Annotated in this window: 49 protein-coding genes, 2 tRNA genes and 1 CRISPR repeat array (2 of these 52 running past the window's edge); of the genes, 32 read left to right on the forward strand and 19 right to left on the reverse strand. The window is 70.0% G+C overall.

Annotated elements, in window-relative coordinates; all coding sequences use genetic code 11:
* Positions 1 to 593: the 5' portion of a hypothetical protein gene (locus tag IF12_RS0100505; RefSeq protein ID WP_030144312.1), read on the reverse strand. It extends 97 nt beyond the left edge of the window; the window shows 593 of its 690 coding nt (coding positions 1-593); its start codon is at positions 591 to 593; its stop codon lies off the left edge, out of view.
* Positions 594 to 751: 158 nt separating this feature from the next.
* On the opposite strand from IF12_RS0100505, the gene IF12_RS0100510 reads away from it, so the two are divergent.
* On the forward strand, positions 752 to 1,891 hold the full coding sequence (locus tag IF12_RS0100510; protein WP_081912823.1) for a winged helix DNA-binding domain-containing protein: 1,140 nt from the start codon (positions 752 to 754) through the stop codon (positions 1,889 to 1,891).
* Between the two features lie 304 nt (positions 1,892 to 2,195).
* On the opposite strand, the gene IF12_RS0100515 is transcribed toward IF12_RS0100510, so the two are convergent.
* From IF12_RS0100515 to IF12_RS0100525, 3 genes are read right to left on the reverse strand one after another with little or no spacing between them, the layout of a single operon-like run.
* Positions 2,196 to 3,893 carry a DUF885 domain-containing protein gene (locus IF12_RS0100515; protein ID WP_030144314.1) on the reverse strand — a complete coding sequence of 566 codons (1,698 nt, stop codon included), beginning with the start codon at positions 3,891 to 3,893 and terminating at the stop codon, positions 2,196 to 2,198.
* Positions 3,890 to 4,828 carry a prephenate dehydrogenase/arogenate dehydrogenase family protein gene (locus IF12_RS0100520; protein ID WP_030144315.1) on the reverse strand — a complete coding sequence of 313 codons (939 nt, stop codon included), beginning with the start codon at positions 4,826 to 4,828 and terminating at the stop codon, positions 3,890 to 3,892. Before IF12_RS0100520 ends, IF12_RS0100515 begins: the two co-directional genes overlap by 4 nt.
* The gene (locus tag IF12_RS0100525; RefSeq protein ID WP_030144316.1) at positions 4,828 to 5,166 is read right to left on the reverse strand and encodes a co-chaperone GroES; all 339 of its coding nucleotides are present in this window, start codon (positions 5,164 to 5,166) and stop codon (positions 4,828 to 4,830) included. Before IF12_RS0100525 ends, IF12_RS0100520 begins: the two co-directional genes overlap by 1 nt.
* A gap of 438 nt (positions 5,167 to 5,604) precedes the next feature.
* On the opposite strand from IF12_RS0100525, the gene IF12_RS0100530 reads away from it, so the two are divergent.
* The 5 genes from IF12_RS0100530 (at position 5,605) to IF12_RS23585 (ending at position 11,766) form a co-directional block, all read left to right on the forward strand.
* Entirely contained in the window at positions 5,605 to 6,999 is a 1,395-nt protein-coding gene (locus IF12_RS0100530; protein WP_081912828.1) for an AI-2E family transporter, read from the forward strand.
* Entirely contained in the window at positions 6,996 to 8,939 is a 1,944-nt protein-coding gene (locus IF12_RS0100535; protein WP_030144318.1) for an ATP-dependent DNA helicase, read from the forward strand. The genes IF12_RS0100530 and IF12_RS0100535 overlap by 4 nt, the downstream gene beginning before the upstream one ends.
* Before the next feature lie 356 nt (positions 8,940 to 9,295).
* Positions 9,296 to 9,925 (forward strand): DUF47 domain-containing protein, encoded by a 630-nt coding sequence (locus IF12_RS0100540; protein ID WP_030144319.1) that lies wholly within the window; start codon positions 9,296 to 9,298, stop codon positions 9,923 to 9,925.
* Position 9,926: 1 nt separating this feature from the next.
* The gene (locus IF12_RS0100545) at positions 9,927 to 10,940 is read left to right on the forward strand and encodes an inorganic phosphate transporter (protein ID WP_030144320.1); all 1,014 of its coding nucleotides are present in this window, start codon (positions 9,927 to 9,929) and stop codon (positions 10,938 to 10,940) included.
* A 49-nt stretch (positions 10,941 to 10,989) separates the two neighbouring features.
* Positions 10,990 to 11,766, forward strand: a complete 777-nt coding sequence (locus IF12_RS23585) for a hypothetical protein (protein WP_133884123.1) — start codon at positions 10,990 to 10,992, stop codon at positions 11,764 to 11,766.
* 43 nt (positions 11,767 to 11,809) lie between these two features.
* Here the strand turns inward: IF12_RS23585 and mshD are convergent, their stop codons facing one another.
* The 3 genes from mshD to IF12_RS0100565 all read right to left on the reverse strand — a co-directional run bounded on the left by mshD (position 11,810) and on the right by IF12_RS0100565 (position 13,822).
* On the reverse strand, positions 11,810 to 12,745 hold the full coding sequence (gene mshD, locus IF12_RS0100555; protein WP_081912830.1) for a mycothiol synthase: 936 nt from the start codon (positions 12,743 to 12,745) through the stop codon (positions 11,810 to 11,812).
* A 135-nt stretch (positions 12,746 to 12,880) separates the two neighbouring features.
* Positions 12,881 to 12,969, reverse strand: a tRNA-Ser gene (locus IF12_RS0100560).
* 55 nt (positions 12,970 to 13,024) lie between these two features.
* The gene (locus tag IF12_RS0100565; RefSeq protein WP_051703793.1) at positions 13,025 to 13,822 is read right to left on the reverse strand and encodes an IucA/IucC family C-terminal-domain containing protein; all 798 of its coding nucleotides are present in this window, start codon (positions 13,820 to 13,822) and stop codon (positions 13,025 to 13,027) included.
* Positions 13,823 to 14,146: 324 nt separating this feature from the next.
* On the opposite strand from IF12_RS0100565, the gene IF12_RS0100570 reads away from it, so the two are divergent.
* Together IF12_RS0100570 and IF12_RS0100575 are read left to right on the forward strand one after the other, a co-directional pair.
* Positions 14,147 to 14,923 carry a CPBP family intramembrane glutamic endopeptidase gene (locus tag IF12_RS0100570; protein ID WP_051703794.1) on the forward strand — a complete coding sequence of 259 codons (777 nt, stop codon included), beginning with the start codon at positions 14,147 to 14,149 and terminating at the stop codon, positions 14,921 to 14,923.
* Positions 14,924 to 14,998: 75 nt separating this feature from the next.
* Positions 14,999 to 15,089, forward strand: a tRNA-Ser gene (locus tag IF12_RS0100575).
* A gap of 466 nt (positions 15,090 to 15,555) precedes the next feature.
* On the opposite strand, the gene IF12_RS26960 is transcribed toward IF12_RS0100575, so the two are convergent.
* Positions 15,556 to 18,150, reverse strand: a complete 2,595-nt coding sequence (locus tag IF12_RS26960; RefSeq protein WP_051703795.1) for a LuxR C-terminal-related transcriptional regulator — start codon at positions 18,148 to 18,150, stop codon at positions 15,556 to 15,558.
* A 121-nt stretch (positions 18,151 to 18,271) separates the two neighbouring features.
* Here IF12_RS26960 and IF12_RS0100585 point away from each other — a divergent pair, with 121 nt between their 5' ends.
* The 3 genes from IF12_RS0100585 to IF12_RS0100595 are packed head-to-tail and all read left to right on the forward strand — an operon-like array spanning position 18,272 to position 20,020.
* Positions 18,272 to 18,760 (forward strand): DUF1579 family protein, encoded by a 489-nt coding sequence (locus tag IF12_RS0100585; RefSeq protein WP_133884124.1) that lies wholly within the window; start codon positions 18,272 to 18,274, stop codon positions 18,758 to 18,760.
* Positions 18,757 to 19,233: an SRPBCC domain-containing protein gene (locus tag IF12_RS0100590; protein WP_030144327.1), complete on the forward strand. Its 477-nt coding sequence runs from the start codon at positions 18,757 to 18,759 to the stop codon at positions 19,231 to 19,233. The genes IF12_RS0100585 and IF12_RS0100590 overlap by 4 nt, the downstream gene beginning before the upstream one ends.
* Before the next feature lie 55 nt (positions 19,234 to 19,288).
* Positions 19,289 to 20,020 (forward strand): DNA alkylation repair protein, encoded by a 732-nt coding sequence (locus IF12_RS0100595; RefSeq protein ID WP_051703796.1) that lies wholly within the window; start codon positions 19,289 to 19,291, stop codon positions 20,018 to 20,020.
* Between the two features lie 15 nt (positions 20,021 to 20,035).
* Here the strand turns inward: IF12_RS0100595 and IF12_RS0100600 are convergent, their stop codons facing one another.
* Together IF12_RS0100600 and IF12_RS0100605 are read right to left on the reverse strand one after the other, a co-directional pair.
* Complete coding sequence (locus IF12_RS0100600) at positions 20,036 to 20,248, reverse strand: hypothetical protein (protein ID WP_030144329.1); 213 nt, start codon at positions 20,246 to 20,248, stop codon at positions 20,036 to 20,038.
* Positions 20,249 to 20,756: 508 nt separating this feature from the next.
* Positions 20,757 to 21,728 carry a GlxA family transcriptional regulator gene (locus tag IF12_RS0100605; RefSeq protein ID WP_030144330.1) on the reverse strand — a complete coding sequence of 324 codons (972 nt, stop codon included), beginning with the start codon at positions 21,726 to 21,728 and terminating at the stop codon, positions 20,757 to 20,759.
* A gap of 70 nt (positions 21,729 to 21,798) precedes the next feature.
* Between IF12_RS0100605 and IF12_RS0100610 the strand changes: the two genes are divergently transcribed.
* Both IF12_RS0100610 and IF12_RS0100615 read left to right on the forward strand, forming a co-directional pair.
* A complete protein-coding gene (locus IF12_RS0100610; protein WP_030144331.1) occupies positions 21,799 to 22,749 on the forward strand; it encodes an NADP-dependent oxidoreductase in 951 nt (316 codons plus the stop codon).
* A 118-nt stretch (positions 22,750 to 22,867) separates the two neighbouring features.
* Positions 22,868 to 24,262: an aldehyde dehydrogenase family protein gene (locus IF12_RS0100615; protein ID WP_030144332.1), complete on the forward strand. Its 1,395-nt coding sequence runs from the start codon at positions 22,868 to 22,870 to the stop codon at positions 24,260 to 24,262.
* 100 nt (positions 24,263 to 24,362) lie between these two features.
* On the opposite strand, the gene IF12_RS0100620 is transcribed toward IF12_RS0100615, so the two are convergent.
* Entirely contained in the window at positions 24,363 to 25,358 is a 996-nt protein-coding gene (locus tag IF12_RS0100620) for an NADP-dependent oxidoreductase (protein WP_030144333.1), read from the reverse strand.
* A gap of 131 nt (positions 25,359 to 25,489) precedes the next feature.
* On the opposite strand from IF12_RS0100620, the gene IF12_RS0100625 reads away from it, so the two are divergent.
* Entirely contained in the window at positions 25,490 to 26,383 is an 894-nt protein-coding gene (locus tag IF12_RS0100625) for a LysR family transcriptional regulator (protein ID WP_030144334.1), read from the forward strand.
* A 71-nt stretch (positions 26,384 to 26,454) separates the two neighbouring features.
* Here the strand turns inward: IF12_RS0100625 and IF12_RS22455 are convergent, their stop codons facing one another.
* Complete coding sequence (locus tag IF12_RS22455) at positions 26,455 to 27,414, reverse strand: RICIN domain-containing protein (protein WP_197034556.1); 960 nt, start codon at positions 27,412 to 27,414, stop codon at positions 26,455 to 26,457.
* Positions 27,415 to 28,598: 1,184 nt separating this feature from the next.
* On the opposite strand from IF12_RS22455, the gene IF12_RS0100635 reads away from it, so the two are divergent.
* The 3 genes from IF12_RS0100635 (at position 28,599) to IF12_RS0100655 (ending at position 33,332) form a co-directional block, all read left to right on the forward strand.
* Positions 28,599 to 30,326, forward strand: a complete 1,728-nt coding sequence (locus tag IF12_RS0100635; protein WP_030144335.1) for an ABC transporter substrate-binding protein — start codon at positions 28,599 to 28,601, stop codon at positions 30,324 to 30,326.
* A 104-nt stretch (positions 30,327 to 30,430) separates the two neighbouring features.
* Positions 30,431 to 32,650, forward strand: coding sequence for a hypothetical protein (locus IF12_RS0100650; protein WP_133884126.1), 2,220 nt, complete (start codon positions 30,431 to 30,433; stop codon positions 32,648 to 32,650).
* 19 nt (positions 32,651 to 32,669) lie between these two features.
* Positions 32,670 to 33,332: a hypothetical protein gene (locus IF12_RS0100655; protein ID WP_051703797.1), complete on the forward strand. Its 663-nt coding sequence runs from the start codon at positions 32,670 to 32,672 to the stop codon at positions 33,330 to 33,332.
* Between the two features lie 129 nt (positions 33,333 to 33,461).
* Here IF12_RS0100655 and IF12_RS0100660 read toward each other — a convergent pair whose 3' ends face one another.
* Positions 33,462 to 33,842, reverse strand: coding sequence for a hypothetical protein (locus tag IF12_RS0100660; protein ID WP_030144340.1), 381 nt, complete (start codon positions 33,840 to 33,842; stop codon positions 33,462 to 33,464).
* 256 nt (positions 33,843 to 34,098) lie between these two features.
* Positions 34,099 to 34,302 carry a cold-shock protein gene (locus IF12_RS0100665; protein ID WP_030144341.1) on the reverse strand — a complete coding sequence of 68 codons (204 nt, stop codon included), beginning with the start codon at positions 34,300 to 34,302 and terminating at the stop codon, positions 34,099 to 34,101.
* Positions 34,303 to 34,722: 420 nt separating this feature from the next.
* Between IF12_RS0100665 and IF12_RS0100670 the strand changes: the two genes are divergently transcribed.
* The 5 genes from IF12_RS0100670 (at position 34,723) to IF12_RS0100690 (ending at position 40,335) form a co-directional block, all read left to right on the forward strand.
* Positions 34,723 to 35,631 (forward strand): ABC transporter ATP-binding protein, encoded by a 909-nt coding sequence (locus tag IF12_RS0100670; RefSeq protein ID WP_030144342.1) that lies wholly within the window; start codon positions 34,723 to 34,725, stop codon positions 35,629 to 35,631.
* Positions 35,628 to 36,521, forward strand: coding sequence for an ABC transporter permease subunit (locus tag IF12_RS0100675; RefSeq protein WP_035747995.1), 894 nt, complete (start codon positions 35,628 to 35,630; stop codon positions 36,519 to 36,521). Before IF12_RS0100670 ends, IF12_RS0100675 begins: the two co-directional genes overlap by 4 nt.
* A gap of 306 nt (positions 36,522 to 36,827) precedes the next feature.
* On the forward strand, positions 36,828 to 38,015 hold the full coding sequence (locus tag IF12_RS0100680) for an NAD(P)/FAD-dependent oxidoreductase (RefSeq protein WP_030144344.1): 1,188 nt from the start codon (positions 36,828 to 36,830) through the stop codon (positions 38,013 to 38,015).
* A 9-nt stretch (positions 38,016 to 38,024) separates the two neighbouring features.
* Complete coding sequence (locus IF12_RS0100685) at positions 38,025 to 38,960, forward strand: sigma-70 family RNA polymerase sigma factor (protein ID WP_030144345.1); 936 nt, start codon at positions 38,025 to 38,027, stop codon at positions 38,958 to 38,960.
* Between the two features lie 103 nt (positions 38,961 to 39,063).
* Entirely contained in the window at positions 39,064 to 40,335 is a 1,272-nt protein-coding gene (locus tag IF12_RS0100690; RefSeq protein WP_051703798.1) for a DUF2786 domain-containing protein, read from the forward strand.
* Positions 40,336 to 40,346: 11 nt separating this feature from the next.
* On the opposite strand, the gene IF12_RS0100695 is transcribed toward IF12_RS0100690, so the two are convergent.
* Complete coding sequence (locus IF12_RS0100695; protein ID WP_030144347.1) at positions 40,347 to 40,712, reverse strand: nuclear transport factor 2 family protein; 366 nt, start codon at positions 40,710 to 40,712, stop codon at positions 40,347 to 40,349.
* A 125-nt stretch (positions 40,713 to 40,837) separates the two neighbouring features.
* Positions 40,838 to 41,902, reverse strand: coding sequence for an LLM class flavin-dependent oxidoreductase (locus IF12_RS0100700; protein ID WP_030144348.1), 1,065 nt, complete (start codon positions 41,900 to 41,902; stop codon positions 40,838 to 40,840).
* A gap of 195 nt (positions 41,903 to 42,097) precedes the next feature.
* Between IF12_RS0100700 and IF12_RS0100705 the strand changes: the two genes are divergently transcribed.
* The 3 genes from IF12_RS0100705 to IF12_RS0100715 all read left to right on the forward strand — a co-directional run bounded on the left by IF12_RS0100705 (position 42,098) and on the right by IF12_RS0100715 (position 45,432).
* Complete coding sequence (locus IF12_RS0100705; RefSeq protein ID WP_030144349.1) at positions 42,098 to 43,129, forward strand: aldo/keto reductase; 1,032 nt, start codon at positions 42,098 to 42,100, stop codon at positions 43,127 to 43,129.
* A 1-nt stretch (position 43,130) separates the two neighbouring features.
* Entirely contained in the window at positions 43,131 to 43,952 is an 822-nt protein-coding gene (locus IF12_RS0100710) for an NADPH-dependent oxidoreductase (protein ID WP_030144350.1), read from the forward strand.
* Positions 43,953 to 44,229: 277 nt separating this feature from the next.
* The gene (locus IF12_RS0100715) at positions 44,230 to 45,432 is read left to right on the forward strand and encodes a sulfotransferase (RefSeq protein ID WP_133884127.1); all 1,203 of its coding nucleotides are present in this window, start codon (positions 44,230 to 44,232) and stop codon (positions 45,430 to 45,432) included.
* 13 nt (positions 45,433 to 45,445) lie between these two features.
* On the opposite strand, the gene IF12_RS0100720 is transcribed toward IF12_RS0100715, so the two are convergent.
* Together IF12_RS0100720 and IF12_RS23590 are read right to left on the reverse strand one after the other, a co-directional pair.
* On the reverse strand, positions 45,446 to 46,165 hold the full coding sequence (locus IF12_RS0100720; protein ID WP_030144352.1) for a DUF981 family protein: 720 nt from the start codon (positions 46,163 to 46,165) through the stop codon (positions 45,446 to 45,448).
* A 77-nt stretch (positions 46,166 to 46,242) separates the two neighbouring features.
* Positions 46,243 to 46,830 (reverse strand): DUF1707 domain-containing protein, encoded by a 588-nt coding sequence (locus tag IF12_RS23590; protein WP_133884128.1) that lies wholly within the window; start codon positions 46,828 to 46,830, stop codon positions 46,243 to 46,245.
* Positions 46,831 to 47,021: 191 nt separating this feature from the next.
* Here IF12_RS23590 and IF12_RS0100730 point away from each other — a divergent pair, with 191 nt between their 5' ends.
* Positions 47,022 to 47,477, forward strand: a complete 456-nt coding sequence (locus IF12_RS0100730; RefSeq protein ID WP_030144354.1) for a hypothetical protein — start codon at positions 47,022 to 47,024, stop codon at positions 47,475 to 47,477.
* Between the two features lie 7 nt (positions 47,478 to 47,484).
* On the opposite strand, the gene IF12_RS0100735 is transcribed toward IF12_RS0100730, so the two are convergent.
* On the reverse strand, positions 47,485 to 48,159 hold the full coding sequence (locus IF12_RS0100735; protein ID WP_030144355.1) for a GPP34 family phosphoprotein: 675 nt from the start codon (positions 48,157 to 48,159) through the stop codon (positions 47,485 to 47,487).
* A gap of 161 nt (positions 48,160 to 48,320) precedes the next feature.
* A CRISPR array of direct repeats spans positions 48,321 to 48,535; the repeat unit is 25 nt; unit sequence ACGGAACACCTCCACGTGCGTGGAG.
* A 264-nt stretch (positions 48,536 to 48,799) separates the two neighbouring features.
* Here IF12_RS0100735 and IF12_RS0100740 point away from each other — a divergent pair.
* The 6 genes from IF12_RS0100740 to cas6e form a co-directional block, all read left to right on the forward strand.
* Entirely contained in the window at positions 48,800 to 51,526 is a 2,727-nt protein-coding gene (locus IF12_RS0100740; RefSeq protein ID WP_030144356.1) for a CRISPR-associated helicase/endonuclease Cas3, read from the forward strand.
* Between the two features lie 442 nt (positions 51,527 to 51,968).
* Positions 51,969 to 53,588, forward strand: coding sequence for a type I-E CRISPR-associated protein Cse1/CasA (gene casA / locus IF12_RS22460; protein ID WP_081912836.1), 1,620 nt, complete (start codon positions 51,969 to 51,971; stop codon positions 53,586 to 53,588).
* Positions 53,548 to 54,174, forward strand: coding sequence for a type I-E CRISPR-associated protein Cse2/CasB (casB, locus tag IF12_RS0100750; protein ID WP_030144358.1), 627 nt, complete (start codon positions 53,548 to 53,550; stop codon positions 54,172 to 54,174). The genes casA and casB overlap by 41 nt, the downstream gene beginning before the upstream one ends.
* Complete coding sequence (cas7e, locus tag IF12_RS0100755) at positions 54,171 to 55,322, forward strand: type I-E CRISPR-associated protein Cas7/Cse4/CasC (protein WP_030144359.1); 1,152 nt, start codon at positions 54,171 to 54,173, stop codon at positions 55,320 to 55,322. The genes casB and cas7e overlap by 4 nt, the downstream gene beginning before the upstream one ends.
* A gap of 2 nt (positions 55,323 to 55,324) precedes the next feature.
* Positions 55,325 to 56,065 (forward strand): type I-E CRISPR-associated protein Cas5/CasD, encoded by a 741-nt coding sequence (gene cas5e / locus IF12_RS0100760; protein ID WP_051703801.1) that lies wholly within the window; start codon positions 55,325 to 55,327, stop codon positions 56,063 to 56,065.
* Positions 56,062 to 56,658, forward strand: the 5' portion of a protein-coding gene (cas6e, locus tag IF12_RS0100765) for a type I-E CRISPR-associated protein Cas6/Cse3/CasE (RefSeq protein ID WP_030144361.1). It continues 60 nt past the right edge of the window; 597 of the gene's 657 nt are visible here — the first part of the coding sequence; its start codon is at positions 56,062 to 56,064; the stop codon falls past the right edge of the window. The genes cas5e and cas6e overlap by 4 nt, the downstream gene beginning before the upstream one ends.

The following is a 56,658-nucleotide window of genomic DNA, read 5'->3' on the forward strand; positions in this document are numbered from 1 at the left end:
GCCGCTTCGGCCTCGGGTACCTCGTCACCCAGGAGGTGGCGCTGCACCGCCTCCACGCGGTGCTCACGGCCCGGGAAGAAGTGCCCTCCCGCCGCGAACAGCGCCACATAAGCGCGGTGCAGGCCGCTCGTGAGCGTCTCGGCCAGCTCCCACGGGTCCTCGGCGTCGCCCAGACGCTTCGCCACGGCCTCCGCCTCGCTCGCGACCGCCTCGCGAGCCGCGTCCGCCAGCGTCTGCGGGAACTCCGTGACCTCGGCGCGGGCCCTGGAGCCCAGCTCGGAGTCGTCGGCCAGGAGGATCCCCTCGGCGAAGCGGGAGATGACGCGCAGCGCCTCGTCGCCCGGCTCCCGCCAGCCCTCGCCGCCGTCGAGCACCTCCAGCAGGGACTGGAACCTGGCCACCGTGAGGTGGACCGCCTCGTCGCTGGCGTCGTCGGGCACCGATTCGGTCTCCCACACGCACACCAGCTCGGCGTCCTCCCCGTAACCCGACAGCGCGGGGCCGTGCGCATACGCGAACGCCAGGCGCTCGTCGTCGTTGATGTCGGCGAGGACGTCGGTCGAGAGCCTGAGAATCGCGTTCGGAAGGGACATTCCGCAATTGTGGCCGCTCTTCGCAACCGCGTCTACCCAAGTCAGCGCACTCGTGGAAGGAGTTTCACACCACGGGGCGACGCGACGGGGCGCAGAGGGAGACCGGACACATGGATCAGCGGAGGGCTCGTGTCGTCCGCGGCGACTAGCATGAGCGGATGCCAACACCCACCGGCCGTACCGGCACGGATCTCGCGCCGGGGGCCGTCGCCGCCTGGCGCGCCCACTCGCAGCGGCTCTGGGGCGAGCGATGCGCCACCCCGATGGAGGCGTTCTCGCACCTCGGCGCCGTCCAGTCCCAGGAGTACCAGCCCTCGAAGCTCACCCCCGCGATGCGAGCCGTCCCCGACGGGGAGGCGCTGGCCTTCGCCGGGCCCGCCGCGGTGGACGCCCTGATCGAGCAGGGCGCGGTGGTCCGCACGCACGTCCTGCGCCCGACCTGGCACACCGTGCCGGTCGAGGACCTGCGGATGATGCTCGCGGCCACCGCCGACCGCGTCAAGCAGCTCATGGGCACGAACAACCGCGCCTTCGGATTCGACGAAGGCATCTTTGCGCGCTCGAACGCCCTGATCGCCGAGGCCACGGCGGGCGGAAAGCACCTGACCCGCGAGGAGCTCTCCGAGGCGCTCGCCGCCGGTGTCGCGGACCCGACCGGGCAGCGGCTCGCGCACCTGGTCGCGCACGCGGAACTGAGCGCGGTGGTGTGCTCGGGGACGCAGAGGGACGGCAAGCAGACGTACGCGAACTTCGACGAGCGCGTCCCGGCCGGGCCGATCGAGCATGATGAGGCGGTCCGGGCGCTGGCGCTGCGGTTCTTCACTTCGAGGGGTCCGGCGACGCTCAAGGATTTCACCCGTTGGGCGTCGTTGAAGGTCTCGGACGCGAAGGCCGCGGTGGACGCGCTGGACCTTGGTTCGGTCGAGGCGCTGGGCCGGGTCTTCTATTTCGGGCTGGACCGGCCCGAGCCGGCCGAGGGCGGGCCGGTGGTCGACTTCGTGCAGGGCTTCGACGAGATGATGTGCTCCTACACCGATTCGAAGGACCTGGTGCTGCACCATTCGGTGCCGCGGTCGCGGTTCCCCGACCGGCCGAGGTACAACCCGGCGATCCTGCTCGACGGCCAGGTGATCGGCCACTGGAAGGCCACGCCGAAGAAGGACAGCCTGGTGGTGGAGACGTGGAGGCCGCGCGGTTTCACCGCCGCCGAGATCGCGGCGCTGCGGCGGAGAGCCGACCGGTTGCGAGCCTGGTACGGCAAGGACGAGCTGGACCTCCAACTCGACGATCCCGCTTAAGGCCGACCTGCCGGGGGTTTCCTTGCTTGAGGCCGTCCTGCCTGGGGTCGCCCTGCTGGAGGGCGCCCTTTCTGAGACTGCCTTTGGTTCGAGGATTGCTCGTGTTGTGCCTGGTGTCAGAGGTGCGGTCTACTGTGGTTGAACGGGGGTGCTGTGTTATGGACAAATCCGGAATGACGGATATGTTCCGAACGCAGCACCCCCGTTCAACAAGCCGTACCTCAAGGGTGTGACATATGAGGCGATTTCAGTTCTGAGCGGTGCCAGAGGCCGGTGAGACCGGCCTTCTCGCGCGTCCCCTCGCCTACAGGCGGGCCAGGGCGTCGGCGAAGGGTGCGAGGCCCATTGAGCCGAGGTTCAGGGCGTCCGAGTGGAACTGCTTGAGGTTGAAGTCCTCGCCCTTGCGGGCCCTGTAGTCGTCGCGGGCCTGCATCCACAGCCGCTCGCCGACCTTGTACGACGGGGCCTGCCCGGCCCAGCCGAGGTAGCGGTTGCGCTCGAAGCTGAGCATGTCGTCTTCGATGGTGCGGGTGTGCGCCTTCATGAACTCGAACATCTTCTCGCCGTCCCACTCCTCGCCCGGCCGCCAGCCGAACGGGTTGTCCTCGGGAATGGTGAACTCGCAGTGGAGGCCGATGTCGACCACGACGCGCGCGGCCCGGAAGGCCTGCGCGTCGAGCATGCCGAGGCGCCCGGCCGGGTCGTCGTCGTAGTAGCCCAGCTCGTCCATGAGCCGCTCGGAGTAGAGCGCCCAGCCCTCGCCGTGGCCCGAGCACCACATCAGCTGGCGCTGGAACCGGTTGAGCAGCTCCACGCGCGCCATCGTCTGCCCCACCTGGAGGTGGTGGCCCGGCACGCCCTCGTGGTACACCGTGGACTTCTCGCGCCACTTGCCGAACAGCTGCTGGCCCTCCGGCACCGACCACCACATCGCGCCGGGCCGCGAGAAGTCCTCGCTCGGGCCCGTGTAGTAGATCGCCCCGTCCTCGGTCGGCGCGATCTTGCATTCGATCGTGCGGATCTGCTCGGGGATGTCGAAGTGCTTGTCGGCCAGGTCGGCGATCGTCGAGTCGGCGAGCTCCTGCATCCAGTCGCGGAAGGCCTCCTTGTCGGTGAAGTTGGCCTCCGGGTCCTGGTCGAGGAACGCCACGGTCTCGTCGATCGAAGCGCCCGGCTTGATCTTCTCCGCGGTCGCCCGCATGTCCGCCTCGATGCGCGCCAGCTCCTGCCAGCCCCACGCGTAGGTCTCGGCGAGGTCGATCTCCGAGCCGATGAAGTACCGGGACGCCCGCGCGTACCGGTCGCGCCCGACCGCGTCCTTCTCTGGCGCCTGCGGGGCCAGCTCCTCGCGCAGGAACACCGCGAACTTCGTGATCGCCGAGCGCGCCCAGTTGGCGCCGTTGCTCAGAGCGATGCGCTGCGGGCCAGCCTTGATCGGCTCGCCGTCGATGGTCACCGAGTTCGCCAGGCCCGCCCAGAAGTCGGTGTCCTTGCCCTTCGCGCCGTTCCAGTTGTCGCAGTGCTGCGCGACCTCGAGCACCTGCCGCTTGGCGGCGACGCGGCCCTCCGCGGCCTCGGCGCGCAGCGTCTCGGTGTACTGCTCGACCGCGTCCGGGACGGCGGCGAGGCGCGCGGCGATGTTCTCGGCCGCCTCCTTGCCGTCTTTCGGCATGAGGTCGAAGATCTGGCGCATGCCGTGGATCGCGGACGCCAGCACGTTCAGGCTGAGGTAGATGTCCCCGGCCTCGTACCGCTCCAGCGAGAGCCGCAGCCGCTCCAGGATGGCCTCCTTGGCGGTGCGCTCGCGCTCGTCGACCGGCTCGGCCTCCTCGAGGGCGGCGATCGTGCGCCGCTCCAGGTCGGCCTGGGCCGCGAACCCGGCGGGGGAGAAGTCGTCGATCTCGTGGTCGTGTCCGGGGACGCCCAACGCGGTGGCTTCCAGAGGGCTGAGTTTCAGGACCTCGTCGACGTACTCGTCGGCGATCTCATCGATTCGTCTCATGGAGTGGACTTTACGCGAGGACGGCGCCCGATCGCGACCTCACTTTCGAACGCCGAGACCCACCCGCCGGCGGCGCCCAGCGCCAGCAGCGCCTCCCGTGTCAGCGGCACCGTTTCGGGTTCCCCGGGCTCGGGCGGCCACGAGACGCGCAGCTCACGGGCCTGCTCGAACCAGTCGGCGAGCGGCTCGGGCCGCTCGGCGTCCAGTACCAGCGGCCCGGTGGAGGCGATCTCCTCGACGAACTCGACCAGGGCCGAGGCGAGTTCGATCCGGTTGCCCTCGACCATGCCGGTGAACAGCGCGGTCGGGCTGGCCGCGACGCGCGTGCCGTCCCGGAAGGACCCGGCGGCCAGCGCCCGCGAGAGCGGGTCGTCGGCGACGTGGACGAGCGCGGCCGCGACGAGGTGCTCGAGGTGCGAGATGCGGGCGGCGGCCCGGTCGTGGGAGGCGGCGGTCGCGGGCACGACGCGCGCGCCGATCGCGGTCCACAGTTTCGCGACCGTCACCCAGTCGGCGAGCAGGGTGTCCGCTTCGAGGCACAGCACCCAGGTGCGGTCTTGGAAGAGCCCGGCCTCGGCGGAGGCGAAGCCGGCGGTCTCCTTGCCGGCCATGGGGTGCCCGCCGACGAAGCGGGGGTGGGCCTCGAACGCGAGGGCCGCCTCGGTCTTGACGGAGGAGACGTCGGTCACCAGCCCGGTGTAGCCGCCGTCGGCGAAGGTCGCGGCGACCGCGGCGAGGTGCCGGTAGGGGGCGGCGGCGACGGCCAGGTCGGTGTCGAGGAGCGCGGCCGGGTCGGCGGTGACGGGGAAGTGCGCGGCGGCGGCCTCGCGGGTGGCCGGGTCGGGGTCGTGGCCGATCACGGCGTGGCCGGCTTCGGCGAGCGCGAGTGCGACCGACCCGCCGATGAGGCCCAGCCCGGCGACCGCGATGCGCATCAGAGGTAGAGCCCGGTGCCGTCGTCGTCGACGCGTTTGGCGGCGACGGCGTGGATGTCGCGTTCGCGCAGGAGGATGAAGGTGCGGCCCTGCATGTCGACTTCGGCTTTGTCGTCGGGGTCGAACAGGACGCGGTCCCCGGCTTCGACCGAGCGCACGAGCGGGCCGACGCCGACGGCTTCGGCCCAGTGGAGGCGGCGGCCGACCGAGGCGGTGGCGGGGATGACGATGCCGGCGGCGGAGCGGCGTTCGGAGTCGGCGTCCTCGCGGACGAGGAGGCGGTCGTGCAGCAGCCGGACCGGCAGGCCGGATGTGGCGTCCAACGGAGTATCGGTCACAACAGCCCAGCCTACCGCCCGGCGAGGGTCCGGCCCCCGGGGTCGGGTGTGTCCGATCGCTGGGACCCCCGTTTCAACAATGGCGCGAGGGTCCGACAGTGTCATCGCCGTACGCACCCCGCGGCCGGGTGTGTCGATTCGCGGTGCCCTTACACAAGGGTGACGCGCGGGTGCGACATTCGGTGGTCCGCGCCGGTTCGGGGCGGCCTGCGATGGGTATGCCTTCCGCTCCCCGGGGTCGGGAGTGTCGCGTTCCGGGCCCCTTCAACAAGGGTGCACCAGGGGTCCGACATGCCCCGGCCGCCGCTTTCGGCCCTCCGATCCAGCCTCCCGGTACCGCCTGCCGGTCCCGTCTCGGTGGTGCTGGCTGGATGGGGCCGGTCGCACCGAGCCGGTACGGTACGTGGTGACGTTGCACCCGCGTCTTTTGGAGAGACCGTGAGCCGATTCCGCCGCACCACCGCCCGTGCCAGACAACTGTGGATCGGTATGCGCCTCAACCCCGTCGCCGAGCGGGCCCTGGCCGGCCGCGCCGCGGTCGTCATCGAGGCCGAGCCGGAGATCCCCGGCGCCGCCGGCGGCGGAGGCGGCCTGCCCCCGGAGCTCGACGAGGCCGGCGCCGGCGACAACCCCGAGCGCCGCTACGTCCCCGTCGGCCTCGCGGTCGGCGCGGCCTGGTCCTGGCGGATGCTCATCATCGGCGCCGCCGTCGCCGTGGTCCTGTACCTGCTCAGCCAGGTCACCATGGTCGTCATCCCGGTCGTCATCTCCTTCCTCCTCGCCGCCATGCTCCAGCCGCTCGCGGCCTGGCTGATCCGCCACGGCTGGAACAAGTCCCTCGCCTCGATCCTGGTGCTCATCGCCGGCCTCGCCGCCGTCTCGGCGGTCATCACCTTCGTGATCCAGCAGTTCATCGCGGGCATCCCCGACTTCTACGACTCGATCCTCACCGGCCTCAAGGACGCCCAGGCCTGGCTCGAGTCCGGGCCGTGGGGCCTGGACGGCGCGCAGATAGCCGACTTCCTCGCAGGCATCCAGGGCAACATCACCAACTGGTACAACGACAACCAGGAGACGATCCTCCAGACCGGCCTCGACGTCGCCGGCTCGACCGCCTCGGGCCTGGGCAACTTCGTCACCGGCCTGTTCCTGGTCCTGTTCACCACCTACTTCTTCATCCGCGACGGCCGCAAGATCTGGAGCTTCCTCACCGGGATGCTGCCCCGCCCGGCCACCGCGTCGCTGCACTACGCCGGCAGCGCCGGCTGGTCGACCCTCGTCCAGTACATGCGGATGGTCGTGGTCGTCGCCGCGGTCGACGCGATCTTCATCGGCTTCGGCCTGTGGGTGCTGAACGTGCCGCTGTGGCTGCCGCTGACGACGCTGATCTTCCTGGGCGCGTTCATCCCGATCATCGGTGCCACGGTCTCGGGCATCGTCGCCGTCGTCGTCGCCCTCGTCGGCACCGAGAACGGCCTGGTCACCGCGCTCATCGTCCTCGGCATCGTCCTCCTCGTCCAGCAGCTCGAGTCGAACCTGTTGCAGCCGTACCTGATGAGCCGCGCCGTGAAGCTCCACCCGCTGGCGATCGTCCTCGGCGTCACTGCGGGCGGCTTCGTGTGGGGCATCATCGGCGCGCTCGTCGCCGTCCCGCTCCTGGCCGTCCTCAACGGCACCGTCCGCGCCCTCAACCGCTTCCGCACCGCCCGCCGCCAGGCCGAGGCCCGCGGGCTCGACGCCGAGGCCGCCGCGGACGCGGCCGCCAACGGCGAGGCCGACGACATCGTCGAAGGCGGATCCGACGCGGGCGAGCAGGCGGCCCAGGAGGCATGAGCGCCGAGACCGAAGCCCTCGCGATCCTCGACGCCGCCGTCGCGGCCACCCCGCACGGCCAGGCCCGCGAGGGCCAGCGCCAGATGTGCGCGGCCGTCGCCGAAGCCGTCGACTCCGGCAAGCACCTGCTCGTGCAGGCCGGGACCGGCACCGGCAAGTCCCTCGCGTACCTGTGCGCGGCGCTCGCAGCCGGCAAGCCCGTGGTCGTCTCGACCGCGACGCTCGCCCTCCAGCACCAGCTCGTGGCCGTGGACCTGCCGCGCCTGGTCGAGGCCGTCGCGCCGCTGCTGGGCCGCACGCCCACGTTCGCGCTCCTCAAGGGCCGCCACAACTACGTGTGCAAGCGCAAGATCGCCGGTGAGGAGGACGAGGACGAGGGCACCCTCGAAGGCACCGAGACGCTCAAGTGGGCCGGGCAGCAGGCGAGCTTCGCCAAGCAGGTCCAGCGCCTGTTCGACTGGGCGAACGACACCGACACCGGCGACCGCGACGACCTCGACCCGGGCGTGAGCGACCGCGCCTGGAAGCAGGCCTCCACCTCCTCGGCCGAGTGCCCCGGCGCGAAGGACTGCGCGCAGGGCCCGGACTGCTTCGCCGAGTGGGCCCGCGCCCGCGCGCACGAGGCCGACATCGTCGTCACTAACCACGCGCTGCTGTCGATCGACATGATGAACGAGCGCAGCGTCCTGCCCGAGCACGCGGTGCTCATCGTCGACGAGGCGCACGAGCTGGTCGACCGGGTCACCTCGGCCGCCCGTGCCGAGCTCCACCCGGCCCGGCTGCGCTGGCTCGCGCAGCGCGGCAGGCGCCTCATCGACGCCGAGGTGGCCGACCAGATCCGCGAGGCCGCCGACGCGCTGGAGAACGCCTTGAACGCGGTGGGGGAGCGGCGCTTCCCCGACGAGCTCCCGGCCCCGCTGGTGGAGTCGCTGCATCTGATCAACGCGGCGTGCGTGAAGGCCACCACGGTGATGTCCGCACTCGATGACGCGACGAAGAAGCAGCTCAGCGCCCAGCAGCTCAAGGCGGGCCTGGTCGAGATGGTGGAGACGGCCGGGCGCTGCGCCGGTCCCGCCGGCGACGACGTGATCTGGTCGGAGCCGAACGGCCCGCAGCTGGTCGCCGCGCCGCTGTCGGTCGGCGGCCTGCTCTCGGCGATGCTGTACGAGGACCGCACCGTCATCGCCGCCTCGGCGACGCTGACCCTCGGCGGCCGCTTCGACATCGTCGCCCGAAACCTCGGTCTGCCCGCCGACGGGCACGGCTGGACCTCGCTGGACGTGGGCTCCCCGTTCGACTACCGCAAGCAGGGCATCCTCTACGTCGCCGCGCGGCTGCCGCGCCCGACCGCCTCGGGCCTGTCGGCCGAGTCGGGCAAGGAGCTGCTGCGACTGGTCGAGGCGAGCCGGGGCGCGACGCTCGGCCTGTTCTCGTCCAAGCGGGCCGCCGAGGCCGCCGCCGAGCTGCTGCGCGCCCAGACCGACTACGACATCCTCCTGCAAGGCGAGGAGACCCTCGGGAGCCTCGTCAAGCGCTTCAAGGAGGAGGAGTCGACCTGCCTGCTGGGCGTCATGAGCCTCTGGCAGGGCGTGGACGTGCCGGGCATGACCTGCCGCCTGGTCGTGGTCGACCGCATCCCGTTCCCGCGTCCGACCGAGCCGCTGACGGCCGCGCGGTCCGAGGCCGCCGACGCGGCGGGCCGCTCGGGCTTCACCGAGGTGTCGGTCCCGGCCGCGGCGATCCGGCTCGCGCAGGGGGCCGGGCGCCTCATCCGCCGCACCACCGACCGCGGCGTGGTCGCGATCCTCGACTCCCGGCTGGCGACGAGCCGCTCGTACGGGAAGTTCCTGCGCGATTCGCTGCCGCCGTTCTGGTACACCGACAAGTCCGACTCGGTCGCCGGCGCGCTCGAGCGCCTCGCCGAGGGCGCCGCGAAGTAGCGCCCGCGCGGGCGGCGCCGGCTCGGCGGGATCGGGGAATTCACAGAATGGACGGTTCCCACGGGCCGGTGCGGGTACGCCCCGGTGACGGTGGAGTGGGGCGTCCTGCGGGCTGACCAGTGCGCTTTCAATGCGTCGCGGACGCCCTCGCGATCAAAGGTGAACAAAAGATGAATTCAAGTGAAACCTTTGCATAACCCCAGCTAGGAGCGGTTTCGTGGATTCTCACACAGGCGACTTCACAAGCTTGTCTCGCGTTCATCTGGATGTTAACTTCGCGGAGACGAATTCCACCCGTCCACTGGGCCGATCGGTACAGTGAGGACAGACCGACGACCGAAAGACCGAGGTGCCCAGTGCGATTCTCGTTGAAACCCCAAGAAGGCGCGTTCTACGCCTTCTTCACCGAGGCGGCGGGGAACATCAAACGCGGCGTCACGATCCTCTCGGAGCTGGGCGAGGACAAGCCGGACTTCCAGTCGATCTCCGAGCGCCTCGTCGACGTCGAGCACGACAACGACCACCTCACCCACCGGCTGTTCAACAAGATCAACTCCACCTTCGTCACGCCGATGGACCGCAACGACATGCACGAACTCGCCGGCAAGCTCGACGACGTGCTCGACCACGTCGAGGCCGCCGCCAACCTCGTCTACCTCTACGGCCTCTCCGAGCTTCCGGCCATCCCGCGAGAGATGATCGAGCAGATCACCGTCCTCGACGCCCAGGCCGACCTCCTCGACGCCTACATGCCCAAGCTCAAAGGACTCAACCCCTCCATGAAGGAGTACTGGGTCGAGTGCAATCGCCTCGAGAACGACGGCGACCGCGCCTACCGGATGCTGCTGGTGCGCCTGTACTCCGGCGAGTACGAGACCCTGACGGTCATGAAGCTCAAAGAGGTCGCCGACGAGCTGGAAGCCGCCTGTGACTCCTTCGAGCACGTGAGCAACGCGATCGAGACCGTGTACGTCAAGGAATCCTGACGTGGACGCCAACCTCATAGCGGTGGTCGTGGCAATCGCCGCGGCCCTTATGTTCGCCTACACCAACGGCTTCCACGACTCCGCCAACGCCATCGCCACCTCCATCTCGACCCGGGCGCTCAAGCCCCGGACCGCGCTGGCGATGGCCGCGATCGGCAACTTCATCGGCGCCCACCTCGGTGCGGCCGTCGCCAAGACCGTCGCCGACGGCCTGGTGAGCCTCCCGGTCTCCATGACCGGCCTCATCATCGTCATCGCCGGCGTCTGCGGCTCCATCGGCTGGAACTACATCGCCTGGTACTTCGGCTGGCCCATCTCGGCCTCCCACTCCCTGTTCGGCGGCGTCGCCGGAGCGACCCTCGCCGCGAGCTGGTTCGTCGGCGGCGCCGAGGTCATCTGGATGGGCTTCCTCACCAAGGTCGCCCTCCCCACCGTCATCTCCCCGCTGGTCGGCTTCGCGTGCGGCTTCCTGGCGATGCTCGCGGTCTACTGGATCTTCCGCAAAGGCCGGCCCGACCGGCTCAACCGCGGCTTCCGCCACGCCCAGACCGTCTCGGCCGCCGCCATGGCCGTCGGCCACGGCATGCAGGACGCCGCCAAGACCATGGGCATCATCGTCCTCGCCCTCTACGTCGGCGGCTACCAGGACAGCGCCACCGACATCCCCCAGTGGGTCTACTTCGCCGCCGCCGGCGCGCTCGCCCTCGGCACCTACCAGGGCGGCTGGCGGATCATCAAGACCCTCGGCCGCAAGATCATCGACCTGCACCCGCCGCAGGGCTTCGCCGCCGAGACGGTGGCCTCGACGGTGCTGTTCGCCAACACCCTCATCGGCGCGCCGATCTCCACCACCCACATCATCACCTCCTCGATCATGGGCGTCGGCTCGACCGGCGGCAAGCGGGCCGTCCGGTGGGGCGTGGCCCGCACGATCGTCATGGCCTGGATCCTCACCTTCCCGGTCGCGGCCCTGGTGGGGGCGCTGCTGTACTTCCCGGTCAGTTGGATCTTCTAGATTCGCGATTGCCGCGGGAACGCCCCGCGCTTGGACTAGCGTGATGGGCATGTCCATCCAGCGCTACGGGAAGTGGGACTTCCGAGCGGTCGACACGGCGTCGGCCGCTCGCGCCCTCGCCCGCCTCAAGGAGCAGGGCGCCCCTGCCGAACCCGAGCGCGCCGCCGCCGTCGTCCTCCTGCGCGAGGCCCCGCTGCGGGTGTTCCTGCTGCGGCACGCCGCCAAGGAGCCGTTCGGGCTCCCCACGATCGGCCGCGCCGACCTGCCGCAGGTCACCGTCCGCGAACGCTGGGCCCATCTCGACGTGGACGGCTACAGCGGCCGGGGCGTGCCCGGAGGGGCCCTCAGCGGCCCCAGGACCGCCCAGTACGGCTTCCCCGGCGGCCGGCACAAGCCCGACGACCCCGACGTCGCCATGACCGGCGTGCGCGCCGTAGAGGAGGAGACGGGCGCCCTGGTGGCCCTCCAGCGGGCGTGGGCGCGCTGGGTCACCCCCGAGTACGAGCCGGTGCGGTTCGACTCGTGGATCTACGTCGCCACCCTCGCCGAGGGCTTCCAGCCGCGCATCCGCGTGCGGGAGCCGGAGTACGCGACGTGGATCGGCCCCGAGCAGGCGGTGTGCCAGTACGGCGGCCAGATGTCGGTGCCCGAGGCGACCACCCTCGCCGAACTCGCCCGATACTCGACCGTCGGGGAGGTCTTCGCCGCGGCCGAGCAGCGGGAAATGTCGCCGGTGCTGCCGCGCGTGAGCCTGGTCGACGACGAGGCGCGACTCGTGCTGCCGGGCGAAGAGGGCTACCCGACCGACGCGCTCGCCACGGTCTGAACGCGCACGGTCTGAACGCGCACGGTCTGAACCCGCCGCGCTCTCACCGCAACCGCTTGTCCCACTGCACGTCCGTGCGCACGACGGCGAAACCCTGCGACTGGTACAGCTCGACCGCCTTCGCGTTCGACTCGTCGGCGTAGAGGTCCACCTGCCGGATCCCGTGCGCCGCAAGATGCGCCAGACCCGCCAGCGTCAACGTGCGGCCCAGGCCCGTGCCCTGGGCGCGGGGGTCGACGCCGAGCACGTACACCTCGCCGACGCCGTCCTCCACCTTCGTCCAGTGGAACCCGAGCAGGCCCGCCTCGTCCTCGGCGACGATGAGCCCGTCGGGGTCGAACCAGGTCTCCTCCTCACGGGCCGCCAGATCCGCCGCCGTCCACCGGCCCTGCTCGGGATGGGAGGCGAACGCCGCCGCGTTCACCCGCAGCCACTCGGCCTCGTCCCGACCGACCCTGAAGGGCCGCAAGCGGACCCCCGAGGCGATCTCCACGGCGCGCGCGTCCCCGACCGGCCAGTTGCGTCCGATCCCCTCGGGCCACGCCGAAGGCCACGCGAAGCCCTCCAGATCGCGCGAGAACTGGAACAGCACCCGGTCGCGCGTGAAGCCGTGCGCGGCCGCGAAGCCGCCTGCGGCGGGCCGGTCGCCGTGGGCCCACACGCGAAGATTCGTGATATGCGCCTCAAGCCAGCCGAGAATCTCGGCCAGCAGCGCGCTGCCGACACCGTGCCCGCGGTGGTCCGGATCGACCGCCAACTCCGCTTCGGCGCCCTCGCCCACCATCGCCGCGCCGGCGTACCCGATGACCTTGTCGTCTTGGCGCGCAACGAAGTGCATCCGCTCGGGCGAGGGCCCGCGGGAGAGCGCGAGGGTGGTCTCCTCGTTGAACGGCGCGATGCCGTCCACCGTCTCGCATCGGAGCGCCATCGTAACGATTCTGTGAATATCCCGACCCGGAAGTGAAGCATGTTGCGCCATGGGGTTACCCTAATCGTGGACTCAGCACCGTGCCGGGGTGCTGAGTCCTTTTATGTGCCCGGGGCACGCCGGAGGCCGGTCGAGGATCGGGGAGACGGCGTCGTTCGCGGGGGTCGCCGCTCGGGCGACGGTCGGCGGAGAGGGTGGGATTCGAACCCACGGTGGGTTTTGAGGCCCACGGCGGTTTTCAAGACCGCTGCACTAGTCCACTATGCGACCCCTCCAGGCCCCTTGAGGCAAGCGCCAATCTACCAAACCGCGCCCCCGCCTGGCCTGTCGCTAGGGCAGGTCGGTCCGGACGCAGCAGGTCGAGCAGGTCCGCCCGCCCTCGATGGTCAGCGCCAGGCAGCAGGTGCGGCGCCGGTAGACCAGGCGCCCCTCCTCGTCGGTCGCGAAGTCGACCAGGTGGCCCACGTCGAACAGGTTCAGGAGGGTCTTGGCGATCACCTCGTCCGGCTCCGGCACGGCCTGCGCGATCGAGGCGACCGCGTACGCCAGGCCCGAGGCCAGCGAGCCGAGCATGGTGCGCCGCCCCACCCGCGCCCGCGCCAGGAACGCGTCCAGGACCGGGCCGAGATGCCCTTCGAAGACGTAGGCGCGCAAGCGGTCGAGCAGCTCGCCCTCGTTCGCGGCGACCTCCACGTCCGGGTGGCCCGCGCACGCGTCGTGCGGCAGCGCCAGGAAGCGCGGGCGCACCTGGCGCACCGAGAACACCGGGGCGCCCTCGGCGACGGTGAAGACGGTGTTCGCCGCGTCCATGACCGGGACGCGGCGGTCGGCGATGTAGCCGAGCACGGCCGGGGCGACCGTCCAGTAGCAGTAGGTCTTCCAGGCGAGCGCGGCGTTGGCGTGGGGCGAGCCGCCCCACTGCGCCGCGGCGGTCCGCATGAGCGCTTCGACCCCGACGCCCTCGGCCAGTTCGGCGGCCGGGAAGTCGACCGAGCCGGGGGCGGGGCGGCCGTCGAGCCAGTGCCGCAGGCCCGCGAGCGGCTGCGGGCCGACGCGCCGGTCCACCTCGTCGGCGACGGCGCGGAGCGCGTCGAGCGGTTGCGGGATCGGCGGATTCGAGGACGGCATCGCACGGCGTGCGTATGCGGGCGCGCTCAACACGTGAGGATCACCGCAGACATGGGCCGCACAGACTACCCCTCTCAAGTAAGGACTGGCTAACCTTACCTGATTCTTTCAAGGGAGTGTCAACAAACCGACAGCCGCCGCGCGGCCACGGGGCGTGAAAAAGCGAGGTGCCGTGAGGGTGAGCGTCGCCGAATGGGATGAGGTTCACAGCACCTCGCCTCGCATGTCGATCATCCCCGCGACGAGCGCTGACGCGTCGCACACGCGGTGCGACCGCCCGTAGCTCGCGTCAACCGATGCACGGGCTCTGGCACGCTGGAGCGCATGCCGAACCGCACCGATGCCGAACTCCTCGCCCCGCGCGTGATCAGGCGCGAGATCTGGATCGTCCTCGCGCTCTCCCTGGGGGCCTCGGCGGTCTGGGCGATCGTCAGCATCCTCGGCACCCTCACCGAACCCGGCGGCCTCGCCGAATCGGTTCAGTCGATGAACTCGGCGCGGGCCGCGCCGGAACGGCCCTGGTACGACCTCGCCCGCCAGCTCGTGAGCCTCGCGCTCGCCCTCGCCCCGGCCGCGCTGGCCCTGCACCTGCTCAGCATCGACCGCGGGAACCCGTTCCGGCGCATCGGTCTCGACCTGCGCCGCCCCGGCTTCGACCTGCTCGGCGGCGCGGTGCTGGCCGCGTGCATCGGCATCCCGGGACTGGGCCTCTACCTCGCCGCTCGGGCGCTGGGCGTCAACGCGACGATCAGCGCCGCGAACCTCAACGACGTGTGGTGGGCCGTGCCGATCCTGGTCCTCGCCGCGCTCAAGAACGCGATCGCCGAGGAGGTCGTCGGCGTCGGCTACCTCATCACCCGCCTCCAGCAACTGGCGTGGAAACCGGTGCCGATCATCGTCGCCCACTCGCTGCTGCGCGGGACCTACCACCTGTACCAGGGCTTCGGGGGCTTCATCGGCAACGCCGTGATGGGCGCGGTCTTCGCGCTGTGCTTCCTCAAGTGGAAGCGCACGGGGCCGCTCGTGGTGGCCCACACGCTCCTCGACATCGTCGCGTTCGTCGGCTACCTGTACGTCGCATCCCACGTGAGCTGGCTCTGAACGGGGCGAACCCGCTTGGATCCCGAGCGAGCCAACCGGTATGCTCGGTGCTCGTACGTCTGACGTGCGGCTCCTGGAGGATTCGCATAGTGGCCTAGTGCGCCCGCCTGCTAAGCGGGTTTCGGGTGATACCCGATCATGGGTTCAAATCCCATATCCTCCGCCAATAAGCCCCGCTGACCTGTGGAAACGCAGCGTCACCGGGGCTTCTCTCATGCCAGCCCTTCGAGTTTTGGCCCGAATGTTCGAATCTGAGTGGTTGCAAGCCATTGAGCTGGGAAAACACCTGGATTCGGGATCGCATCGCCCAGTCATGATCCGTTGCGTCCAGTGGTGTCCCGCCCATCTTCCGCCAAATACCCGCCAAAGTTTTGGGCCCAACCCGACTGCGGCGCTGGTGGGGACGCCCGGACTGGGAGGACCACGCCTACGCGATTGCCGATCACCTCGAACTCAACCGGTACCGCGCCCGACAGTTGATCCGCGAACCCTGGAAGCTCCCGTTCGAAATATGGGAGCGAGCGATCCAGTATCAGAAAGAGGTTCAGTACCAGCGCTGAGTGCCGAAGGCGGGCGGGCGGCGGGCGGGGAACACTAGGGGCCTGATCGAGTGGCACCGCCTCTGGTCGAGCTCATCCGCGTTCGACGGTCCCGAGTTGGGTCCGGTTCGCGACGCCCAGCTTCGCGTACGCGTGCGACAGGTGCGTCTTCACCGTCGCCCGGCTCATGAACAGTTTCCCCGCGATCTCGGGATTCGTCATCCCCGTGACGGCCAGCTCGACCACGCTCAGCTCCGTCGGCGTCAGGCTCGCCCAACCGCTCGACGGCCGCGCCCGGCTCCCGCGCGCCCGCCGCGCGTACGCCACGGCCTCCTCCAGCGCCATCGACCGCCCCTTCTCGCGCTCAGGGGTCGAATCGCCCTCCGCCGCGGGGAGGCCGAACTCCTCCCTAGCCCGGTCGCAGGCGCCGAGGAGCCGAGCCGACTCCACATCGGAGCCCGCGGCCGCGGCCAGTCCCGCCAGATGCTCGAGACTGCGCAAGCACCCCAGGCGCAGCCCGTGCTCGGCGCGCAGCGCGAGCGCCTCGTGGTGGGCGTCCTCCGCCCGCTTCCGATCGGTCTCCAGCAGCCCCGTCACCTCGAAGGCGTCGGCGAGGAGCCTGGGCATCCCGAGCTCGCGCCCTGCCCGCATCGCCACCGCGGCGTGCTCGGCCGCCCCCGCGCCGTCGGACCGCGCCAGCGCCCGCGCGAGCCCGAGCCTCGACTGTGGTGTCAGCAGGTGCCCAGCGGCGCCGCCCGGGTTCACCAGGTCCCGCTCGAACCACCCGACGGCCTGCGCGATGTCCCCGGCGTCCAGATGCAGCTCGCCGACGCAGGAGCAGAACCCCGGCATGAACGGCGGCGGCTCGACCTCCTCAACCACGCGGATCATCGGCGTCACTGCGGCCCAAGCGTTCTCACGCCTCCCGGTCCACAGCTCCACCGTCGCGAGGGCGACCCGCGCCGCGCCGACCCGGTGGTAGTCCCCGAGCGGCTCGGCCAGCGCCAGCGCCTCGCGGGCCAGCTCTACCGCCCGGTGCAGGTCACCGCCGTGGGCGACGCTTATTGCGAGGAGCCCGCACGCCGTCGAGGCGACCTCCCGGTCGCCGCGCGGCACCAGCCCCCGTATCCCGGCCTCCAGCAGCGCCGCGGCCTGCCGGTGGTCGTCCCGCATGTGGCAGACGATGCCCGTGAGCACGTCGGCGCTGTCGCGGACGAAGCCGTCGCCGAGCCGCACGCCCCGCTCCCGGGCGTCGGCGGCCAGGTCGCGGGCCGCGTCGAGGTCGTCGTAGAACCGGTCGATCGCGGCCAGCGCCAGCGCGAGGGCCGCCGAGCGCGGCTCGCCGACCTCCTCGGCCAGAGCGAACGCCTCCGCCGCGGGCCCGGCGCCCGCGGTCGACTCGTTGGTGTCGGCGACCAGCGCGAGCCCGGTGAGCAGCCGGGCCTGGAGCGGCGTGCGCTCGCCGTCCCCGAGCGCGACGGCCTTGCGCAGCAACGCCAGTCCTTCCTGCCCCCGGCGGCTGGAGTCCCAGAACCAGGGCAGTTCGGCGGCCAAGCTCCGCCCGCCGGAGGGGTCGTCCCGCGACAGCCCCCAATCGATCGCCGCGTGCAGGTTCTCGTACTCGCCCGAGACGGCGGCCCGCCAGGCGTCCTTGTCGGTGTCGATCAGCGGCCGCAGTGACCGGGCCAGCGAAAGACAGGCCGCCAGGTGGCGGTCGCGCACCGCCTCGCTCGCCCCGGCCTCCACGAGCCGCTGCTCGGCGAACTCGCGGACGGTCTCGAGCATCCTGAACCGCGTCACCGCCCCGCCCGTGTCGGCCGTCAGGAGCGACTTCTCGACCAGGCGCCGCAGGCCCTCCAGGACCCCGAGCGGCTCCTCGTCCGCGCAGAGCGCCTGCGCCGCCGAAGCGGTGAAGCCCCCGCGGAACACCGAGAGCCGCTGGAGCAGCAGCCGCTCGGACACCTCGAGCAGCCCGTGGCTCCACTCCATCGAGGCGGCGAGCGTCTGGTGCCGGGCGGCGACGCCGTGCGGGCCCCGCACGAGGAGCCGGAACCGGTCGTCGAGGCCGTCCAGGATCTCCTGCGGCGACAGGACCCCCGACCAGGCCGCCGCCAGCTCGACGGCCAGCGGCATCCCCTCCATACGCGCGCAGGCCGTGGCGACGACCGGATCCTTCGCGGCACCGCCGAGATCCCCTGCGCGGGCGGCGAAGAGGCGCACGGAGTCCTCCCGGTTCATCGGCGGTACCCGCCACACCACCTCGCCGGGCAGCCGCAGCGCCTCGCGGCTGGTGCAGAGGACCGTCAACTGAGGACACGACCGCAGCAGTTCGCCGACGACGTCGGCGGCGGCCTCGAGAACGTGCTCGCAGTTGTCGACGCACAGCAGGATCCGGCGGCCGGCCAGTTGGCTCGCGAGCACGCCCATCGGGTCCCGGTCGGCGCGCAGCGCGCCGAAGGCGGCCACGACGGCCTCAGCGACGGCCGCCGGGTCGCCGAGCGCGGAGAGGTCGGCCCAGTACGCGTCCTCGTCCGCGTCCCGGGCGGCACGGATCGCCAGCCTGGTCTTCCCGCAGCCGCCGGGCCCGACCAGGCTGACCAGCCGCGCCGAGCCCAGCGCGGCGCCGATCGCCCGCAGCTCCTCGCCGCGTCCGATGAAACCGGTCAGTTCAAGCGGCACCCCGTCCATGGCCCGAGTCTGCCACTAGGCCGGGTCGGCGCGCGATATCGGCCACCTGGCCGATTTTCCGGGGCCCCGAATCGACCAGCATGGTCTTCATCAGCGAGAACACCTGAATCGAGGAGTGATCATGGAGAACGAGAAACAGACGACGCCGCTCGGCCCCGACCCCGCGCTGGCGGTCTTGGACCGGTTCGTGGGCGACTGGGTCATGGAGGGCAGCCTCGTCGGCTCGGACGAGGTGAACATCAAGGGCAGGGCGAGCTACCGCTGGCTGCCGGGCGGCTTCTTCCTGGAGCAGCACGTCCAGATCGACTTCGCGGGCATGGCGCAGATCGACAGCTGTGAGCTGGTCGGCTACGACCCGGCGACGGGGACCTACCCGTCCCAGGTCTACTCGAACATGTCGCCGCAGTCGCTGCCCTACACCTGGAAGATCAACGGGGACGATGTGACCATCACCGTGGTGCATGGCCCGATGGACGCCACCTTCACGGGCCGCTTCAGCGGCGACGACGTCTTCGGCGGCGGCTGGCGCCCCAACCCGGGCGCCGACGAGCAAGTGAACATCTCCTATGACGTGAGCGGCCACCGAGTCCGAGGAGGGGAAGCGACATGAACGACCCGAGTTTCGCGGTCTCCCGGAGCATCGACGCCCCGGTGGCCCGCGTCTGGGACGCCTGGCGGGATCCCGACCAGATCCGCCGCTGGTGGGGCCCGCAGGGGTTCACCGGCACCACGGCGGAGGTCGACTTCCGCGAAGGCGGCACGACCCTGGTCGGCATGACCATGAAGGACGGACCGGAGTTCTTCAACACCTGGACCTACACGACGATCATCGATCACGACCGCATCGAGTTCACCTCCCGCTTCGCGGACGAGACGGGCGCCGAGATCGACCCCGCCCGGATGGGCATGCCCCCGGGGGTCCCGAAGGAGGTCCGCCACGTGGTCACCTTCAAGGAGCATGGTGAGGGCACCGAGCTGACGGTCGAGGAGTTCGACTACGAGCCCGGCCCGATGCTCGAGCAGTCCAGAACGGGCCAAGAGCAGGTCATGGACAACATCGCGGCGCTGTTCGCCGCGACGTAGGCGACGGCCCCGCGCCACCCGGCGCGGGCCGTCCGACACGAAGGAGAGGAAGACGATGGACCTGACCGCGAACGCGTTCCTCGAAGCACTGCGGACGTTCCCCCGCTCCGAGGACCCGGCGACGACCCACAAGCATTACAAGGGCACGGCCGAGGTGCTCGGCGTCAGGATGAAGCACCTCTTCGACACCGCCAAGCGGTTCACGGACATGCCCCTGGACGAGGTCGCGAGGCTGCTCGACGAGCCGGTCTACGAGGCGCGGCTGGGCGCGGTCAGCATCCTGGACTTCAAGGCCCGCCGCAAGCGGATCACCGACGAGGAGCGTCGAGAGCTCTACGAGCTCTACATGGACCGCCACGACCGCATCGACAGCTGGGACTTCGTGGACCGCGCCGCCCCGCGGGTGGTCGGCTGGTACCTGCTGGACAAGCCCCGCGACCCGCTCTATGAACTCGCGCGTTCGAGCGACACGTGGGAGCGGCGCACCGCCGTCACGGCCTCGTTCTGGTTCATCCGCCGAGGCGACCTGGACGACGCCCTGAGCCTCGCCGAACTCCTTCTGCGCGATGAGGAACCGCTGATTCACACCTCGGTGGGCGTGGCACTCCGCGAGATAGGCCAGGTGGACGAGGACCGCCTGGTCGCCTTCCTGCGAGACCACGCGGGCGACGTCCCGGCGGTCACCTTCCGCTACGCGACGGCGAAACTCCCGCCGGACCTTCGAAGGGATCTGAGGGCGAGAACCGCGCTCGAAGCGCAGGACCCGAACGGAGCAGCGAGCGCATGACCGGGTACACCGACGTCAATGGTGTCGGCGGCGGCGCCGGAACGCGGCGTCTCGGAGGGACTTGATCCGGTCCTGGAGATCCCGGCGCTCCTTCGCCCGGCGCCGCTCCTCGGTCCCAGCCCGTCGCTGCGGCGACTGACGCCGGTACCAGCGCCGGTAGCCCCAGCCCGCGACCGTCCCGGCGAGCAGCGCCGCGACCGGGGCGCCCCACAGCGGCCGCAGCGTCAACGCGAGCGGAAACCCGACGCCCGGGTCCTCGTAGTGCTCGACCGCGCTTCCCGCGAGGTCCGGCGGCGGCGCTTCCGATCGGTTCCTGGAGGGGTGTTGCTAGGGTGCGGCCATGTCGTCTATGCGGGCGACTCGGAGGCCAGGGCCCTCAAGAACCGGCCCGTCACCTCGTCGGGCACGGGCACAGCGGGACGGCGCCGCCCGCGGCGCCTTCAGCCTCCTGGACGCCACCACCGTCACCGACCACTGGGGCCCGGGCAGCTACGGCGCCCGCCACCGCCGCCCTCGCCCTCAACCCCTGGGCCGGCGGCGGCAACCCCGACTCTTCGTACTCCTCACCGCCCTGACTGCCGCTCTCATCCTGGCAGGGCGAATCACCAAGCGATCCTTCAGGAATCGATACAACTGAAGGCAACACCGCATGCCCTGTTTCGGACATAGAAGGTACGAAAATGGTTTTGTGCCGGATCGGCGGGGGCTTTTTGCGTTGGTGTGGGGTGGGTCGTTGCTAGGCCGAGGGTTGCATCGGTCTTGTGGTTTGGAAGGTGCGGCGGTAGGCCAGGGGTGGGACGCCGAGTTCGGCGTTGAAGTGCTGGCGCAGTGAGGCGGCGGTGGCGAAGCCGATCTCGGAGGCGATCTGGTCCACCGTGAGGTCGGTGGACTCCAGGAGGTGCCGGGCGTGCGCGAGGCGCTGGCTCGTGAGCCATTGGCCCGGCGGCAGGCCGGTCTCGGCATGGAAGCGGCGCACGAAGGTGCGCGTGCTCATGTGGGCGTGCTGCGCCATCTGGTCCACCGTCAGCCGTTCGGCGAGGCGTTGCAGGGCCCATTGCCGGGTCGCCGAGGTGGACGCCGCCGGATCGTCGGGGACGGGGCGCTCGATGTACTGCGCCTGCCCGCCTTCGCGGTAGGGCGCCACCACGCAGCGCCGGGCCGCCCGGTTCGCCAGGGCCGCACCGTGATCGGTGCGGATCAGGTGCAGGCACAGGTCCACCCCTGACGCCGCGCCCGCGGAGGTGAGCACGTCGCCGTCCTCGACGAAGAGCACGCCCTCGTCGAGGCGCAGATGCGGGTACCAGCGGCGGAACAGGGCCGCGCTCTCCCAGTGGGTGGTGGCGGTGCGGCCGTCGAGCAGGCCTGCGGCGGCCAGGATGAAGCCGCCGCTACAGATCGAGGCGACCCGGGTCCCGGGCCTGATCCGCGCGAGCGCGTCGGCGACGCCCTCGGGGAGCTCCCGGGTGAGGCGGGGCGTCTCGATCGGCGTGACGATCACCGTGTCGGCGCTCGCGAGGGCCTCGCTTCCGTGCTCCGGGACGACGGTGAACCCCGCGTTGGTCGCCACGGGACCGCCGTCGCACGAGCACACCACGACCTCGTACCGGTCGTCGGCCGCGCCCAGGACGCGTGCGGGAATCCCCAGCTCGAAGGGGTAGACGCCGTCGAGGGCCAGGACCGCGACGCGGTGCGGACGTGAAGGAACCATGGCATTATTCTATCGGGTAATGACATTACTGCCACTGGTGGAGCGCCGCCGCCCGGCGCACGCTGGTGTCATGAGTGAGCAGACGATGCGCGCGGTCAGCCAGAACACCTTCGGAGGACCGGAGGTCCTGGAGACGGTCGAGACCGCGCGGCCCGAGCCCATCGGCAACGAGATCGTGGTCGCCGTCCACGCCGCCGGCCTGAACCCGACCGATTGGAAGCACCGGGCCGGGCAGATGCGGTTCGGCGAACCGCCGTTCACGCTGGGCTGGGACGTGTCCGGCGTGGTCGAAGCGGTCGGCGCCGGGGTCACGGTGCACCGGGTGGGCGACGAGGTGTTCGGGATGCTGCCCTACCCGAACGGGCACGGCGCGCACGCCGAGTACGCGGCCGCGCCCGCCAGGGCCTTCGTCCCCAAGCCCGCCGCGCTCAGCCACGTCGAGGCGGCCGCGCTGCCGCTGGCGTCGATGACCGCCTGGCAGGCGCTCGTCGACACCGCCGACGTGCGTCCGGGCCAGAGGGTGCTCGTGCACGCCGCGGCCGGCGGGGTCGGGCATCTCGCGGTGCAGGTCGCGAAGGCGCGCGGCGCGTACGTGATCGGCACGGCCTCCGCCGCCAAGCACGACCTCGTGCGCGGCCTCGGCGCCGACGAGGTCATCGACTACCGCGCCAAGGACTTCACGGAGGAGGCCCGCGGCATGGACGTGGTGCTCGACCCGTTCCTCGGCGAGGACCGGCTCCGCTCGCTCCAGACGCTGCGACCGGGCGGCCTGCTGGTGTCGATCCTGCCCGTCGGATTCGACGAGGTGCGGGCGCGGGCGACCGAGCTGGGAGTTCGCGCGGCGGCCATGCAGGTCGAGTACGACCACGCGGGCATGGCGGGCGTCGCCGCGCTCGTGGAGGCCGGGCAGTTGCGCCCGCACGTCGCCGGGACCTACCCGCTCGCCGACGCGGCCCTCGCGCACGCCGAGGGCGAGACCGGCCGCGTCGCCGGAAAGCTCGTGCTGACCGTGCGGCCGTAACGCTCCGGCGGGCCCTCACCGCTGCATATGAGCGCGGCGCACCCCAGGCGATTGCAACCAGACCATCCCTTGTGCGCAAATCTTGCCTTGGGCAAGCGATGAGATGGAGGAGGACACCATGGGCTTCAACACCACCGATCCCAACACCGGGGAGCTCCTGAAGGAGTTCCCGACGCAGACCGACGAGGAGGTCTTCGCGGCCCTGGCGGCGGCGGACCGCCGGTTCCGCGAGGACTGGCGACGCAGACCCGTCGCGGAGCGCGCCCGGATCGTCGGCCGGGCCACCGAGATCCTGCGCGAAAGGCGAGACGAGTACGCCCGGTACCCGGTGATCGAGATGGGCAAGATCGCGAGCTTCAGCAGCTTCGAAGTGGACCTCGTCGCCGACATCCTCGCCTACTACGCCGAGCACGGCGAGCGCCTCCTCGCGGAGCAGGCGCTTCCCGGAGAGCCCGGCGCGGTCCTCGCCTCCGAGCCCATCGGCGTGGTCCTGGCGATCGAGCCGTGGAACTTCCCCTTCTACCAGCTGGCGCGGGTGGCCGCGCCGCAACTGGTCGCGGGGAACGTGGTCATGATGAAGCACGCCGAGAACGTGCCGCAGTGCGCGCTCGCCTTCGCGCGCCTTTTCGAGGAGGCCGGTGCGCCCGAAGGGGTCTACACCAACCTGTTCTGCACCGTCGACCAGGTCGCCGACCTGATCGACGACTTCCGCGTCCGCGGCGTGGCCCTCACCGGCAGCGAGCGGGCCGGCGCCGCGGTCGGCGAGCGCGCCGGGCGCAACCTCAAGAAGGTGATCCTGGAACTGGGAGGCAGCGACCCGGCGCTGATCCTCGAACGCGCGCCACTGGACCACGCGGTCGACCAGGTGGTCATGGGCCGCACCTACAACTCCGGGCAGGGCTGCGTGAACATCAAGCGCGTCATCGTCGTGGGCAGGGTACGCGGCGAGGCGATGCTGGCCGCGCTCAAGGAGCGGTTCGCGGCGATCGAGATCGGCGATCCCGCGGACGAGGCGACGCAGCTGGGCCCGCTCGTCAGCGAGCGCGCCCTCGAAGGGCTGCTCGGGCAGATCAGGGCCGCGGAGGCGGCGGGCGCCACGATCGTCCACGGCGGCAAGCGCGTCGACCGTCCGGGCTTCTTCCTCGAACCGACGATCGTCACCGGCGTCGACGAGGACAATCCGCTCTTCCAGCAGGAGGCGTTCGGGCCCGTGCTGTCCTTCTACGTGGTCGACGACGAAGAGGAGGCGATCGCGCTCGCCAACGCCACCAGGTACGGCCTGGGCGCCTACGTGTTCGACACCGACCTGGCGCACGCCCGAGCCGTCGCCGACCGCATCGAGGCCGGCATGGTCTACGTCAACACTTGCTTCGCCGACTCGCCCGGCCTGCCCTTCGGCGGGGTCAAGAACTCCGGGTTCGGACGCGAGCTGTCCGAGATCGGGATCGGCGAGTTCCTCAACCGCAAGCTGATCCGCGTCGCCGACGCGGACGGCCGGGTGGCCGCCGCCTGAGCGGCACGGTTCCCCGCCTGCTCGACGGTCTCCTCCACTCCGTAGTGGTGGAGACCGTCGGACTCAATGGTGACCCTGAGAAGTCTTGCGCCCTGAAGGATCAGGCGTGGTGGAGGTGCACCAGGGACTTGCCCAGGTTCTCGCCGCGCAGCATCCCCAGGAAGGCCTCCACCGTGTGCTCGAAGCCTTCCGTGACGGTCTCGTCGGCGACGACCTCGCCGCTGCGGATGCGGGGCACGAGCAGCGCCTCCATCTCGTCCTGGGCGTCCAGGTGGTGGCGCACCATATAGCCCTCGAGCCGGGCGCTCTGCGCCTGGACCAGCGCGAGGTTGCGGACCGGCTGCGACTCCCCGTGGTACCCGGAGATCGCGCCGCACCAGGCGATGCGGCCGAACTCGCGCAGGTTGGCGATCGCGCCCTCCAGGTGCTCGCCGCCCACGCCTTCCACGCACACGTCGACGCCCTCGGGCGCGGCCTTCGCGAGCTGCTCGGCCACCGGCCCGTCGTGGTAGTCGAATGCGGCGTCGAAGCCCAGGTCGTCGATGAGATGGCGCACCTTCGCCGGCGACCCGGCGCTGCCGATCACCCGTTCGGCGCCGAGCACGCGGGCGATCTGGCCCGCCGCGCTGCCGACGCCGCCGGCCGCGGCGGTGATGAAGACCGTCTCGCCGCGCTTGAGACCGGCGATGCGCTTGAGACCGACGTACGCGGTCAGGCCGGTCCCGTTGCCGAGGTGCCCCAGATGGGCGCTGAGCGGCACCCCGGGATGCGGCCGCAGCACCGTGACCTCCTCGGGCCGGACCAGCGCATGGGTCCGCCAGGCGTTCCGATGCCGCACCAGGTCGCCGGCCTCCAGACCCGGGGCGTCGGAGGCGACGACGCGGCCGATCGCGCGGCCCTCGCCGGGCGTCCCCAGCGCCCAGACCTCGTCCATGAGCTGGCGCATGTACGGGTCGACCGACAGGTACAGGTTCTCCACCAGGGCCGTGCCCGGTTCGACCGCCGGGATCGGGGCGTCGACGAAGGCGAAGTCGGTCGCCTCCGGGAAGCCGACGGGGCGGTTGACGAGGTGGACGGCGCTCATGCGATCAGTCATCCCGCATTTCTAGCCCCGCGCGCGGGCCCTTGTGCAGACTCTGGATTCGATGGCCCTCTATATTCCATGACCCAGCACTCATAGCCGCTGGTAGAAACGATGCGTTCGAACCGGACTGGTACGTTCGGGCGGTGAGCGACCTGACCCCGACCGAGCTGCGCATCCTCGTCGCCGTCGCCGAAGCGCGCGGCTTCACGGCCGCGGCCTCGCGGATCGGCATGACCCAGTCGGCCGTCTCCCACGCCGTGCGCGCCAGCGAACGCAAGCTCGGGGCGGTCCTGTTCGAGCGCGGCCGCAGCGGCGCCCGCCCCACCGCGGCCGGCGAACGCGCCGTCACGCAGGCCCGGCACCTCCTTCGGCTGCTGGACACCATGGGCTCCGAGACGCGCGGCGCGGCGACGGGGACCGTCACCGGCACCGTCCGGATCGCGGCTTTCCGCAGCGCCGCCGCCAAACTCCTGCCCGGCGTCCTCAACGAACTCTCCGATCGCCACCCCGCCCTGCACCCGCGCGTCGCGATCGTCCGCGACCTCGGCCGCGGCAGCGCCGGCGAAGTCCTCAACGGCCACGCCGACCTGGGCATCACCACCGTGCCGCCCACCTCTCCGGTCCCCGAGGGGCTGATCCACGGGACGCTCTTCGAGGAGCGGTACCTCCTGGTCGCGCCCGCCGGGGCCGCCGACCCGCGCGCGCTGCCGCTCGTGGACTGGTCGGAGAACTGCTCCTCGTACACGCGCCAATGGTGGGCCGACCAGGACTGGATGCCGCAGCGGCGCATCATGGCCGAGGACGACAGCGTCGTCCTGTCGATGGTCGCCGCCGGACTCGGCATCGCGGTCATGCCGCTGCTCTCGATCGGCGAGGCCGGCGAGGGCGTGACCGTCACCGATCTGGGGCCCGGCGCCCCCACCCGCCACCTCGGCTACGTCACCACGCCCGCGCTGGCCCAGACGCTCGGCGTGCGGGCCCTCATCCGCGAACTCCGCAACGCGCACCTCGCCCCCGACGCGGCCGTCAGCCGGTGACGACTGCGGGGACGCTCGACGGCGCCCCCGCAGCTCGCGGCCTTCGAAGCCCTATCGCCCTGGAGCGCGGGTCAGACGCTCCACTGCTGGTTGGCGGCGCCCACGCACTCCCACTGGATCACCTCGGCGCCGTTCGCGGTCGAGCCGTCGAGCACGTCCAGGCACTTGCCGGAGTGGCGCGCCACGATCTCGACATGGCCGCCGCCGACGCTGCGCAGCTCCCACTGCTGGTTGGCACCTGAGTTGCACGCCCACTGGATCGCCTTGGCCCCGTTCGCGGTCGAGGCGCCGTCGACGTCGAGGCACCGGCCGGACGCCTGCGAGACGATCCGGTAGAAGCCGCTCCCGGCGTCCTGGAGCTCCCACCGCTGGTTGGAGCCGCCCCAGCAGTCCCACTGGATGATCCCCGCGCCGTTCGCGGTGGAGCCGTCCTGCACGTCCAGGCATTTGCCCGAACCGCGGTTCACGACCTCGGTGAACGTCCCGCCGTTGCCGCTGCCGTCGTCCTCCCCGTCGCCCCAGCCGTACCGGATGCGTTCGAGGCCGGAGTCGTTGCGGACGCTCAGGGACAGGTTCGTGCCGCTGCCCTGGAGCGCGAACATCGAGTACCCGTCGTAGCCGATGTCGTGGAGCTTGCCGCCGATGCCCGGCCAGTACGTGCTGCCCATGTTGTGCTCGCGCATCTCGGCGGTCACCGCGCGGATGTGGCGGACCTCGTTGCTGGAGCTGTTCGGGTCGTTGTAGTTCAAGCCCGTGTCCATCGCGGCGCCGTACTCGGTCAGGATCGCGCGCGAGGCGCAGTTCCCGAGCCGGGTCTCGAAGTGGTCGCGCCAGCCGGCCTCGGTGTTGTCCCCGTAGAAGAACGCGTAGTGGTGGTACGACAGGAGCGTGCCGTTGAAGCGGGCGTCGTCGCAGATCGGGCGCAGGTCCTGGCTGTAGCCGGTGCCGCCGATGAGGACCCGCCCGGCCGGGGCCGAGGCTCGAAGTAGACCCGGCTGTTGGCGCCGTACTGGTCGGTCACCGTCGACCACATCGAGTTGAAGGCGGCCATGTTGGTGATGCGCCCGCCCGAGGCCGCGCCGTCCTCCCAGTAGGCGAGGATGACCTTGAAGCCGCGGTCGGTCGCGGCGTCGATCAGCCGGACCGTGTTGGCGCCGAGGTGGCTCTCGAAGCCGTCGAGCACGGCATCGGCCTTCGCGCGGACGGTGGCGTAGCTGTCGGAGCTGCTCAGCCCTTCGATGACGAGCTGGCCCTCGCTGAAGTTGTCGCCCAGCACCGCCCAGTTCACGCCCCTGAACTGGCTGGTGTCCGCGCTGGCGGGAGCGGCGCCGACCAGGAGCGTGATCGGCAGGACCGCCAGGGCGGCCAGCGTGCTGATCAGCAGCCGGACGCGCCGTCGCGTCGATGATGGTTCTCGGAGTTCGTCGGTACCCATGGATCGGGCCTCTCTCGTGCGTCGTCGCACGCGTCAACGTGCCTCATGACATCAAGGAATAGACATTTATGGATATTTAGGCGCCGCTCGGCACGGACCGCCCGGATCGAACGCAGGGCTCGTCCCGACGGGAGCGTCCTGCCGGTGGAACCCTCTTGTTCCTATGGTTTGTCTATGGGTTATATTTAAGATCGTCTAAATGTAGCACAGGTCTCACCGGCTTCGGAATGACGCGGAGGGGAGGGTTCGGCGGAGGAGGGCGCCACGGCCCGCTCGGGGTCGGCCGAACTTCTGAAATCTCCCCGAAATACTCGATTGGGGCCTCTGTGCGCCTTCGGGAACGCTCCTTTGGAGAGATCGAAAGAGTGCCATAGATATCGATTCGATATCGAAATTCGGCATGATCGCGGGAGCGATTCCACAGGTGTGCAAGCAATTCGTGCGATTCGGAGCACGGCGGCCGCCAGCTTCACCGTCACGTGTACTGACACCGGGTCCGAACTGCGATAACTTGATAACCGCCAGGCCGCGCACCTGCAAGGGTGGTCATCCCGCCCGCGCATACGGCTTGGCGCACCGGCCGTCCGGAGCGTTCCCCATCGGGTCGCTCCGACCGATTCGCGACCCTGACCCGGGAAGCGCGAGTTTTCCTTGAAATGACCTGAACCGCACTTGCCATCACTGATCCGAAGCAATTGTCGATCCTCGCATTATTCGCCCATGCTCAGACATTGATCACGAGCGGGACAGGTCATCCCTCGAACCGAAAGCAGTGCTGAAATGACCAAGAGGCGAAATCTCCCCGCCATCTTCGCCACGGCGGCCCTGGCGGCCTCGGCGTGCACCGGCCGCGAAGGCGCCGAGAGCGGCGGCGACGCGGGCCGGATGTCGATCGACCAGTTCCCCCGCAACGAGACCCTGTACACGACGGGCACCGCGTGGGGGCCTCCGAGCGACTTCAACACGATCTCGGCGGGGCAGGTCACCGGCCTCAACGGCCTCGGCTACGAGTACCTCTACCTGTTCGACACCGTCGAGCAGCGCCTCACCCCCTGGCTCGCCGAGTCCGGCGAGTGGACCGGCGACCGCGAGTTCGAGCTGACGCTGCGCCGCGGGATCACCTGGAGCGACGGCAAGCGGCTGACGACCGAGGACGTCGCGTTCACCGTCGAGCTCGGCAAGATCGAGGGCGTGCCGCACGGCGGCCTCTGGGACTGGCTGAAGTCCATCGAGATCGTCGACGGCCTGACGATCAAGTTCTCCTTCAGCGAAGCGCGCCACCAGGAATGGGACAACTTCCTGTACTCCAACGAGATCGTGCCCAAGCACGTCTTCGAGGCCTACTCCGAGGAGGAGCTGCTCAACGGCCCCCTCGACCCGTCCCCGGTCGTCTCGGGCCCGTACACGGTGCACAGCGTCGAGGAGGACCGCATCGCCTGGGTCAAGCGCGAGGACTGGTGGGCCACCGAGGCACTCGGCCTCGAAGTCAAGCCCAGGTTCATCGTCGACCTCGTGACCCCCGGCTTCGCCGACACCCTCAACATGCTCATCGACGGCCGCCTCGACCTGGCCAACAACTTCATGCCCGGCATCGCCGACTTCCTCACCGGCGAGCCGGAGCTGAGCACCTACTACGACAAGCCGCCGTACATGGCCGCCGCGAACACGGCGATGCTCATCCCCAACACGACGAGGAAGCCGCTCGACGACCCCGAGTTCCGCAGGGCCATGGCCTTCGCGATCAGCCCCGGCGAGATCGTCGACTCGGTGTACGCCAGCATGGTCGGCGAGGCGAGCCCGACCGGGCTGCTCCCGATCTGGGAGCGCTACTTCGACGCCGACGCGCTCGCCGAGAACGGCTTCTCGTTCGAGCCGTCCAAGGCGCTGGACATCCTGGAGGCGGCCGGGTACGCCGACTGGGACGGCGACGGCTACGTCGAGACCCTGGAGGGCGAGCCGGTCGAGCTGAAGCTCATCGTCCCGGCCGGCTGGACCGACTGGGAGGAGGCGGCCCGCTCGATCGCCTCGGGCCTGCGCGACGTGGGCATCAACGTCACCGAGGAGTTCGTGGACGCCGCCGACGTGGACGCCGCGCGCGGCAGCGGCGAGTTCGACCTGCTCATCAACAACTACAGCCGGATCACCAACTCCCCGTGGAGCCACTACCGGTACCTGTTCGAGCTGCCGATCGGCGAGACGCAGAGCCTCGGGAACTTCTCCCGCTGGGAGAGCGAGGACGCCTGGGAGCTGACGCAGGAGCTGGCGACCGTTGCGACCGAGGACCCGCGCTACCCCGAGCTCATCGCCGAGCTCCAGCGGATCTCGCTGCGGGACCTGCCGGCGATCCCGATCTGGTACAACGGCGCGTGGTCGCAGGCGAGCAACGCGGTGTGGACGAACTGGCCCACCGACTCCTCGGGCACCGAGGGCGTCTACTCGAGCGTCTGGGACGAGATGTGGGGCCTCGGCGCCGTGCGCATGCTCACCGACATCAGACTGGTCGACTGACCCCGCCGGCTTCCGCGTATGTGCGGACGAGCTCGGGGGCGTTCGCGAGTCGGTCCTCGATCGCGGGGGCGGCGCTTCTGGCCGTGCTCTGAAATACTGTCCTCATGCGATCTGAATTCGATGTCGACAGCATTCGCAGCGCGATCTCTGCGTTGACCGAATTGCATGAGTTCGAACTATTGGGCGACCATTTACGAGATATCGGCGTATCGGTCGAGGCCGTTTGGGAGCATTTTCAGTGGAATGTCGTCGGCGATGGCAAACTGCTGGATCCTCCCACCGAGCAGCAAGCGCTCGCGCGTTCGATCCTTTTCCGAGAATCGATGGAAAAGACCGCATCGCATCCGTTCGGTCCCGCCCTGTTCGGTCTGTACGTCTGGGGTGTCGCCCATAGGGCCTGGAAACTCTCCTATGAGTTCGTGCGAATGGTCGACGGGCTCAAGGAATTCCAGATGTGTTGGGCCGAGGTGCGGCCCACGGTGCCCGAGGCCTCCTCGGTCCGTGCCTGCGACGCCGTCGACGCGCTCACGCGACTACTCGTCGAGGAGATCAGCGTTGAGGACGCCTTGTGCTGCGGCGACGTCGACCGGCATTTCGACGCCGTTCAGATCGCGCATCTCCGCGTGGGCGAATTGGGTGATCGACTGCGCGGGCTCACCGACGAAGAAGATCCGCTGCACAGCGGTCTGCTGAAAGCCTGGTATGCGAGCCGCGTCTACTACAGGGCCGTTGAAAGCGCATTGGTCGCCACTCGTGCCGCACTCAATGGGGATGCGTCGGCGCTTCCGGGCGCGATCGCGGAACTGGAGGCCGCCGAAGCGGCCCCGCTGACCTATGTCCAGAAAAGCGAGCTCGGCGGTCACCGATCCTGTCTGGGCAGGATGCTCGAATCGGTCGAACGCGAATGGTTGAAGCTGGACCACGTCAAAGTCGTCTACCTCTTCCCGTTCGGATGCAGCGGGATCGAAGCGGAGGCGGCCGTCAAGAAGCTCGGTTCGCAGGCCGTACCGCCCCGGCTCGGCGGCATCCGGGCCACAGCGGTCAGGCGGGTGCTCGAACTGTGCGATGTCTGGGCGGGCGCCGACTTCCACAAGCGCCGCTTCGAAGGCGCCTCGATCCAACTCCCGCCCGTGCGCCTCTCCCACCCCGGCGGGACGGCCGTAGACGAGCTCAAAGCAGAAATCCGCCTGTCGATCCTCGGCAACCACTACCTCCGGCTCGAAACCCACCACTACGGCCTCGACCCGCACACGGCCATGTTCACCCTCTTCCGGGCCGCACCCGAGCACGGCACGATGGCCGTCACCTGTGGCGAGGACGGTCGATCATGGGGCGGCCTGCACGACTTCGCCGTCGACCTCCAGTCCGAAGTGGCCGCACTGCTCGGCGAGGGCGTCGAATCGCGCTCGGGCAGGTACCACGTGCTCGCCACCGTTTACGGGGCCAGCGCCGTCCCCGGTCCGAACGCGGCGGTCGCAAACCCGCGCCGCCTCATCTCGGGCGCCCAGTTCCGCGAGGCGTTCGGCGCGCAGGCGCTGCTGCACACGGTGCCGAACGGGGTGGAGTCGATCGCCGACTGGACGCGCTTCACCGTTCCCACCGACACGGTCCTCGCCACGGTGCGTAAGGCCGGCAACCTTGTGGTGGGCACCGCGAACTCCACGATCCTCGTGCCGTTCGGCATGCCGACCTTCGGCGTCGGGACTTACGAGACCGTCGCCGAGTTCGTCGGCACGCTCGACGGGCTGTGCAGTGTCTGGGCCGACCGTCTCGCGCGGCGCCACCGCGAGGTGACCGCCCTCGTCAACGGGATCAACGGCACGCTGGATGCGAACGAGATCGCCGAGTACGCCTCCCGCCTTCGCCGCGAGCAGGTCTCGCTTCATGACTTCGCCTCCGAATACCGTGCGGTGCAGTCGCTCATCCACTCGCCGAGCTTCATGGCCTCGCCGGCCGACACCGAGGCGCTCTCCGAGTTGCTGCTCCTCAGCGGCGTGGAGCGCTCGGAGAAGGACATCGCCGAGAAGCTCGGTCAGCTGCTCAACGACCGCCTCGAAGTGCACATCGACGCGCTCGCGGCCGAGTTCCGGGAGCATGTGGACCGCGAGCGCGAGCGCCGCGCCCGTCGGAGCCGGAGTCTCATCGAGGCACTGCTGGCGGCGATGGCCGCCATGGGCTTCGCGGGCGTGGTCCAAGTCCTTCAGGGCCAGGGACTGCCGGCGGTGTGGACGTGGATCCTGCTCGGCTTGACCGTCACCGCGGCCGCGACCTGTAGCGTGGCCGTGTACCGCTGGTCGAACCCCGGCGGTTCGGAGCCGGATTGAGGGCGTGATGGGAGCGGGCATGGGCCGGATCGTGGAGGTCACCGAACCCGGCGCGCTGCTCGAGTCGGTGTACCGGTCGGTGCTCGAGCCGAACTTCCCTGCCGCGGAGCTGGAGACGTATCAGGATCTCGCGACGGGCCTGGCTTCGACCACTACCGTGTTCGCCGCGCTCGACGTGGCGGGGAACCCGATCGCCGCGGCGGTGGGCAATCACTGGGCGCCCCACCCGGTCGTCCTCCTGACCTACCTGGCGGTGACCCGCGGCCTGCGTGGCAGTGGGCTCGGCGGCGGCATTCTCGAACACGCCCTCGACGCGTGGCAGCGCCGGTACCGGCCGCACGTGATCGTCGCCGAAACCGAGGACCCGGCCTGCCACGGTCCGCATCCGCTGTACGGCGACCCGACCCGACGATGGTCCTTCTACTGCGGGCACGGTGCGCGCGTGATCCTCCTGCCCTACGTCCAGCCGGAGGTCCGCACCGGCTGCGGCCGCCGTGAGGGAATGCGGCTCATCGCCCTTCGGCTCGGTGACGCGGAGCGCGGCATCGACACCGCGATCTTCCGCGGGTTTCTCAGGACCTACTTCGAGGCGTGCGAGGGCCGGCCTCCCGTCGATGCGGCGACCGGTCGGATCTTTGCGGCGCTCCAGGAGCCGTACGTGCGGCCTGCTCCGCTCTGCTGAGCCGATCGGGGTTCTCCTGTGCGGTCGAACCGTGTTCGACGATGGTCAGGGCGCATGGGACCGGCGGCGACGCATCGCGTCGCCGCCGTCCCGTGGTCGAGATGATCTGGTCCTTGGGGTGGGTGGGGCTCAGCGGTGGGTGAAGTGGCGCAGGGCCTCGCGGCCGCGCTCGGGCAGCTCTGCGGCCGCCGAGAGCAGCGCGTCCCGCGCGTCCTCGATGTGGTCGACCGCCTGCCGGTAGCCGCGCGACGACTTGCGGCGGTCGTAGGCGAGCTTGAGGCCGACGACCGCTACGGCCGCCACGCCCACGGCCACCGCGGCCAGCAGGATCGTGCGGCTCCCGCCCCTGCCGACGGGCTCCAGTTCAGTGCCGTCGAAGTCGAGCGAATCGGGACCGTCCAGGTCGCCGATGTCGGCGCTGTCGCGGTTCGCGATGTCCGACAGGCGGAGCGCGTCGGTCTCGACGGACGGCTCCGTGGCCGTGTCGGGCAGATCCTTGTGCGATTTCATGTCGCATCCTCCCTCGGCGGGCCCGCCGATACGGTTGTGGCGCCGCGCCCCGTGGGGCCGACGCGCAATGCCGGCGGCCGCTTCGTCGCGCCCCCCGTGGTCGTCGAGTCCGTGGGGACTCCGTCACCCGGAGTACCCCGTTGCCGACCCGGGAAACCCCCGTGTCCGGTTCGGCGCTCCGAACCTACCCCGGACACCATGAAAGCCGCTGACCTTCGCGATGAAGGACAGCGGCTTCGTGTTCGAGAGCTTGAGACTAGAGCGCGCGCAGGTTAGCGGCCTGCGGGCCCTTGTTGCCCTGCTCGATGTCGAATTCGACTCGCTGGTTCTCCTCGAGCGACTTGAAACCGTTGCCGGTGATCGCAGAGAAGTGAACGAAGATGTCGGGGCCGTCCTCCTCCGGAGAAATGAAGCCGAAGCCCTTCTCGGAGTTGAACCACTTGACAGTGCCTTGCGCCATTACTGAATATCCTTGGTGTTGATGCTCAGGCCGACGACTGTGAGTTCCGGAGAATGCTCCCCGGTGTCACCTTGCCGCCGTGTGGCCTGATATTGCCGCCATTTCTGGCGCTTCACCCCTCCGCTTCTCTCGAATCGGAGTGGCCATTGGACCTTACAGCACTTTCGCCGCCGAGCGGACATCGAATGCCGAAACACTTCTCACATCTGAGTGTTTTCCCAGCCCCAGGCCCTGGGGCCGGTTCGAATATATGGCTGGAAACACTCGAACGGCGTCGATTATCGGAGGGCTCGCCTGAAAACGCGTTGCCGATTTCAGATGATTTCCGCCCTCCGCCGCTCCTCGCTACGTTCCAGCGAGGAGGCCCGGTTACGCTCTCGCGCTGATGCGGCCCCGGCCCGCCGCGCCGACGATGGGTCCATGAGCGACCACATCGTGTCGACCGAACGGTTGACGAAGCACTACGGCGGCCGAGCGGCCGTCGACGCGATCAGCCTCACCGTGCGCCGCGGCGAGGTCTACGGATTCCTCGGCCCCAACGGCGCCGGCAAGACCACGACCCTGCGGATGCTGCTGGGCCTGGTCCGCCCGACCAGCGGCACCGCGGCCGTCCACGGCCTCGCCCCCGGCAGCGCGGACGCCCTGCGCCGCACCGGCTCCCTCGTCGAGGGCCCCGGCTTCTTCCCCTACCTCTCCGGCACCGACAACCTCCTGGTCGTCGCCCGGTACCGCGGCCTGGGCCGCTACGACGTGGAGGAGGCACTCGACCGGGTCGAGCTGACCTCCCGCGCCTCGGACCGCTTCCGCACCTACTCGCTGGGCATGAAGCAGCGCCTCGGCGTCGCCGCGGCCCTCCTCGGGCGCCCCGACCTGCTCGTCCTCGACGAGCCCACCAACGGCCTCGACCCGGCCGGCATGGCCTCCATGCGCCGGCTCATCCACGACCTGAGCGACGACGGCCAGACCGTCCTGCTCTCCAGCCACCTCCTGGCCGAGGTGCAGCAGTGCTGCGACCGGGTCGGCGTCATCGTCGGCGGCCGGATGTCCTACGAGGGCACCGTCGCCGAGCTGCGCGGGGCCCGGATGCTCGAAGTCCGCGCCGAACCGGTCGACCGGGCCGCGCGGGTCATGAAGGCCGCCGCGGGCGCGGCGTTCGACCTCACCGACGACGGGGAGGGCCGCACCGTCCTCACCGGCGACGCCGACGGCGTGGACGTCCCGGCCGCCGTCCGCGACCTCGTCGCCGAGGGCGTCGACGTCCACGCCGTGGCGATCAAGGAACGATCACTCGAGGACGTGTTCCTCACGATGACGGAGGCGACGCGATGACCGCTTCGACCCAGAACGCACCGGCGAAGACCCGTGCCGACAACGCGCTGCTCAGCGCCACCAGGGCCGAGCTGCGCCGGCTCGTGCGCTGGCCCGCGACGTGGGTGCTCGGCGGCGTGTGGCTCACGCTCCAGATGCTCTTCGCGTTCGCCTTCCCCTACATCGCCTACGCCACCGGCGACCCGGACGCGTTCCAGGGCGGGCCGATGGACCAGATCCTGGACTCGATGCTCCCGCAGTCGCTGCCGGAGACCCTGATCGCGGGCACGCCGATGTTCGGCGGCGCGATCGTCCTGATCTTCGCGGCCCTGGCCGTCGGCAGCGCCTACAGCTGGGGCACCTGGAAGACCGTGCTGACGCAGGGCCCGGGGCGGGCCGCCGCGACCGGCGGGCTCGCCGCCGCCGTCGGCGTCTGCGTCGCCGGCCTCGTGGCCGTGAGCACCGCGGTGACGTACGGCCTGTCGCTGCTGGTGGCCGCAGTCGAGTCGCAGGAGGTCGTCGCGCCCGTCTGGGGCGACTTCGCCGCCTCGGTGGCCGGTTCGGGCCTGATCCTCGGCATGTGGGCCGCGGCGGGCCTGTTCCTCGGCGCGGTCACGCGCGGGCCCGCGCTGAGCGTGGGCCTGGGCCTGCTGTGGACGTTCGCGGTGGAGAACCTGCTGCGCGGCGCGGCGGCGCTCATCGACGGCCTCTCGTACGCGACGGACCTGCTGCCCGGCTCGGGCGCGGGCTCGCTCGCGGGGGCCCTCGGGGCCGCCTCGGACGGAGCGGACGGCACCCCCGGTGTGCTCGACGTGCTGACCGGGCCCCAGGCGGCCGTGCTGCTCGGCGTCTACATCGCGGTCTTCCTCGCCCTCACGTTCGCGCTGATCAGACGCCGCGACGTCGCCTAGGCGAGGGTTCGGCCCAAAGACGGAGCGGAGGAGCGCCCAGGCGCTCCTCCGCTCCGCGCGCTGCGGTGACGTGCCGTCCCGGCGCACTGCGCACGGGGAGCATCGCACCGGCGCGTCTTCCCGCCGCAGCGCCGTGGCGCGGTGTCGTGGCGCAGTGTCGTGGCGCAACCCGATGGCGCACTGCCGTGTCCCGGCCCGACGGCCCGGCCCGATGCCGCGATCCGGTGGCGCACGCCACAGCCCGGCCTGTCATGGATCGCGGCCCTGCCCCGTTCAGAGGGCAAGCGAACAGACAGGAGCGAGCCCATGAAGCACCGCATCATCGTCCTCGGGGCCGGCTACGCCGGGGCCTCGGCCGCCGGATTCCTCGCCCGCCACCTCCACCGCGACGACTTCGCGATCACGGTCGTCAACGCCGAACCCGACTTCGTCGAGCGCATCAGGCTCCACCAGGTCGCCGCCGGGCACGACCTGCCCCGGCACGGCCTCGATGAGATGTTCGCCGGGACCGGCGTCGAGCTGCGCCTGGCGCGCGTCACCGCCGTCGACGCCGACCACCGGACCGTGACCGTCGAAGACGACTCCGGCACCGACCGCCTGGGCTACGACACGCTGCTCTACACGCTCGGCAGCACCACCGCCGACCACGGCGTCCCCGGCGTCGCCGAGCACGCCTTCCACGTGGCCGCGCGACCGGCCGCGCTGCGACTGCGCGAACGCCTCGACGAGCTGGACGGCCACGGCTCGGTGCTCGTCGTCGGCGGCAACCTGACCGGCATCGAGGCCGCCACCGAGATCGCCGAGGCCCACCCCGGACTCCGGGTCGCCCTCGCCACGAGCGACGAACTCGGCGGCTGGCTCGGCCCGAAGTCCCGCCGCCACCTCTTCGCCGCCTTCGACCGGCTCGGCATCGACGTCCACGAGCGCACCGCGATCGAACGCGTCGAGGCCACCGGCGCGGTCGCCGCGGGCGGTGCGGTCTTCGCGGCCGACGCGACGGTGTGGGCGGCCGGGTTCGCCGTCCACCCCATCGCCGCCGCCAGCGGCCTCGCGGTCGCCGGCAACGGCCAGATCAGCGTCGACCGCTACATGCGGTCGGTCTCGCACCCGGAGGTCTACGCCGCCGGCGACAGCGTCCACGCCGTCGGCGAGAACGGCCGGCCGCTGCCGATGTCCTGCGCCTCGGCCGGATTCACGCGGATGCAGGCGACCGCCGCGATCGTCGGCGACCTCACCGGCCACAGGACGCCCAAGACCGCCCTGACCTACTTCGGCAACTGCATCAGCCTCGGCGGCCGGGACGGGATCTTCCAGGCGGTCGACGGCGACGCCCGCTCGAAGTCCTGGGCACTGCGCGGCCGCGGCGCCTCGCGGTTCAAGAACTTCGTCTACCGCGGCACCATCTGGAACATGGCGCACCCGACGTACGGGCTGCCGACCCGCCGACGCCGCCTCGCCGCGTCCGAACGCCGCAGGGCCGCGGCCCCCGCCTAGAGTCGGACCATGGACGCCGCCACCGTGGAGCGCTTCGAGGCCAACCGGGACCGGTTGGCCTCGCTCGCGTACCGCCTGCTCGGCTCGGCCGCCGACGCCGAGGACGCGGTGCAGGACGCGTTCCTGCGCTGGCAGAGCGCCGACCGCGAGCGCATCGAGGTCCCCGAGGCGTGGCTGACGAAGGTCGTCACGAACCTCGCGCTCGACCGGCTCCGGTCGGCGCGGGCGCGGCGCGAGCGGGCGGTCGGCGAATGGCTGCCCGAACCGCTCCTCGACGGCGACCCGATGCTCGGCCCCGCCGACACCTTCGAGCAGCGCGAGTCGGTCACGCTGGCCGTGCTCATGCTCATGGAGCGCCTCCCGCCGGTCGAGCGGGCCGTCTACGTCCTGCGGGAAGCCTTCTCGCACAGCCACGCGGAGATCGCCGAGATCCTCGACATCTCCGAATCCGCGAGCCAGCAGCACGCCCACCGCGCCCGCCGCCGCGTCGCGGCCGAACGGGTCTCCGGCGAGATCGACCGGGCCGCCGCGCGAGCAGTCGTGGAGGCCTTCGTCGAGGCCGCCGCCTCGGGCGACACCGGGCGGCTTGTGGCGCTGCTGACCGAGGACGCGACCGCGGTCACCGACGGCGCGGGCCTGAGCGGCCGGCTCCTGCGCGAGACCGACCCCGAGCGGATCGCCGCCATCCTGCGCGCGGGCTTCAAGCCGACCGAGACGAAGCGGCGCATCGCCGGGGGCTCCCCGGGCATCCACGCGGGCCTCGTCAACGGCTCGCCCGCTCTGATCGCCGCGATCGGGGACAGGGTCGTCGGCATCGTGGTCTTCGCCGTCCGCGAGGGCCGGATCGCCAACGTGCACGGCACGGCCGGGCAGGACCGCCTCGGGCGCCTCACCGAGCAGTGGCGGCGCACCGACCACGAGGACCCGATCCTCGCCTCGTGGTGACGGCCGCACCGGGCGGGTGACCGCCGATACCGCGTACGCTGGTTCGGGGGATTCGGTGGGAGCAAAGAACCAGAGACGGCGCAAGGCGCGGGCGTGCAGGCGCGTGCGCGCAGCGACCGTACCGCCGCCCGACCTGCACGCGTTGCCGCTGGACGCCCGCGCCCGCCACGCCGTGCTCGGCGCCCTCCAGGAGACCGACTGCGACTGCGGCGGATGCGAACCGCCCGACTGGGTCGACACCGCCTCCGGCCTCGAAGGGCTCTCGGGGGAACCCGATTGGCCCGCGGCGCTCGCCCGGGCCTTCACGCAGTTCGGCGACGACGCGATCGACCACGCCTGGCGGCGCGGCTGGATGCCGCAGGAGGCCGTGGGCGCCCTGCGCCGCTCCCGCAGTACCGAGGCCGTGCGCGCCGGGGCGATCCTCATGCGCGGCCAACTCGCCCGCTACCCCGAGACGCACCTGAGCGACCGCTGGATCGCCCAGCGCGAGGCGCTGGCCGAACTCGCCCCGTTCGCGGGCCTCGCCGCGGCTTCGGCGGGCCTGGGCCGGTGGGACCGGATCGTGCTGTGGGCCGCGGCGCTCGAAGCGCTCGACGAGCTCGACGGCTTCCCCGACATCCCCAAGGTCGAGCCGCTTCCCGGGAGCCCGGTGCTCGTGCACGGGTTCACCGGCTCGGAATCCTCCAAAGTGTACGAACGGATCCGGGCGCTGCTGGCGAAGGCCGAGTCGACCGACTCCGACGCCGAGGCCGAGGCGTTCACCGCGAAGGCGCAGCAGTTGATCGCGCGCCACAGCATCAACGAGGCGCTCTTGTCGCGGTCGGAGTCCGGCGGGCGCGAACCGGAGGCGATCCGGGTCCTCATCGAGCGACCGTACGAGTCGTCCAAATCGGAGCTGCTCGCGCAGATCGCCCACGCCAACCACTGCAAGTCCGTCCACTGGCCCGAAGGCGGCTTCACCACCCTCATCGGCGACCGCGGGGACCTGCGATCCGTTGAGCTGCTGTACAACTCGCTCCTCGTCCAGGCCACCGCCGCGATGACGCGTGCCGGCTCGCGCACCGACGCCTCGGGCCGCCCGCGGACGCGCTCGTTCCGCCAGTCCTTCCTGGCCTCGTTCGCGTTCCGCATCGGCGAGCGCCTGCGCGAATCGGCCGACGACACGGCCCGCGAGATGACCGAGGAGACCGGCACGGACCTCGTGCCGGTGATGCGCGAGCGGGACGAGCAGGTCGCGGCGAGAACGAAGGCGCTCTTCCCGCGCCTGAAAACCGGTCGCTCCCTGCGGATCTCGGACTACGAGGGCCACGTGGCGGGCCGGGCCGCGGCCGACGCCGCCCGCCTGACCCCGGGCGAACCGATCACCCGCCGCTGACCTGAACGGGCTCAGCGGAAGTCGTTCTCCTTCAACTCGATCACCCAGGCCCGGCGCTCGGCGATCTTGCCTCCGCGCATGACGAAGACCTCGGCCATGGACATGCGCATGACCTCGCCGTTGTCGCGGGTGGCGCTGCCGGTCAGCTCGGCCATGACCGTGTCGCCCTGCTCGACCATGCGCACGACTTCGAGCCGGGGCGGGCCGATGAACCCGGGCCCGTCGATGGCCGCGTCGTAGGCCGCCTTGCCGGTGAGGTGGAAGGCGCCGTAGACGGTCCACTCGATGTCGTCGGTCAGGCACGACAGGATCTGCTCGTGATCGCCCTTGCGGAACCCGTCGAGATAGGTCTCGACGGTCTCGGTGTTCGCCGACATGGCGCCCCTTCCAGGTTGCGGTCGGCTCCAACGTATCGGGAGCCGCCGACACCGCGCCGGAAATCCGCGCGCCCGGCCGAGGGCGCGGCGGTCGTCCCGGGACGACGCCGCACCCTTCGAGGGGCTCAGTCCCGCAGGAGGGGGAGGAGTTGGTCGCCTTGGCGTTCGATCTCCTGGAGGTACGGGGTGTCGGAGAGGACGAAGTGGCTCAGGCCGAGCGCCTCGTACTTGCGCAGCGACTTCGCCACGTCCTCGGCCGAGCCGACCAGCCAGGTGGTGCCCGCGCCGCCCCCGCCGAACTTGCCCGGCGTCGTGTAGAGGTTGTCGTCGAGCACCTCGCCGCGCTCGGCCAGGTCGAGCAGCCGCTGCTGCCCGACCGCGGTCTTGCGCTTGAAGTCGCGCCAGCTCTGGCCCTTCGACTCGGCCATCTGCTGGACCTTCGCCTCGGCGTCGGCCCAGGCCTGCTCGGTCGTGTCGCGCACGAGCGTGGTGATCCGCAGCCCGAACTCGAGCGGGGCGTGCTCGCGGCCGAGCTTGTCGCTGAGGTTGCGCAGGCGCTCGATGCGCTCGCGGATACCGTCGAGCGGCTCACCCCAGAACAGCTGCACGTCGGCCTCGGCGGCGGCCACCTTCTCGGCGGCCTCGGAGGCGCCGCCGAAGTACAGGCGCGGGTGGCGCCGCTCGCCGTCCACCACGGTGCGCGGCGAGACGGTGGAGTCGGTGACCTGGAAGTGCTCGCCCTGGTACGTCACGTGCTCCTCGGTCCAGAGCTTGCGCACGATCTGGATGAACTCCTTGGTGCGCGCGTACCGCTGGGCCTGGTCGCCTTCGCTGTCGCCGTAGGCGGCGAGGTTGTCCTGGCCCGAGACGATGTTGACCAGGACGCGCCCCTTGGTGAGGTGGTCGAGGGTCGCCGCGGCCGAGGCGAAGTTCGCCGGGCGCCAGTAGCCGGGCCGGATCGCGATGAGCGGCTTGAACGTCGTGGTCTGCGCTGCCAGAGCGGTCGCGACGGTGAAGGTGTCGGGCCGGCTCCAGCCGGTGCCGATGAGGGCGCCGCCCCAGCCGTGCTCTTCGAGGGCTTTGGCGTGGGACGTCAGGGTTTCGAGGCTGTTGTGCCCTTCGACGGTGTCGTCGCCGCGGTGGCCGGGCCTGACCTGGTTGGGGATGTACCAGAGGTATTCGGAGCTCATGAGCGGGGTCTCCCTGTCGGTGCGGTCGTGTCGTCGCGGTGTGCGAGGCATTGATTCTCTATTTATCCTATCGCTATGATAGAGATTGTGCGAGGACTGTTTCCCCGCCCTCCGCGGCCGGCCCCGGCCGTGGCAGGTTGACCCCGACGGTCGCGCCCCAACGACCGCGGACCGCACTACTGAAAGGCGTACCCCATGGCACACGGTGCTTTCGAGAAGACCTACGCGGCGGCCGAGGACCGGTACGAGCGCCTCCCGTACCGCCGCGCGGGGCGCTCGGGCCTCGACCTGCCCTCGCTCTCGCTCGGCCTGTGGCAGAAGTTCGGCACCGACCACCCGCCCCAGACCCAGCGCGACATCATCCTGCACGCCTTCGACCTGGGCATCACCCACTTCGACAACGCCGACCGCTACGGCCCCCCGCACCGAGGCGCCCAGCAGGGCTTCGGGACCGTCCTCGCCAAGGACCTCGCCCCGTACCGCGACGAGATCGTCCTGTCCACCAAGGCCGGCAACCCCATTGGCCCCAGCCCCTACCTCAAGGGCGGCTCGCGCAAGTCGCTGCTGAACTCCCTCGACCACAGCCTGCGCGACCTCGGCACCGACTACGTCGACGTCTTCTACCACCACCGGCCCGACCCCACGGTCCCGATCGAGGAGACCGTCGGCGCGCTCGCCAGTGCCGTCCAGCAGGGCAAGGCCCTCTATGTCGGCGTCTCCAACTACACGCCCGAGCAGGCCCACGAGGCCGCCGAGCTGCTGCGCGCCGCGGGCGTGCCGCTCCTGGTCCACCAGCCGCGCTACTCGATCTTCGACCGCACCCCCGAACTGAACGGCCTGCTCGACCTGGCCGCGAAGGACGGGTTCGGCCTGGTCGTCTACTCCCCGCTGGCGCAAGGGCTCCTGACCGACAAGTATCTGACGGACATCCCGGCCGGGGCGCGGGCGGAGAACAGCGCGTTCCTCAAGCCCGAGCAGATCGACGACGTGTACCGCAAGCGGGCCTCGGCGCTCAACGACCTCGCGGCCGAGCGCGGCCAGTCGCTCGCCCAGCTTGCGCTGCAATGGGTCCTGCGCCGCCCCGAGGTCACCTCGGCGCTCGTGGGGGCCTCTTCTACTTGGCAGCTCGACCACAACGTCAAGGCCCTCGACTTCCCGGCGCTCACCGACGACGAGCTGGCCGTGATCGACGAGCACGGCGTCGACGGCACCGGACTGGGGCGCTGACATGACCGACCAGCTCGACAAGACCCTTTCGGCCGCAGCCCGTTACGGGGACCCGGACGCGGCCCTGGAGGTGGCCAACGAGGTCCTTCGCGTGCAGTTGGCGCACCGCTCGGTGCGCCTGTTCGGGCCGCGCGAGGTGACCGAGGCCGAACTCGAGGCGCTCGTGACGGCCGCGCAGTCGGCGCCGACCTCCTCCAACCTCCAGCCGTGGAGCGTTGTGGCCGTGCGGGACCCCGAGCGCAAGGCCCGCCTGGCCGAGCTCGCGCGCAGCCAGAAGTTCATCGACCAGGCGCCGCTGTTCCTGGTGTGGGTCGCCGATCTCGACCGGGCCCGGCGCCTGGCCGAGCGCGAGGGGACCGGCGTGGACGCCGTGGACTACCTGGAGACCACGGCGATCGGGTTCATCGACACGGCGCTGGCGGCGCAGAACGCGGTGGTCGCGGCGGAGTCGCTGGGCCTGGGCACGGTGTTCGTCGGCGCGATCCGCAACCGGCCCTTGGAGGTCGCCGAGGAGTTGGGGCTGCCGCCGCACGCGGTGGCGGTGTTCGGGCTGGCCGTGGGCGAGCCCGATCCGGCCGAGCAGGCGGACGTCAAGCCGCGGCTGCCGCGCGAGGCGGTGCTCCACCGGGAGGTGTACGACGCGGCGGCCTCTGACGCGCACCTGCCGGTGTACGACGAGCGCCTCGCGGCCTACAACAGGCGCTTCGGCCTGCCGGGGACCTGGAGCGATCGGGTCCTGGCGAGGCTGAAGGGCCCGGAGTCGATGGGCGGGCGCCACCTGCTGCGGGAGGTCTTGGAGAAGTTGGGCCTGCCCTCGCGCTGAGACCGCGCCGGACGCCCGCGGTTTCGCGGCCCCGGCGCGCGTCGCGACGTTCCCGAACGGGCCCGGGCGGACCGGCATCGCCGGTCTCGCCCGGGCCCGTTCGTGCCGCCCGAATACCGTGCGCCCGGTACTAAACGGTGTCATTTCAGCATCGGGTGACGCTCGGAACACTGTCGCGCACTTGGGACTCACTGGGCCCGGTCGCACCGTCCGTGCCAGTCCGTGTCAGGATTCGCTGGCGAGCCCTCTGCGCCCCCTTCGAAAGGACCCGGATCCCGTGCGACGCGTATCCCGAATGGTCGGCCCCGTCAACGCGATGATGCAGTCTTCGGCCAATCGCCAGCGAAGGGACGTCGACGCGGCGTTCGACAAGCTGGTGCGCCAGGCCGAGGAGGCCTCGGGCGGCACCGCCGAGGGCGACGAGGCGTTCTTGGAGGAGTACCGGTTCCTGATCCGCGAGGCCGCCGCCGTCCCCAGCATGTCGGGCGTGGGCTGGCTGGGCACGACCAGCGACCTGCGCGGGCGCATGACCAACCGCTTCCGGGTGCGCCGGCTGCTGGCCGAGCACCCCGAGATCGCGCAGGAGCCGATCGAGGCGCCGATCATCGTGACGGGCCTGCCGCGCACGGCGACCACGTTGGCGCACAAGATCCTCGCCCGCCACGAGGGCAACCGGGCGCCGCTGATGTGGGAGCTCCAGGCGACCGACCGAGCGGACATGGACGAGGCGGACCGCAAGCGCCGCATCAAGGTCGCCAAGCAGTCCGCGGCCTTCGGCCACAAGTTCTCCCCGGCGCTGCCGCAGATCCACGCGATGGAGCCGGAGTCCCCTGAGGAGTGCGTGTTCGCCCTTCCCCACGGCCGCAACTGGCTCGTGTGCTCCCGGATGCCCGGCTACCGCCGCTGGCTGGAGCAGCGCGACTTCCTGCCCGACTTCATGTACTACAAGCGGGTCCTCCAGGTGCTCCAGTCCGGCGGGCCGCGCAAGCGCTGGGTCCTCAAGTCCCCCTATCACCTCGAGCACCTGGAGACGCTGCTCAAGGTCTTCCCCGACGCGAAGATCATGTGGACGCACCGCGACCCCAACACCGTCATGGGCTCCTGGTGCTCGCTCATGGAGACCGGTGTGGCGCTGTGCAACCGCACGTACGACCCGCACGACATCGGCCGGGACTGGCTGGAGATGCTCTCCGAGATGATCCGCGTCGGCCGCGACTCGCGCTCGAAGCTCGCGCGCGACCGCGTCGTCGACGTCTCCTACCACCAGTTGACGGCGAACCCGTACGAGGAGATGCCGGGCGTCTTCGCGAAGCTGGGCATGGAGTGGAAGGGCGCCGACGAGGACAACCTGCGCGCGGCCATGGAGCGCCCGTGGATGAAGCGCGGCCACGAGTACAGCCTCGGCCACTACGGTCTCGACCCCGACCAGATCGACCGGGCCTTCGGCGACTACGCCCGCATGGTCCACAACATGCGCTGAACCCGACCCCCGGCTACATCGTGTTGACGATGAGGCCGATGTGCGTGAAGTAGTTCATCGCGCCGAACAGCAGGAACGCGAGCCCGGCGAGGAACCAGCAGACCTGCGTGACCTTGAAGGCCGCGGTGCGCCCGGCCTTGAGCGCGAACGGGAAGAGCACGCCGCCGACGCCCACGAGCGCGTACAGGCCGGAGATGAACACGGCCTCGACCATCGGGTAGTCGGCGAACGCGCCGGAGATCGGTTCCTCCGGGGGAGCGGCGAACAGCTCGTAGCCCACGCCCGCGCATGCGATCGCGATGGACGCCAGGCCCATGCCGAGCACGAACACCGACACCGGGCCGGCCGTCGCGGCGACCGATGCGATCCGGTCGGGCGCCTCCTCCAGGCGCTCGGCGCGGCGCCACAGGTAGAACGCGGCGAACAGCAGTAGCACCCCGAACGCCAGGCTCGGCTCGCCGAAGATGACGTTGTCGAACGGGAACCCGCCCGCGGCCAGCGGCCAGGTGAGCGTCATGTGGAGGCCGGTGAGGGTGAGGATCGTGCCGAGGACGCCGAACGCCATGGACCAGCCCTCGGCGTTGAGCGCGCGGCCGGGGTCGGCCAGGCGCCGGGCGAAGCCGACCACGAGGAGCAGGCCCGCGCCGGCGGCGACCGACATGATCGTGTTGTACGTCGGCATCTGGGCCCAGTCGATCTTCAGGCCCGCCGCGATGGGCGTTGCGAGATCCATGGCCGGATCGTAAGCCCGAGATGACCGGAACTTCCGGAAACCGAGGAATCACCGCTTGAGACGCGGTCGTGCGCTCCCTACCAGCGCCACCAGAGGAAACGGCGCTCGTGGCGGACGGTGATGCGCGACCAGAGGGTCTCGCCGGTGAGGTGGAAGCGGGGCCCGCCGGCCGCCTGCTGGCACCGGTTGTCGACCCGGCCACCCTTGAGGCGCACGCCGTCGTCGACCGCGGAGGCGTTGCGGGGGAGGATCAGCGTGAACCGCGAGTGGTGGAGTGTCAGGTCGATCTCGATGTCGCCCGCGGAGAACTCGGCGTGGCGGCAGTCGAGCGTGATCGGGCTGAACTTGGGCTTGACCGTGATGCGCCGCGGCACGGTCCAGGCGCCTTCGCGCTTGATGCGGCTGTGCTCGGGGTCCAGGACGAGGTCGGGGACGCTCGCGCCGGTCTTGGCGCGCACGGGGACGGGCAGGGCGCGGTCCTCCTCGGGGAGGTCGGCGAGGAGCCGCTCGACGTCGGCGTACGTCTTGGCCCCGTAGACCCGCCGGGACCGCTCGGCGAACTCGTCGAGGTCGAGGCGGCCCTCCTCAGCGGCGTTGTGGAGCTTGCCGATGAGCGCTTCGCGCTGGGCGTTGGAGAGGCGGATGTTCGGATCGGGCGCGGACATGCGGTTCACCTTCTGCTCGGACCATGTTCGAAGATACCGGTTCCTGACGCTTCTCTGCGCGGCGCGCCGGGCGCCCGTGTCTCGGACCGCAGCGGGTCCGCCGGTGGGCCTTCACGCTGACGTGCCTTGCCTTCCGGGCACATTTGCGCCCGAGTCGGGAACCGAGGGAGCCTCGGGCGCGTCTCAGACACATGTGGAGATACAGCATCATCGCCGCCGCGCTCCTCGCCTTGAGCGCCTGCGGGCAGCAGGCGGACGAGAGCGCCGACGCCGAGGACCCGCCGTCCATGCCCGAGGTGATCTTCACCGTCTCCGAACGCGGCGAGGACGACGCGATCGTGATGGAGGCGATCGTGAACATCGCCCCGGACGGCACCTGGGAGCGCACCGGCACCGAGCCCGGCTCGGGGGCCTTGACCGATGAGGAGGTCGCGCGGATCGGGGAGTTGGTGGAGGAACCGGACTTCCCCGAGGACCCGGAGAACGAGAGGGTCTGCACGACGGCGATCCCGGCGTACTCCTGGTCCCTGGTGGCCGGCGATGAGTGGCTGACCAACGGGAACGGCGGATGCGTGTTCAGCGACTCGGGGGCCGAGATCGTGGCGATCATCCAGGAGGCGGCCGACGTGGGGCCCACCCTGGAGTGACCCGCCGCTACGAGACCGTGTTGATGACGGCGGCGGTGGTGGCCGCGGTGATGGCGGCATTGGTCGCCAGGATCGCGTTCTTGACCGCTTCGGCGGCCCAGACGCCTTCGGAGACGGTCTTGACGCGCTTGGCGATCTCGCGCGCGGGGACGCCGGGGAACTTGAGGACGAGGGGCATCTGGCCGCTGGCGTCGAGGAGCGCGATGATCGCGCCGGTGCGTGGATCGGGCTCGGCGCCGTCCACGAGGATGGCGCGGATCCGTTCGCGCAGTTCGGCTTCGTGACGGGTGTCCTCGGCGGGCCAGGTGGTGGAGCGGAAGAGGCCGAGGACCTTCTTGGTGTTGCGGCGCACGAGGCCGCGTTCGACGAGGCGGTCGGTGACCTTGGTGCGGAGGCTCGGGCCGAGCATGAGGATGAAGGTCTGCGCGGTGCGCGGCTTCTTGGCGACGACGGTGAAGGCGTCGGCGAGGATCGGGTCGGTGGGAGGGATGCTGCCGACGGATTGGATGGTCGAGCTGCCGAAGGCGGACTTCTTGGGCTCGACGCGGACGCGCCCGGTGAGCGCGAGCTCGAGGAGCACGGCGCCGCCGAGGGTGTAGTAGAGGGTGCCCTCCCCGGCGATGTGCCCTTTTTCGTCATCGAGCAGAAGCAGCAGCAGGTCTTCCACAACAAGCGTCTCCATCGCCCGACTCTATGCGAATTCCACCGAATCCGCTGACCACGGCGCTGGCATGAGGACAAGGCAGTCGCTGAATCGCAACCATGCCACGGCACTTTCGCCGGAAGCCTTCCGCTGGTGCAACGCCTGTGCGGTCACGGAGGGCCATACCTTCTCGAAGACCGAGAGAGCACCTCCACATGCGTGGAGAGCAGCTCAACCAGCTCGTCGACTCCTCCGGGGCGCACGGAACACCTCCACGTGCGTGGAGAGCAGAGCTCGCGGCTGACCTGGATCATGGTGCCGTACGGAACACCTCCACGTGCGTGGAGCGCAGAGCAGGCACGGCACCCCTAGTCCGTCCGCGGACGGAACACCTCCACGTGCGTGGAGCGCAGGCTTTCTGAACTGCAACTTTACAAGGCCGATTGTTCGTTTTGAGCGTCGGGGCGAGGCGTGAGCAGCTTCATTGAGCACGGCGATCCACCTGAGCCAGAACGCAGTTCCATTGGCGACATGGTCGTTTGGCCCCCAGCCTGTGGGTTCTGGAACCTACACAAAACCATGCGTCGAGCAACGGTCCATTTTCGGACGTTGTGATTGTCAGCGTGTGCTGAGAAGATCCGATTTGGCACATGTCACTTCTGGTTTCTGGAGGTTCCGGTTGAGCTTCAATCTAGTTGAGTTGCTGCTCTGGGGAAAGTCGCGCGGCTTGGGCACCGAAGACCAGCGGCCGAGGACCTATCCATTGATCTGTCATCTGCTGGACGCCGCCGCGTTCGCAGGGCGCGTCTGGGACGAATACCTGTCCCAGCACCTTCAAGAATGGCTGGCCGACCAGTTGGACCTGTCGCTTGAGGAGACTCGGTCCTGGGCCATGCTCTTGGCCGGACTTCACGACATCGGCAAGGCCTGTCCGGGCTTCCAGTTCCGCGACGACGAAGGGCTCGCCGCACCTGAGGGATTCCCCAGAGACGGTGACTTCTGCAATCACGCCGCGGCCGGCCAGTTGTGGTTGGGTGCCGCTTTGAAGGAGAAGTTCGGTTGGCCGGAGGATACGGCCGAGGCAGTGGCCGAGGTGGTCGGCGGACATCACGGCATTTTCACCACACTGCAACCAGGCGAGTATTCCAAGGAAAAGGTCCGAGAAAAAGGCCTCGGAGGAGGGCCGTGGGGCAGTCAACGCACCGCGATTGCCGCAGCGGTCCAGGACTTGGTGGGCGTGCCGAATAAACCGGCCGACTTCTGCCCTGACGCGCAAATGGTCATGTGCGCGGTCGTGGTACTCGCGGACTGGCTGGCAAGTCGAACCGGATTCGTCCGCTCCCGTATGACCCACGTTCCGCCGCAAGGCGATCCGCAGTCTCTAGAACGATTCCTCGCCGGCTCGATCGCCGCCACCGAAGGCGAGTTGGCCCGGTCCGGTCTGGTTCGCCTCAAGGTTCGTGAGGCCGAGTTCGCCGAGGAGTTCGGATTCCAGCCCAACCGATTGCAAGCGAGCCTGTTGGAAAACCTTCCGCAGGCGGTATCAGGTTCCGGCATGTTGATCGTCACCGAGCAGATGGGGCTCGGGAAGACCGAAGCGGCGCTGTACGCCGCTCGGATCCTGGGGGCGGCGACCGGCACGGCGGGCATGGCGTTCCTACTGCCGACCATGGCGACCTCCAACGCGATGGAGTCCAGGCTGGTCGAGTACGTCGAGCGGAACGCCGTCGATGCGGCACCGGTGAACCTGGTGCACTCCATGGCTTGGCTTCGGCGACTCCGTTCCGAAACGGAATCCCCCGAAGCGGAAGTCAGCGACGACGCACGGGAGTTGGCCGAGGTGACCGAATGGTTGCGCGGCGGCAAGAAGGCCGCGTTCGCGCCGGTATGCGTCGGCACGATCGACCAAGCCCTGTTGAGCGTGCTGCCGTTGAAGTACAACGCGTTTCGAATGCTCGCCTTCGCGAACAAGACGATCGTCATCGACGAGGTTCATGCCTTCGACGAGTTCGTGCGGGTCCTCCTCTGCGGATTCCTGTCCTGGTGCGGGCACCTGGGCGTCCCGGTGGTGCTGATGTCGGCCACGCTTCCCGAATCGATAGCCCGCGAGCTGGCCAAGGCCTATCTCGGCCGGGACCCCGGTGCCAAGGCCGCGCCCTCATATCCCGGTTGGGTCTTCCTTGAACGCGACCGCCACGAGCCGGTCCGCGAATCGATCTCCGTCGCTGAGAGTGAAGAGCGGTCGCTCCGAATCGACCTGCGTGAATGCGAGACGGTCGACGAGGCATTGCAGCGCGGTCCCACTCTCGCCAGAGAACTCGAGGCGCTGTGCACCGGGAGCGGATGCGCTGCCGTGGTGTGCACGACCGTGAAGGAGGCCCAGCAGACCTACATCCAAGTCGCGCAATGGATCGCGCGCGAGGGATACGACGTCGAGATGGTGCTGCTGCACTCGAACATGCCGATGTGGCAGCGGGAAACGATCACCGACTACGTGGTCCGGGGATTCGGCCGGGGTGAGAACGCCGACCGTTCAGGGCGGACCATCATCATCAGCACTCAGGTGCTGGAGCAGTCGGTGGACATCGACATGGACCTGATCATCAGTGACCTCGCACCGATGGAACTGCTCTTGCAGCGCGCCGGTCGCGGGCACCGCCATCCCGAGAACGACGCGCGGCGACCCGCCTGGGCAGAGCATCCCAGGTTGGTCGTGCTCGTGCCGGAAGGCGGAGAGGACCCGGTGGTGCCGAAGCGGTGGTCGTACGTCTACCCGCTCGCCTCACTCATCCGGACCCAACGTCTCCTATTGCGCCGGAACGGAGGCGCTGTGCGTCTCCCCGGAGAGGTGCAGGGCCTGATCGATGAGCTCTACACGGATTCGTCGCTCATCGCCGGGCATGAGCAGGCCGAGAGGGAAAGCCTGGCCGAGGCGATGGTGCGCCACGGTGAGGCCGAGCGCTGGCGTGTGCCGAAGCCGAGGGACCTGGGGTCGGTGGGCGAGTTCTCGGGCCAAGACAGGCTCGTCGAGGAGCACGTCTCGACCCGCTTCGACGCCGACTCCGTAAGGGCTCTACCGCTGTTCGATCGTGGAGGAGACCTATGCCTGGACCCGGAGGGGACTGTTCCGCTGCCGCAACCGACTGCCGACTCAGGGCGGATGCGCTGGAGTACGACGGACGTCGCGGCGATCATCGAACGCACCGTGCCCGTCCGCAGAAGCCTGCTCGTTCATAGCCGCGGGGAAGTCGCCGTCAAGCCGCGTCCGGAGTGGAAGGACCACTTCCAGCTCAAGTTTGTGGTGCCGCTGGTACATCGAGTCGACAGCGACGGGCGTGTCGAAGCTTCGAGAGTGGCGGGAAGGGGATTCCTCCTTGATAGCGTGCTTGGGCTGGAGATTTCCTGATCGAGAACGTCCCAGTAACCACCTTGTCCAAGATGATCCGATACGAAGTAGGAAGCATGGAGAGGACAGAGTCTCGTGGCAAAACACCGCAAACGGCGTTGTGAAGGCGGCTCTGGGCGGTGGGAGAAGTACATCGCCGTCGGCTCTCTCAGCGCGCTGGTGGCCACCTGGATCACGCTTCGACTGATTTGAAGGGATGGCAGGCGTTTGCGCGCCTGCCATCCGACACTTCCACTTCAGTGGAATAAGCCTGACAAGTTGAGAGACTTCCAGTTACCACTGGTTCACCTCCACTGCTGTGGAGAACTCTCGGGCCACCTTATAGCCCGGGTCGGTGAGAATCCGGGTGCACACAGGACCCGCGGCTGGTGGCATGATGTGAAAGCACCCCGCGTCCTTTGTCGACGCGTAAGGGTGCTGCGGCGCTGGAACGAGGAGGTTCATGGGCGGCAACGACTTCGATTTGGCGACCGAGAAGTGGATTCCGGTCTCCTGGGTCAACCCGGGCTCAGCCCTTCCTGAGCGAGTGGGACTGCGGACCTTGTTCACTCGTGCGAGTGAAATCTCGGGATTTCATGCTCCGCTTGCTCCTGCGGGCGCCGGCCTGATGCGAGTCCTGTCGGTTCTGACTGCACGAATCACCGGGCTCGACGTCATCGACTCGAAGCGGGAGTGGCAGCGCCGGCGACTCGACCTCCTCTCCGGCACGAGGACTGGATTCGATCCGGCCGCCGTCGACCGGGCTCTCGGTGCAGCGGTGAGCCTCTCGCTGTTCGGGGAGCGTCCGTTCCTCCAAGACCCGCGCTTGGCCTCCGAGTGCAAGTCGACCTCGGGGGTCGGCAAGTTCGCCTGGACCCGAGTCGCCGGAGCGAACCAGGTGTTCCTCTCCCACGACCGCGACGACTCGCCGCAGCCCGTGCCCGCGGCCGAAGCCGTGTGGCATCTGCTCGCGTGGATGTACTACGGCCCCTCGGGCCGGTGCACTGCGCGGGCCGTCGGTGCGATGGACAAGGCCGACACCGGTGCCGGCCCGCTGCGCCGCACGCTCTCCGTCCATCCGTGGGGGGCGAACCTCTTCGAGACGCTGCTGCTCAACCAGGTGTACCTGCCGCCGGATCCGGATCGGTCCGGCGCATCGATCTGGGAAGCGGACCTGCACGACCCGCTCGCGTTGCCCCCGGAGGGATCCGGCATCGGCTGGCGGCTGGCCAACCGGTTCCGCCACGGAGCCCTCCTCGTCCCCGACGAGTCCGTCGAGCACGTCGTGGACGCGTATCTGACGTGGGCATGGCGCAGCGCGCACCCTCCCGCCGATGATCCGTATGTGCCGTACCAGGTCAACCCGAAGACCGGGGACCGCTACCCGCGCTATGCCGAAGCCGATCGGGCGATCTGGCGCGATCTGGACGCGCTGGTCCTCAAGGTTCCGGCCGAGAAGTCGGTCACGCACCCGCAGGTCATCGTCGATCTCAAAGCCCGCCCCAGCCTTCCCGGGGAAGTGTTGCGGCGGTTGCGGATCCGCGCGTTCGGCTACGAGCAGGACGGCCAGACCCGCGACAAGGCGTACTTCGAGACCACCACGCCTCCGGTGCTGACCGCTCTGGAGGACCACAAACTGGAAGTCCGCATCGAGAACGCCCATCACGCCGGCGACGAGGTCGGTCGGCATCTCCAACGAACCTTGAACGCCGCGTGGACCGATCTCGCCGGCAAGCCGAAAAAGGAAGCCTCCTGGACAGGACCGGCCATGGCCCGGTACTGGTCGCGAGCCGGCCAATCGTTCTGGGACATGGTCTTCGACACGGGCGCGCTCCCCTCGCTTCCGAACGCCTTCATCAGGATCGCGACCGACGTCTTCGACCGCGCCACCGAGGTCTACGCGGTCAGCCCCAGCGCGATCACCAAACTCGAGACCCATCGGGCCCGCCTGTTCCGCGGCTGGCGAAAGGAACTCAAAGCCCATGACGGCACCAACGACCACGACGCCTCCGCCGTCCCGCACGCAGCGAGCGTGGCGGGCGGTGGCGGCACTGACCCAGGACACCAAGAGGAGCAATGGTGAGCTGATCCCGGCCGTCCTCAAGCAGCCCGGACCCCGCGCGACCCTCAAACGCTGCCTCGGGCAACGCCCCGACAGCCCCGCCTGGGATCACGCGTGGGGGCACCTCATCGACTACCTGCCCGAGCAGGCGGTTCCCGACGACTGCTTCTCGGGCTCAGCGGTGGCCGACGAGCAGCGCGCGTTCGTCACCGTGGCCGCCATGATCTGCGCCCAACCGCCCACGGCACGCGCCAAGGATCTGGAGATCGGACCCGACGGGAATCGAGCGCGAAACCTCGGTTCCGCCCTCGCCGTCGGTGTCGGAGAACGCAATATATCCAATCAGGATGCCGGGCTGCATCGGCTGATCCTGCTCAGCCGCCAGAACGTCGACGGCATCCACCGCCTGCTTCCCAGGACCGTCCAGCACCTGCGCGGCGCCTTGGTGCCCCTGGACTGGGTCCGCCTCATCACCGACCTCGCCGACTGGCGCCGTCGGCGCCGAAGCATCGCCAAGTGGTGGATCCAGGACTACCACCGGAACCTCAACCGCATCAAGGCCGCCAAGCTCAGCAACGACCCGAACGCCGAAAGCGAGACGACGTGAACCAGCCCCGATTCCTCGACCTCCACGCTCTCCAGACGCTGCCGTTCTCCAACCCGAACAGGGACGAGGAGGGCAATCCGAAGACGGTGGTGTTCGGCGGAGCCGAACGCACCCGCATCTCCAGCCAGTCCTGGAAGCGGCGCATCCGCCTGGACGTCGAGGCCGAACTCGGGGATCCTGCCGTGCGCACCCGCCGGGTGGTCCGCGGCGTCGCCGAGCGACTCCACAACGCCCACGACTGGCCGATCGAGGAGGCCGAGGCGGCCGGGCGCCAGGTCGCCCGTTCGACCGGCGCCAAAGGCATCAACCTCGAGAAGAGCAAGGACGAGAAGAACGAGGAGATCCTGACGACCTCGGTGCTGCTCTTCCTGCCCGAAGCCGGCCTCGACGAGCTCACGGCGATCGCCGCCGCGCATCGCGACGCGATCGTCGAGGAGGAGGCCAAGCCCGAGAAGAAGCGCAAGGGCATCCTGCCCTCAGATGAGATCGCGGCGGTCCTCGGCTCGCGCAACGGCACGATCAACCTGTTCGGGCGCATGCTCGCCGAACTACCTGGAGCTAATGTGGACGGTGCCGTCCAGATGGCCCATGCCTTCACCGTGCACGAGACCTCGCCGGAGTTCGACTTCTTCTCGGCCGTGGACGACATCGAGCAGCGGGCGGGCATCCCCGGCTCCGGGCACATCAGCACCGCCCTGTTCACGGCCGGCACCTTCTACCGGTACGCCAACATCGACCTCGACGGGCTCTTGCGCAACCTCGGCGGCGACCGCACCGCGGCGGCGGAGTTGATCACTTCCTTTGCGCAGGCGTTCATCCGCACCGTTCCCACCGGGAAGGACCGGCCGACCGCCCCGATGACCGCCCCGGACCTCGTCCATCTCGCCGTTCGCTCCGACCGGCCCGTTTCCCTTGCCGCCGCGTTCGAACGGCCCGTCCGCGCCGTCGATGACGGCCACCTGGGCCGAGCCGTGGACACATTGGACGACTATGCCGGTCGCATCACCAAGCTCCTCGGCGCATCGCGGCGGACCTGGGCCGGCCACGCCCAGGTGCTCGACCAGGACCTCAAGAGCCTCGGTGACGCTGCCGACTCCTTTGACGACCTCGTCGACGCCGCGGTCGCCCAGCTCATTCCGAGCGAGTAGTCGTGGACGCTCTGATCCTCCGCCTCGCCGGACCGATGCAGGCATGGGGCGAGCGCGGCACCTTCGGGGAGAAGGACACTGCCGACTTCCCGACCCGCTCCGGCCTGCTCGGACTCATCGCCTGCGCCGCCGGGATCCGCCGAGGCGAGCCGCTCGGGGCACTGACCGAGCTGGACTTCACCGTGCGCATCGACCGGCCGGGCGTGCGCATGATCGACTTTCACACCGTCGGCGGGGGCTACCCGCGCAAGCGCGGGATCCCCACTGCTGAAGGCAAACGCAAGGATTCGGCGATCATCACCCGGCGCCACTACCTGGCCGACGCGGTCTTCACCGTCGCCTGCACAGGGCCCTCCCATGCTCTCGACCTCGCTCAGGGCGCACTCGAATCGCCCCGGTGGCAGCCTTTCCTCGGGCGTCGTTCATGCCCGCCTGAGCAGCCGATGTTCCTGGGACGCATGGCAGACGCCGATTTCGCGCTGAAGACCGCCCCGCTCCCGCAGCGGTCCGGACAGGGGCCGGACGGGGCACGTGTGGACTTCGTGCGCACCGCCAGCGCCAGCGACCTCGACGCTTGGAGCGAGATGTTCGACGACTGCGACTCGTTCCCGCAGGGCGACCGCAACTACCGGAGCCGACCGATCGTCCGGACCACCGAACACCTGCCGGACGCACGCGCCTGCAACGGGACCGGAGACCTGCTCATCGCGTTGGGCGACTTCATGGGCCGGAGCGAAACATGAGCCCCTGGTTGACCCGCCTCGTCCTCGACCCCCGGCACCGCTCGACCCGCACGCTTTTGGCCGATGGCGGCCGCCAGCACGCGTGGCTCATGCATTTGGCTCCCGAGAGCCTGGGCGATCATCCGCGCCGGGCCGCGGGCCTGCTCTTTCGCGTGGAAGGAGGCTCTCGCGACGTGAGGGTCCTGGTGCAGACCACCGACGAACCGCGCCTGGACACCCTGCCGATGGACGGGGTCCTCCAAGCGGCGACCCGCTCGCTCGCCGCCCAACTCGAGTCGATCCACTCTGGAACGACGATCCGGTACCGGATCGTCGCCAACCCCACCAAACGCTGGGGCAACAGCGCGCCGAAGAAGGAGATGATCGGGAAGCTCCACACGTTCCGCGGCCCGGCGGCCGTCGGCTGGTGGACCGAGCGCGCCCCCGCGGCGGGACTTGCGATCCTGTCCGCCGACTGGCGGCCTTTGCCCGACACGATCGTCAAAGGACGCGGCCATCATTCCCGCGCCCAGTTCGACGGCTTGGCGACGGTCTCCGACCCCGACGCGGTACGCGAGACGATTCGCGGCGGCCTGGGCCGATCCCGAAGCTAC

The sequence above is a fragment of the Glycomyces sp. NRRL B-16210 genome (assembly GCF_000719515.1).
Lineage (GTDB): Bacteria > Actinomycetota > Actinomycetes > Mycobacteriales > Micromonosporaceae > Glycomyces.

Coding starts and splice junctions, on each gene's coding strand:
- IF12_RS0100710 (WP_030144350.1), top strand. CDS start 43,131: ATGACCGACCAGCTCGACAAGACCCTTTCGGCCGCAGCCCGTTACGGG.
- IF12_RS0100705 (WP_030144349.1), top strand. CDS start 42,098: ATGGCACACGGTGCTTTCGAGAAGACCTACGCGGCGGCCGAGGACCGG.
- IF12_RS0100510 (WP_081912823.1), top strand. CDS start 752: ATGCCAACACCCACCGGCCGTACCGGCACGGATCTCGCGCCGGGGGCC.
- IF12_RS0100565 (WP_051703793.1), bottom strand. CDS start 13,822: ATGCCGTCCTCGAATCCGCCGATCCCGCAACCGCTCGACGCGCTCCGC.
- IF12_RS0100675 (WP_035747995.1), top strand. CDS start 35,628: ATGACCGCTTCGACCCAGAACGCACCGGCGAAGACCCGTGCCGACAAC.
- mshD (WP_081912830.1), bottom strand. CDS start 12,745: ATGGCGCAACATGCTTCACTTCCGGGTCGGGATATTCACAGAATCGTT.
- IF12_RS0100680 (WP_030144344.1), top strand. CDS start 36,828: ATGAAGCACCGCATCATCGTCCTCGGGGCCGGCTACGCCGGGGCCTCG.
- IF12_RS0100570 (WP_051703794.1), top strand. CDS start 14,147: ATGCCGAACCGCACCGATGCCGAACTCCTCGCCCCGCGCGTGATCAGG.
- IF12_RS0100620 (WP_030144333.1), bottom strand. CDS start 25,358: ATGACTGATCGCATGAGCGCCGTCCACCTCGTCAACCGCCCCGTCGGC.
- IF12_RS0100595 (WP_051703796.1), top strand. CDS start 19,289: ATGGACCTGACCGCGAACGCGTTCCTCGAAGCACTGCGGACGTTCCCC.
- IF12_RS0100700 (WP_030144348.1), bottom strand. CDS start 41,902: ATGAGCTCCGAATACCTCTGGTACATCCCCAACCAGGTCAGGCCCGGC.
- IF12_RS0100610 (WP_030144331.1), top strand. CDS start 21,799: ATGAGTGAGCAGACGATGCGCGCGGTCAGCCAGAACACCTTCGGAGGA.
- IF12_RS0100720 (WP_030144352.1), bottom strand. CDS start 46,165: ATGGATCTCGCAACGCCCATCGCGGCGGGCCTGAAGATCGACTGGGCC.
- IF12_RS0100695 (WP_030144347.1), bottom strand. CDS start 40,712: ATGTCGGCGAACACCGAGACCGTCGAGACCTATCTCGACGGGTTCCGC.
- IF12_RS0100655 (WP_051703797.1), top strand. CDS start 32,670: ATGGGCCGGATCGTGGAGGTCACCGAACCCGGCGCGCTGCTCGAGTCG.
- IF12_RS0100735 (WP_030144355.1), bottom strand. CDS start 48,159: ATGGAGACGCTTGTTGTGGAAGACCTGCTGCTGCTTCTGCTCGATGAC.
- IF12_RS0100590 (WP_030144327.1), top strand. CDS start 18,757: ATGAACGACCCGAGTTTCGCGGTCTCCCGGAGCATCGACGCCCCGGTG.
- IF12_RS23585 (WP_133884123.1), top strand. CDS start 10,990: ATGTCCATCCAGCGCTACGGGAAGTGGGACTTCCGAGCGGTCGACACG.
- IF12_RS23590 (WP_133884128.1), bottom strand. CDS start 46,830: ATGTCCGCGCCCGATCCGAACATCCGCCTCTCCAACGCCCAGCGCGAA.
- IF12_RS0100635 (WP_030144335.1), top strand. CDS start 28,599: ATGACCAAGAGGCGAAATCTCCCCGCCATCTTCGCCACGGCGGCCCTG.
- IF12_RS26960 (WP_051703795.1), bottom strand. CDS start 18,150: ATGGACGGGGTGCCGCTTGAACTGACCGGTTTCATCGGACGCGGCGAG.
- IF12_RS0100535 (WP_030144318.1), top strand. CDS start 6,996: ATGAGCGCCGAGACCGAAGCCCTCGCGATCCTCGACGCCGCCGTCGCG.
- IF12_RS0100665 (WP_030144341.1), bottom strand. CDS start 34,302: ATGGCGCAAGGCACTGTCAAGTGGTTCAACTCCGAGAAGGGCTTCGGC.
- IF12_RS0100515 (WP_030144314.1), bottom strand. CDS start 3,893: ATGAGACGAATCGATGAGATCGCCGACGAGTACGTCGACGAGGTCCTG.
- IF12_RS0100650 (WP_133884126.1), top strand. CDS start 30,431: ATGCGATCTGAATTCGATGTCGACAGCATTCGCAGCGCGATCTCTGCG.
- IF12_RS0100670 (WP_030144342.1), top strand. CDS start 34,723: ATGAGCGACCACATCGTGTCGACCGAACGGTTGACGAAGCACTACGGC.
- IF12_RS0100660 (WP_030144340.1), bottom strand. CDS start 33,842: ATGAAATCGCACAAGGATCTGCCCGACACGGCCACGGAGCCGTCCGTC.
- IF12_RS0100685 (WP_030144345.1), top strand. CDS start 38,025: ATGGACGCCGCCACCGTGGAGCGCTTCGAGGCCAACCGGGACCGGTTG.
- IF12_RS0100605 (WP_030144330.1), bottom strand. CDS start 21,728: ATGGTTCCTTCACGTCCGCACCGCGTCGCGGTCCTGGCCCTCGACGGC.
- IF12_RS0100730 (WP_030144354.1), top strand. CDS start 47,022: ATGTGGAGATACAGCATCATCGCCGCCGCGCTCCTCGCCTTGAGCGCC.
- IF12_RS0100585 (WP_133884124.1), top strand. CDS start 18,272: ATGGAGAACGAGAAACAGACGACGCCGCTCGGCCCCGACCCCGCGCTG.
- IF12_RS0100520 (WP_030144315.1), bottom strand. CDS start 4,828: ATGCGCATCGCGGTCGCCGGGCTGGGCCTCATCGGCGGGTCGGTCGCA.
- IF12_RS0100615 (WP_030144332.1), top strand. CDS start 22,868: ATGGGCTTCAACACCACCGATCCCAACACCGGGGAGCTCCTGAAGGAG.
- casA (WP_081912836.1), top strand. CDS start 51,969: ATGGGCGGCAACGACTTCGATTTGGCGACCGAGAAGTGGATTCCGGTC.